This is a genomic window from uncultured Thomasclavelia sp. (assembly GCF_944324745.1).
Lineage (GTDB): Bacteria > Bacillota_I > Bacilli_A > Erysipelotrichales > Coprobacillaceae > Thomasclavelia.
The window spans coordinates 1-57,671 of record NZ_CALUXO010000075.1 but is presented as its reverse complement, the minus strand read 5'-3'; the positions used below and the strand labels follow the sequence as shown (position 1 = coordinate 57,671).

At 29.7% G+C, this 57,671-nt stretch carries 52 protein-coding genes, 6 tRNA genes, 1 pseudogene, 1 riboswitch and 1 other annotated feature (1 of these 61 running past the window's edge); of the genes and pseudogenes, 22 read left to right on the top strand and 37 right to left on the bottom strand.

Annotated elements, in window-relative coordinates; translation table 11 throughout:
• The 3 genes from Q0K54_RS10315 to Q0K54_RS10305 form a co-directional block, all read left to right on the top strand.
• Positions 1-702: the 3' portion of a LysR family transcriptional regulator gene (locus Q0K54_RS10315; protein WP_294580969.1), read on the top strand. The gene continues 213 nt to the left of window position 1, outside the view; the window shows 702 of its 915 coding nt (coding positions 214-915); its start codon lies off the left edge, out of view; the stop codon is at positions 700-702.
• 118 nt (positions 703-820) lie between these two features.
• Positions 821-1,948, top strand: a complete 1,128-nt coding sequence (locus tag Q0K54_RS10310) for a 5-methyltetrahydropteroyltriglutamate--homocysteine S-methyltransferase (protein WP_294580966.1) — start codon at positions 821-823, stop codon at positions 1,946-1,948.
• Between the two features lies 1 nt (position 1,949).
• Complete coding sequence (locus tag Q0K54_RS10305) at positions 1,950-3,053, top strand: methionine synthase (RefSeq protein ID WP_294580963.1); 1,104 nt, start codon at positions 1,950-1,952, stop codon at positions 3,051-3,053.
• Between the two features lie 48 nt (positions 3,054-3,101).
• On the opposite strand, the gene Q0K54_RS10300 is transcribed toward Q0K54_RS10305, so the two are convergent.
• From Q0K54_RS10300 to Q0K54_RS10290, 3 genes are all read right to left on the bottom strand, one after another.
• Positions 3,102-3,749, bottom strand: a complete 648-nt coding sequence (locus Q0K54_RS10300) for a hypothetical protein (protein WP_294580961.1) — start codon at positions 3,747-3,749, stop codon at positions 3,102-3,104.
• 534 nt (positions 3,750-4,283) lie between these two features.
• On the bottom strand, positions 4,284-5,897 hold the full coding sequence (locus Q0K54_RS10295; RefSeq protein WP_294580959.1) for a nucleoside kinase: 1,614 nt from the start codon (positions 5,895-5,897) through the stop codon (positions 4,284-4,286).
• 661 nt (positions 5,898-6,558) lie between these two features.
• Positions 6,559-6,634 (bottom strand) — tRNA-Lys (locus Q0K54_RS10290).
• 198 nt (positions 6,635-6,832) lie between these two features.
• On the opposite strand from Q0K54_RS10290, the gene Q0K54_RS10285 reads away from it, so the two are divergent.
• Together Q0K54_RS10285 and Q0K54_RS10280 are read left to right on the top strand one after the other, a co-directional pair.
• Positions 6,833-8,320, top strand: a complete 1,488-nt coding sequence (locus Q0K54_RS10285; RefSeq protein WP_294580957.1) for an HAD family phosphatase — start codon at positions 6,833-6,835, stop codon at positions 8,318-8,320.
• Positions 8,289-8,807: a phosphatase PAP2 family protein gene (locus Q0K54_RS10280; protein WP_294580954.1), complete on the top strand. Its 519-nt coding sequence runs from the start codon at positions 8,289-8,291 to the stop codon at positions 8,805-8,807. The genes Q0K54_RS10285 and Q0K54_RS10280 overlap by 32 nt, the downstream gene beginning before the upstream one ends.
• Positions 8,808-8,981: 174 nt before the next feature.
• On the opposite strand, the gene Q0K54_RS10275 is transcribed toward Q0K54_RS10280, so the two are convergent.
• The 3 genes from Q0K54_RS10275 to Q0K54_RS10265 are packed head-to-tail and all read right to left on the bottom strand — an operon-like array spanning position 8,982 to position 10,954.
• The gene (locus Q0K54_RS10275) at positions 8,982-9,710 is read right to left on the bottom strand and encodes a CPBP family intramembrane glutamic endopeptidase (protein WP_294580952.1); all 729 of its coding nucleotides are present in this window, start codon (positions 9,708-9,710) and stop codon (positions 8,982-8,984) included.
• Between the two features lie 13 nt (positions 9,711-9,723).
• Entirely contained in the window at positions 9,724-10,569 is an 846-nt protein-coding gene (locus Q0K54_RS10270; RefSeq protein WP_294580950.1) for a DUF975 family protein, read from the bottom strand.
• Positions 10,570-10,618: 49 nt separating this feature from the next.
• Positions 10,619-10,954: a type II toxin-antitoxin system PemK/MazF family toxin gene (locus Q0K54_RS10265; protein WP_294580947.1), complete on the bottom strand. Its 336-nt coding sequence runs from the start codon at positions 10,952-10,954 to the stop codon at positions 10,619-10,621.
• 111 nt (positions 10,955-11,065) lie between these two features.
• On the opposite strand from Q0K54_RS10265, the gene Q0K54_RS10260 reads away from it, so the two are divergent.
• On the top strand, positions 11,066-11,719 hold the full coding sequence (locus Q0K54_RS10260; protein ID WP_294580945.1) for an HAD family phosphatase: 654 nt from the start codon (positions 11,066-11,068) through the stop codon (positions 11,717-11,719).
• Positions 11,720-11,779: 60 nt separating this feature from the next.
• On the opposite strand, the gene Q0K54_RS10255 is transcribed toward Q0K54_RS10260, so the two are convergent.
• Genes Q0K54_RS10255 through Q0K54_RS10230 form a run of 6 tightly spaced genes read right to left on the bottom strand, consistent with a single transcriptional unit; the run spans position 11,780 to position 18,383 of the window.
• Positions 11,780-12,871 (bottom strand): CDP-glycerol glycerophosphotransferase family protein, encoded by a 1,092-nt coding sequence (locus tag Q0K54_RS10255; RefSeq protein ID WP_294580943.1) that lies wholly within the window; start codon positions 12,869-12,871, stop codon positions 11,780-11,782.
• 11 nt (positions 12,872-12,882) lie between these two features.
• A complete protein-coding gene (locus tag Q0K54_RS10250; protein ID WP_294580940.1) occupies positions 12,883-14,061 on the bottom strand; it encodes a CDP-glycerol glycerophosphotransferase family protein in 1,179 nt (392 codons plus the stop codon).
• Positions 14,062-14,097: 36 nt separating this feature from the next.
• Positions 14,098-16,314: a bifunctional glycosyltransferase family 2 protein/CDP-glycerol:glycerophosphate glycerophosphotransferase gene (locus Q0K54_RS10245; protein ID WP_294580938.1), complete on the bottom strand. Its 2,217-nt coding sequence runs from the start codon at positions 16,312-16,314 to the stop codon at positions 14,098-14,100.
• Positions 16,315-16,328: 14 nt separating this feature from the next.
• Positions 16,329-16,715: a glycerol-3-phosphate cytidylyltransferase gene (gene tagD, locus Q0K54_RS10240; RefSeq protein WP_294580935.1), complete on the bottom strand. Its 387-nt coding sequence runs from the start codon at positions 16,713-16,715 to the stop codon at positions 16,329-16,331.
• Positions 16,716-16,724: 9 nt separating this feature from the next.
• A complete protein-coding gene (locus tag Q0K54_RS10235; RefSeq protein WP_294580933.1) occupies positions 16,725-17,552 on the bottom strand; it encodes an ABC transporter ATP-binding protein in 828 nt (275 codons plus the stop codon).
• A gap of 9 nt (positions 17,553-17,561) precedes the next feature.
• Positions 17,562-18,383 carry an ABC transporter permease gene (locus Q0K54_RS10230; RefSeq protein ID WP_294580931.1) on the bottom strand — a complete coding sequence of 274 codons (822 nt, stop codon included), beginning with the start codon at positions 18,381-18,383 and terminating at the stop codon, positions 17,562-17,564.
• 230 nt (positions 18,384-18,613) lie between these two features.
• On the opposite strand from Q0K54_RS10230, the gene Q0K54_RS10225 reads away from it, so the two are divergent.
• Positions 18,614-19,009 (top strand): DUF3783 domain-containing protein, encoded by a 396-nt coding sequence (locus Q0K54_RS10225; protein WP_294580929.1) that lies wholly within the window; start codon positions 18,614-18,616, stop codon positions 19,007-19,009.
• Between the two features lie 29 nt (positions 19,010-19,038).
• Here Q0K54_RS10225 and Q0K54_RS10220 read toward each other — a convergent pair.
• Both Q0K54_RS10220 and Q0K54_RS10215 read right to left on the bottom strand, forming a co-directional pair.
• Positions 19,039-19,884: pseudogene (locus Q0K54_RS10220) on the bottom strand (aldo/keto reductase).
• 212 nt (positions 19,885-20,096) lie between these two features.
• The gene (locus Q0K54_RS10215) at positions 20,097-20,702 is read right to left on the bottom strand and encodes a histidine phosphatase family protein (protein WP_294580927.1); all 606 of its coding nucleotides are present in this window, start codon (positions 20,700-20,702) and stop codon (positions 20,097-20,099) included.
• A gap of 183 nt (positions 20,703-20,885) precedes the next feature.
• Here Q0K54_RS10215 and feoB point away from each other — a divergent pair, with 183 nt between their 5' ends.
• Positions 20,886-23,231 carry a ferrous iron transport protein B gene (gene feoB, locus Q0K54_RS10210; protein WP_294580924.1) on the top strand — a complete coding sequence of 782 codons (2,346 nt, stop codon included), beginning with the start codon at positions 20,886-20,888 and terminating at the stop codon, positions 23,229-23,231.
• Between the two features lie 47 nt (positions 23,232-23,278).
• Here the strand turns inward: feoB and Q0K54_RS10205 are convergent, their stop codons facing one another.
• The 3 genes from Q0K54_RS10205 to Q0K54_RS10195 are packed head-to-tail and all read right to left on the bottom strand — an operon-like array spanning position 23,279 to position 25,507.
• Positions 23,279-24,088, bottom strand: a complete 810-nt coding sequence (locus Q0K54_RS10205) for an aldo/keto reductase (protein ID WP_294580921.1) — start codon at positions 24,086-24,088, stop codon at positions 23,279-23,281.
• A 1-nt stretch (position 24,089) separates the two neighbouring features.
• Positions 24,090-25,223 (bottom strand): aldo/keto reductase, encoded by a 1,134-nt coding sequence (locus Q0K54_RS10200; RefSeq protein ID WP_294580919.1) that lies wholly within the window; start codon positions 25,221-25,223, stop codon positions 24,090-24,092.
• A 47-nt stretch (positions 25,224-25,270) separates the two neighbouring features.
• The gene (locus tag Q0K54_RS10195; protein ID WP_294580916.1) at positions 25,271-25,507 is read right to left on the bottom strand and encodes a hypothetical protein; all 237 of its coding nucleotides are present in this window, start codon (positions 25,505-25,507) and stop codon (positions 25,271-25,273) included.
• Positions 25,508-25,631: 124 nt separating this feature from the next.
• Here Q0K54_RS10195 and Q0K54_RS10190 point away from each other — a divergent pair, with 124 nt between their 5' ends.
• The 4 genes from Q0K54_RS10190 (at position 25,632) to Q0K54_RS10175 (ending at position 30,533) form a co-directional block, all read left to right on the top strand.
• The gene (locus Q0K54_RS10190; RefSeq protein ID WP_294580915.1) at positions 25,632-26,510 is read left to right on the top strand and encodes a LysR family transcriptional regulator; all 879 of its coding nucleotides are present in this window, start codon (positions 25,632-25,634) and stop codon (positions 26,508-26,510) included.
• 99 nt (positions 26,511-26,609) lie between these two features.
• Entirely contained in the window at positions 26,610-28,082 is a 1,473-nt protein-coding gene (locus Q0K54_RS10185; protein WP_294580912.1) for a glycoside hydrolase family 1 protein, read from the top strand.
• A gap of 9 nt (positions 28,083-28,091) precedes the next feature.
• Entirely contained in the window at positions 28,092-29,021 is a 930-nt protein-coding gene (locus Q0K54_RS10180) for an AEC family transporter (protein ID WP_294580909.1), read from the top strand.
• Between the two features lie 195 nt (positions 29,022-29,216).
• Complete coding sequence (locus Q0K54_RS10175) at positions 29,217-30,533, top strand: MATE family efflux transporter (RefSeq protein ID WP_294580906.1); 1,317 nt, start codon at positions 29,217-29,219, stop codon at positions 30,531-30,533.
• Positions 30,534-30,982: 449 nt separating this feature from the next.
• Here the strand turns inward: Q0K54_RS10175 and Q0K54_RS10170 are convergent, their stop codons facing one another.
• The 3 genes from Q0K54_RS10170 to Q0K54_RS10160 are packed head-to-tail and all read right to left on the bottom strand — an operon-like array spanning position 30,983 to position 32,859.
• On the bottom strand, positions 30,983-31,636 hold the full coding sequence (locus Q0K54_RS10170; RefSeq protein ID WP_294580903.1) for an ABC-2 transporter permease: 654 nt from the start codon (positions 31,634-31,636) through the stop codon (positions 30,983-30,985).
• Between the two features lie 2 nt (positions 31,637-31,638).
• A complete protein-coding gene (locus Q0K54_RS10165) occupies positions 31,639-32,484 on the bottom strand; it encodes an ATP-binding cassette domain-containing protein (protein ID WP_294580900.1) in 846 nt (281 codons plus the stop codon).
• A gap of 3 nt (positions 32,485-32,487) precedes the next feature.
• Positions 32,488-32,859 (bottom strand): GntR family transcriptional regulator, encoded by a 372-nt coding sequence (locus tag Q0K54_RS10160; protein WP_294580897.1) that lies wholly within the window; start codon positions 32,857-32,859, stop codon positions 32,488-32,490.
• Positions 32,860-32,994: 135 nt separating this feature from the next.
• Between Q0K54_RS10160 and Q0K54_RS10155 the strand changes: the two genes are divergently transcribed.
• Complete coding sequence (locus Q0K54_RS10155) at positions 32,995-33,480, top strand: HD domain-containing protein (RefSeq protein ID WP_294580895.1); 486 nt, start codon at positions 32,995-32,997, stop codon at positions 33,478-33,480.
• Between the two features lie 28 nt (positions 33,481-33,508).
• On the opposite strand, the gene Q0K54_RS10150 is transcribed toward Q0K54_RS10155, so the two are convergent.
• The 8 genes from Q0K54_RS10150 to Q0K54_RS10115 all read right to left on the bottom strand — a co-directional run bounded on the left by Q0K54_RS10150 (position 33,509) and on the right by Q0K54_RS10115 (position 42,665).
• Positions 33,509-34,978, bottom strand: a complete 1,470-nt coding sequence (locus Q0K54_RS10150; protein WP_294580891.1) for a glycoside hydrolase family 1 protein — start codon at positions 34,976-34,978, stop codon at positions 33,509-33,511.
• Positions 34,979-35,078: 100 nt separating this feature from the next.
• On the bottom strand, positions 35,079-35,945 hold the full coding sequence (locus Q0K54_RS10145; RefSeq protein ID WP_294580890.1) for a MerR family transcriptional regulator: 867 nt from the start codon (positions 35,943-35,945) through the stop codon (positions 35,079-35,081).
• A gap of 122 nt (positions 35,946-36,067) precedes the next feature.
• Positions 36,068-36,829 (bottom strand): ABC transporter ATP-binding protein, encoded by a 762-nt coding sequence (locus tag Q0K54_RS10140; RefSeq protein WP_294580887.1) that lies wholly within the window; start codon positions 36,827-36,829, stop codon positions 36,068-36,070.
• Positions 36,830-37,033: 204 nt separating this feature from the next.
• Entirely contained in the window at positions 37,034-38,311 is a 1,278-nt protein-coding gene (locus tag Q0K54_RS10135) for an FtsX-like permease family protein (RefSeq protein ID WP_294580885.1), read from the bottom strand.
• 348 nt (positions 38,312-38,659) lie between these two features.
• Positions 38,660-39,640 carry an aldo/keto reductase gene (locus Q0K54_RS10130; RefSeq protein ID WP_294580882.1) on the bottom strand — a complete coding sequence of 327 codons (981 nt, stop codon included), beginning with the start codon at positions 39,638-39,640 and terminating at the stop codon, positions 38,660-38,662.
• A gap of 32 nt (positions 39,641-39,672) precedes the next feature.
• On the bottom strand, positions 39,673-40,506 hold the full coding sequence (locus Q0K54_RS10125; protein ID WP_294580881.1) for an oxidoreductase: 834 nt from the start codon (positions 40,504-40,506) through the stop codon (positions 39,673-39,675).
• 51 nt (positions 40,507-40,557) lie between these two features.
• A complete protein-coding gene (locus Q0K54_RS10120; protein ID WP_294580878.1) occupies positions 40,558-41,901 on the bottom strand; it encodes an MmgE/PrpD family protein in 1,344 nt (447 codons plus the stop codon).
• The gene (locus tag Q0K54_RS10115; RefSeq protein WP_294580875.1) at positions 41,901-42,665 is read right to left on the bottom strand and encodes an SDR family NAD(P)-dependent oxidoreductase; all 765 of its coding nucleotides are present in this window, start codon (positions 42,663-42,665) and stop codon (positions 41,901-41,903) included. The genes Q0K54_RS10120 and Q0K54_RS10115 overlap by 1 nt, the downstream gene beginning before the upstream one ends.
• Before the next feature lie 241 nt (positions 42,666-42,906).
• Here Q0K54_RS10115 and Q0K54_RS10110 point away from each other — a divergent pair, with 241 nt between their 5' ends.
• On the top strand, positions 42,907-43,782 hold the full coding sequence (locus Q0K54_RS10110; protein ID WP_294580873.1) for a LysR family transcriptional regulator: 876 nt from the start codon (positions 42,907-42,909) through the stop codon (positions 43,780-43,782).
• Between the two features lie 46 nt (positions 43,783-43,828).
• Here Q0K54_RS10110 and Q0K54_RS10105 read toward each other — a convergent pair whose 3' ends face one another.
• The 5 genes from Q0K54_RS10105 to Q0K54_RS10085 form a co-directional block, all read right to left on the bottom strand.
• Positions 43,829-44,743 (bottom strand): glycosyltransferase family A protein, encoded by a 915-nt coding sequence (locus tag Q0K54_RS10105; protein ID WP_294580871.1) that lies wholly within the window; start codon positions 44,741-44,743, stop codon positions 43,829-43,831.
• Positions 44,744-44,802: 59 nt separating this feature from the next.
• Positions 44,803-44,994, bottom strand: coding sequence for a hypothetical protein (locus Q0K54_RS10100; RefSeq protein WP_294580869.1), 192 nt, complete (start codon positions 44,992-44,994; stop codon positions 44,803-44,805).
• 228 nt (positions 44,995-45,222) lie between these two features.
• A complete protein-coding gene (leuS, locus tag Q0K54_RS10095; protein WP_294580866.1) occupies positions 45,223-47,619 on the bottom strand; it encodes a leucine--tRNA ligase in 2,397 nt (798 codons plus the stop codon).
• A 35-nt stretch (positions 47,620-47,654) separates the two neighbouring features.
• Positions 47,655-47,862: a binding site (T-box leader), on the bottom strand.
• Positions 47,863-47,922: 60 nt separating this feature from the next.
• A complete protein-coding gene (locus Q0K54_RS10090) occupies positions 47,923-49,788 on the bottom strand; it encodes an ATP-binding cassette domain-containing protein (protein WP_294580864.1) in 1,866 nt (621 codons plus the stop codon).
• 75 nt (positions 49,789-49,863) lie between these two features.
• Positions 49,864-51,696: an ATP-binding cassette domain-containing protein gene (locus Q0K54_RS10085; RefSeq protein ID WP_294580862.1), complete on the bottom strand. Its 1,833-nt coding sequence runs from the start codon at positions 51,694-51,696 to the stop codon at positions 49,864-49,866.
• A gap of 59 nt (positions 51,697-51,755) precedes the next feature.
• On the opposite strand from Q0K54_RS10085, the gene Q0K54_RS10080 reads away from it, so the two are divergent.
• The gene (locus Q0K54_RS10080) at positions 51,756-52,691 is read left to right on the top strand and encodes a TIGR01212 family radical SAM protein (RefSeq protein WP_294580859.1); all 936 of its coding nucleotides are present in this window, start codon (positions 51,756-51,758) and stop codon (positions 52,689-52,691) included.
• Between the two features lie 22 nt (positions 52,692-52,713).
• On the opposite strand, the gene hpf is transcribed toward Q0K54_RS10080, so the two are convergent.
• The 4 genes from hpf to Q0K54_RS10060 form a co-directional block, all read right to left on the bottom strand.
• The gene (gene hpf, locus Q0K54_RS10075; RefSeq protein ID WP_294580856.1) at positions 52,714-53,241 is read right to left on the bottom strand and encodes a ribosome hibernation-promoting factor, HPF/YfiA family; all 528 of its coding nucleotides are present in this window, start codon (positions 53,239-53,241) and stop codon (positions 52,714-52,716) included.
• A 157-nt stretch (positions 53,242-53,398) separates the two neighbouring features.
• Positions 53,399-54,544, bottom strand: a complete 1,146-nt coding sequence (gene metK, locus Q0K54_RS10070; protein WP_294580853.1) for a methionine adenosyltransferase — start codon at positions 54,542-54,544, stop codon at positions 53,399-53,401.
• 64 nt (positions 54,545-54,608) lie between these two features.
• Positions 54,609-54,710: riboswitch (SAM riboswitch) on the bottom strand.
• Entirely contained in the window at positions 54,701-54,841 is a 141-nt protein-coding gene (locus tag Q0K54_RS10065; RefSeq protein ID WP_294580850.1) for a hypothetical protein, read from the bottom strand. It overlaps the preceding riboswitch by 10 nt.
• A gap of 161 nt (positions 54,842-55,002) precedes the next feature.
• The gene (locus Q0K54_RS10060; protein ID WP_294580847.1) at positions 55,003-55,245 is read right to left on the bottom strand and encodes a NifU family protein; all 243 of its coding nucleotides are present in this window, start codon (positions 55,243-55,245) and stop codon (positions 55,003-55,005) included.
• A 144-nt stretch (positions 55,246-55,389) separates the two neighbouring features.
• Here Q0K54_RS10060 and Q0K54_RS10055 point away from each other — a divergent pair, with 144 nt between their 5' ends.
• From Q0K54_RS10055 to Q0K54_RS10025, 7 genes are all read left to right on the top strand, one after another.
• The gene (locus tag Q0K54_RS10055) at positions 55,390-55,767 is read left to right on the top strand and encodes a CvfD/Ygs/GSP13 family RNA-binding post-transcriptional regulator (RefSeq protein WP_294580844.1); all 378 of its coding nucleotides are present in this window, start codon (positions 55,390-55,392) and stop codon (positions 55,765-55,767) included.
• A gap of 1 nt (position 55,768) precedes the next feature.
• Positions 55,769-57,049, top strand: coding sequence for a glucose-6-phosphate isomerase (locus Q0K54_RS10050; RefSeq protein ID WP_294580841.1), 1,281 nt, complete (start codon positions 55,769-55,771; stop codon positions 57,047-57,049).
• Positions 57,050-57,249: 200 nt separating this feature from the next.
• A tRNA-Val gene (locus Q0K54_RS10045) sits at positions 57,250-57,325 on the top strand.
• 17 nt (positions 57,326-57,342) lie between these two features.
• Positions 57,343-57,418, top strand: a tRNA-Thr gene (locus Q0K54_RS10040).
• 3 nt (positions 57,419-57,421) lie between these two features.
• A tRNA-Tyr gene (locus tag Q0K54_RS10035) sits at positions 57,422-57,505 on the top strand.
• Between the two features lie 7 nt (positions 57,506-57,512).
• Positions 57,513-57,588 (top strand) — tRNA-Gln (locus Q0K54_RS10030).
• A gap of 4 nt (positions 57,589-57,592) precedes the next feature.
• A tRNA-Lys gene (locus Q0K54_RS10025) sits at positions 57,593-57,668 on the top strand.
• Positions 57,669-57,671 lie beyond the last annotated feature (3 nt).

Genomic DNA, 57,671 nt, shown 5'->3' with positions numbered 1-57,671 from the left:
CTAGATCAAGTAGCCTTATTAGAAGAAAAATATTTAAACCAAAAACAATCCAGCCCGAAATTTTCGATATCTTGTCAACATTACTCTTTTGCGGTTAATGCTTTCGTCGATTTAATCAGAGAGTTTGGCGGCAATCAATATGATTTTACTTTAAGAGAAACTCAAACATATGAAATTATTGAAGATGTCAATCGCTTAAAAAGTGAAATTGGTATTTTATATACCAGCTCCAAAAATGAAGAAATCATCATCAAATTAATTAAACAAAACGGTCTGCAATTTAATCAGCTATTTACTGCTAAGCCCCATGTTTTTATTTCTTCTAAACACCCTTTAGCGATAAAAGAAATAATCTCATTACAAGATTTAGAAGACTATCCATACTTGTCTTTTGAACAGGGTGAATATAACTCATTTTACTTTTCAGAAGAAATACTTAGTACATTAGATCGTAATAAAAATATTAAAGTTCGTGATCGAGCCACGCTCTTTAATTTAGTCATCGGTCTTAATGGTTACACAGTCAGTTCTGGAATTATTGATAAAGAATTAAATGGTGAAAATATTATTGCCAAACCTTTAGCTGTTAATGAAAATATGACAATTGGCTATATTACCCAACAAAAATTACCATTATCACGTTATGGAAAAGCTTATATCAAATATCTTAAAAAACATTTAGACATTGAAACAACTAACTAAATAGTTATTAGTCATAGTTTTAAACTATGGCCAATAACTATTTTTTTATATTTTTCAAACTATTAATTTAGGCCTATACTAAAGCTATCTAATTTTTATCTTAATGGAGGTATTACAGTTGAATAGATTACATACACCTTTTCACTATGATTTTGTCGGAAGCTTTTTAAGACCTGATTATTTAAAACAAGCCCGACTAGATTATGAAAATAAAAAAATAACTAAAGAAAAATTAACTGATATTGAAAATCAAGCAATTACCGATTTGATTAAAAAACAAAAAGAACTAGGTTATCATGTCATAACTGATGGTGAGTTTCGAAGAGCAACTTGGCATTTAGACTTTATGTGGGGCTTTAATGGGATTGAACATACTAAAACAACTACCGGAAATACTACTTTTAATAACGAAGCAGCAATGATTGATGATACGTTTATGGTTTCTAAAATATCTTTAGATACTCATCCATTTGTTGAACATTTTAAATTTGTCAAACAATTTGAAGATGAAAATACTATTGCTAAATTAACTATCCCTTCTCCAGGACAATTTTATGCCTATTTTACTGGCAGAGAAAAAACAAGAGAGATGCTTAAATACTATCAAAATCGTCAAGAGTTTGCTGATGATCTAGTTGCCACATATCAAAAATTCATTCATGAAATTTATCAAGCAGGTTGTTATAATTTGCAATTTGATGATTGTGTTTGGGGTGGTTTAGTTGATAAAAATATGGCTTCAGTTTTAACTGGCCGAACTGGTAAAGAACTAGATGCATATAAATTAGAATTATTAGATATTAATAATCGGGTTATCGATGGCAAACCAGATGATATGTATATTAATACCCATGTCTGTCGTGGCAATTATCATTCAACGTTTTTTAGTCAGGGAGCTTATGATAGTGTAGCTGAGTTATTATTTGGTCAAGAAAATGTTGATGCTTATTATTTGGAATTTGATGACGAACGTTCGGGAAGCTTTGCCCCATTAAAATACGTTACTGGTAATAAAAAAGTCGTTCTGGGATTAGTTACGACTAAAACGCCAGAATTAGAAAATAAAGATGAAATAATTAAAAGAATATATCAAGCAGCTAATTATATTCCACTTGAACGCTTGTATCTAAGTCCTCAATGTGGCTTTGCTTCATGTGAAATTGGTAATAAACTAACAGAAAAACAACAATGGGCTAAATTAAAACTAGTCAAAGAAATTGCTAAAGAAGTATGGAAGGAAGATTAAGTTGTTAAATATTAAATATGATATTGTTGGTTCGTTTTTAAGAACTGCTGCAATTAAAAAAGCAAGAAGTGCTTATTTTAATAACAAAATTACGCTTGAAGAATTAAGAAAAATAGAAGATAAAGAAATTGAAAAATTAGTAGCTAAAGAAGTAGCACATGGATTAAAAATAGTTACTGATGGTGAATTTAGAAGACGCTGGTGGCATTTAGACTGGTTAAAGGAATTTGATGGTTTTACTACTAAACATCTAGCTCGAAAAAGAAATGGTATAATAAACCATATCGAACTAGGCATGATCAATGGTAAAATCACTTATGACAGAAATAAACTACATCCAGAAATTGAAGCTTGGGATTTTCTTTATAACTTAGTTAAAAAATATCCTGGTGTTCGAGCTAAAAAATGTATTTCCGGACCTAATATGATTTTAGTTGATCATTTCTTACAACAAGGGATAAAAGATACACCTTATTATGGTCAAAATATCCAGGCTATCATTGATGATATTGCCATTGCTTATCAAGAAGCCATCAAAGATTTATATGATCATGGTTGTCGTTATTTACAAATTGATGATACTTCATGGACCTATATGATTGATGAAGATTTTTTACAAAAAGTTGCTTCATTAGGTTATCAAAAAGAAGAAGTCTTAAAATGGTTTCAAGCAGTATCGACAAAAGCACTGAAAGATAAACCCCAAGATATGACGATTGCTACTCATTTTTGTAAAGGAAACTTTAAAGGCTATCCATTATTTTCAGGTTTATATGATAGTGTAGCTCCGATTATTTGCCAAATCCCGTATGATGGATTTTTTGTTGAATATGACGATGAACGTTCTGGTTCATTTGACCCTTGGGCTTGTTTAAAAAACACTGATAAAACATTTGTTGCTGGTTTAATATCTACTAAGAACCCAAAATTAGAAACTCATGATGAAATCAAACAACGTTATTTAAAAGCTAAAGAAGTAGTTGGAGATATTATTGCTTTATCACCTCAATGTGGCTTTGCATCAGTTGAAGAAGGTAACTGCATTGATGAAGACATCCAATGGCAAAAAATTGATCTTCTAGTATCTTGTAAAGATTTTTTATAACATATCAAAAAGTGTTGTACCTATAAACTACAACACTTTTTAATCTGATTACTCATCTAAAGTAAATTCACGAATCCAATTATCAGCATCATATCGAAGTTGTGCTTCAATCATTTCTTTAAATTCCATACAAAAATAATTTCTTATGATAATTTGTGGCTGAAAAAATGACATTTCATTAAAATATAATGAATTATTCTTTTGAAAATATTTAAATATTTCTAAATCCTCACCTGATAATTCATCTTCTTTAAATTCAATTCTTCCAGTATCATCAGCAATAATACAATTAAAAACCAAATTATATGCTGTATCAATCAAATCATCATTATTCAACCGACTTTCAATTATATTTTTGTTTTGAATAAATAACAAATAAATACATAAATAAATATCATCAGATGGTTTTTTAGCATAAAAATCATTTATAAATTTATTTACCCCTACTTCTATATAATCCATATAGTGATAATAAGATTTTTGTTGATATGATTGTAAATAACTACTAATCATTTGTTTTAAATTAATTGTCAACTGATTTTCTTGATAGTTATTTAAATCATCAATCATATCTTTTAAAATCCGTGATCTTAAACTTGTTTTATTACTATGCTTATTACATAACTCAACTAATAATTCATTTTCTTCATTCGATAATTTATTATCAGCAATAATTGCCTCATATACCGATTTCATCATGATTCCTCCTCTCCCTAATCATTAAATCGATACTCTAGTAAATGAACTAGCCTACAGTTAATTAAAGCACTTTTTTGATTATTTTCAATAGAATTTAATGTAAAAAATATTGCAAAAAAATAATTTTTTACCATTTTTTCTAAATAATCTTTTATTACCTGAATATCAAACAGAAAACAGACTATCTAAAATGAGTAATATTTTTAATACATATCTTATAACTACTTTGATTTTGATTTATTTTTACAATTACCAATAATTCCATTAGCTAACATCTTGTATATTTAAAATTAATATAAAAAGATTAAAAATTATCATTAACCAAAAATGATGAATTCACTGGGATTAAATATTTCTAATCCACTTATTATCGAACTTTCATATTCGGCATTTAAAAGCTATTGTAAATACTTTAGTATTCGTAGAAATAAAACTGCTTGATGATTCATTGATATTACTACCTGCATTGTCTATAGAATATATACGGCAAAAAACGTCGATAGTACAATAGTTTTATCGACGTAAATATTTTTATTGTTCAAAAATGCTATTTCCAACAAATTCAGCCAGAATAGAAACCTGTGGAATATCTACCTGAGCACTGACAAAATAATCTAGTAATTTATTTAATCGATTTGCTTGTATATATTCTTTTTCATCAGGATGAATTTGGGATAATAATTTTTTGGCAATTGGTTTTAAAACTGATAGTTCATAAACCATAGATGTATTAAAAATAAAGTTAGCCTCTTCCTGATAAGGATAAATATATTGGTCTTCTCCTGCTTTTACATTTTTCCAGCGACGAATAGTTTCTTTAGCTTTTGAATTACGAAATTGATAATCACGAACAATACGGCGAATCAAGCGATAATCAGACGTAGGTATATGATTATGATTATCATAATTTAAATGCGTGAGAGCATTAATATAAATTTTAATTTTAGCCTCTTCAGGAATATAAGAAGAAGTACGGGGATTTAAACCATGAATACCTTCAATGATTAAAATATGATCATCATCTAAAAAAGTCGGTTGTGTATCAAAACTTCTTTGACCAGTTTTGAAATTATAATGTGGTAAGCAAACTGATTCATGATGAATCAACTGCAACATTGTTTTATTAAACAATTTTAAATCTACGGCTTCAATATTTTCAAAATCAAAACTTCCATCAGGTAATCTTGGTGTATCATCTCGATTAAGATAGAAGTCATCCATAGATATCGTTATCGGTTTCATTCCTAAGATTCGAAGATGAATACAGAGACGTTTTGAAAATGTTGTTTTACCAGCCGAGCTAGGTCCAGCTATAAGAATCATTCTAACATGATTTTTTTGATGAGCTATTTGCGTAGCCAATTCAGCTAATTTCTTTTCAATCATTGCTTCAGACATTAACATTAATTCTTTGATTTGCCCTTGGACAATCTTTTCATTCAGTTTAGCAACCGTTGGAACTCCTATTAGTTTCCCCCATTCTTCATAATCTTTCATGACCTGAAAGAGTTTAAAATATTGAAAAATAACGTCTTTTTGACCTAAACGCACACCAGGTTCAAAAAATTGTAAAGATAAATCTTTAAGATATGAAGTATTAGGCAACATAAATCCATAAAAATAATCATAGAATCCTTCCATCTGATAAATACTACATACTTCTTTTTGGCGATAGCGCAATAAATCCGCCTTATCTTCAAGATGATTTTGTCGAAAAAAGGATATTGCCTTGTCTTTAGATAGATGATGACGTGTAATAACGTATTTGGCTTGTACTAATTCTTTCATTCTTTGTTTAATTTTAATCGTATCCTGAAGTGTTAGAGGACTTTGCTTTTTAATTGTACAGTATAATCCATCCTGAAATGCAAATTCAACACAAATGGATGCGTCTGGAAATAATTGTTTTGTTGCTACAATAAATAAGAAAGTTAAAGTACGTTCATAGATTTGCTTTCCTGTCATACTGCCAGCCTCGACCCAATTTATTAGTACATCATTATTGATTTCATGATTGAGCTCATAAAGCTTACCATTGATAATCGCTGCGTAAATTTTCTTATCAGGAAAATAAGTTTGAGCAATAGTTTCTAGTGTGACAGGTCGTTGAATATCAATGATGTCTTGATCAATTATAATTTTCATGTCATCACATCCTTTGTAAGATATTCCATAATATTATTATAACGTTTTTTAAATCACAGGTAAAAAGATTTATGATTATTAAAAATAATTGCTGATAGATATCAAATATTTTAAAAATCAGAATGACTAATATCAAATTTATCCCTATCCAATATTTAGTATTATAAATATATAAATGAAAACAGTCGTAAAAGCAATTATATCTTTATTGATATTTTGATATTAAGATTTATAAGAAAAATACAAAAATAAAAGTCTATGATAAAGCAAGAAATGAAAATAAACAATATTTAATGCTTTATATAAATATTTTCTAGAATAGATGGATCAGCAGAATTAACTATTATATCAAGATCATCCAATTTGTAAATGACAACTACAGGTAACCAATCAAGAAATATCGCTTTAATAGTCCTTGCATCCTAATAGTTTTTATTTTTTACTTTTAAATTCTTAATCTCACAGTAATTAACGAACCATGTAATCACATTTTCAAAAGACCGCTTATTGCTATCAGAATCACATTTCTGTCTATTTTTTAACTTAATCCTAGTTCCTCTCACCCTTGTATTTCCTTCTATTTTCATACAAAAAATAAGTAGATTTAATAATAAACAAAAAAAGTCTATAAGTATTGCTACCTATAGACTTTATTAACTAATGGTGTCCCCTTAGGGATTCGAACCCTAGACCCACTGATTAAGAGTCAGTTGCTCTGCCAACTGAGCTAAGGAGACAAGTATAGAACTTTAGTCCAAAATTAACGCATTTGGGAAACAGTCATCGACATATTAAGAGTCAGTTGCTTTGTCAACTGAACTAAGGAGAGATGACAGATATTATATTACAACAATCTAAGCATAAAAGCAAGTGAAAAATAATGAAAAATATAAATAGCTATGATATAATGGTAAAGTGAATGGGGTGATTTATCAATGTTTTATAAACAAAGTGTCAATAATATAAAAGTAGTTATCATTCCCTTAGATGGAGTGCTTCTGGATTTAAATCGATTACGTTTTAACTACTTTAAAAGAATCTGTAAAAAACATAATTATAATATTACAAAAGAGCAATTTGAAAAATCCCTCGGAAATATGAAAACAATGTATCAACAATTTCCTATTAGTGATAATTATGATAGTGATGAAATTAATAATGTGATTGAACGCGATTTATTTGAATATGCTAAATTAAAACCAGATGTAATAAAAAAAGAAGGCACTGAAGAATTATTACATTTTTTTAATCAAAGAAAAATTAAAATTGCTGTTCTTTCAACACATAAAATTAAAGATGCTATTCGTTATTTGCAATTAACAAAACTATACCATCAAATTGATTTTATTATTGGTGGTGACAGTAATCTAGCTCCATTACCTGATCCTGAAGTTTTAAATACTACGATGGAGCAATTAGAAAGCAAACCAGAAGAAACCATGTTGATTGCTAATTTCCCAGCTTTATTAGCTGCTGGTAATCAGTGTTTAATGAATATTATCTATTTAAGTGATTTGTGTCCAGCTAGCGAAAGTATTATTCCTCGAGTATTTAAAGTTGCTAAAAATAATTTGGAAATTATTAATGTTTTCTTATTTACGCCATATGATACCATGGAAATTTATTCACCAATCCTAGGTATGTCTAGTGATATGGATTATGATACTTTAAATCAAACTTATCGTCATTTAATCGAAGAATATCATAATGATCCCCAATTAGTTGAATTAGTTCGCGATACATACCATTATTACTTGGGACAAATTATTAGTGATAATAATTTACCTGATAATTTATCATTATTTGATCAAGAACCAATTATAAATACTAAACAAAAGACCGATAATAATATTAATAAACAAAACACTATCTTCACTAATAAAAAAAATTTATCAAAAGAAAACAGTACCTTAGGCATTGATCCTAATGAGGTAAATCAGCTGATTGATCAAATTAATAAAACAAATGAAAAGAAAAAGCCTAAACATCAAAAGAAAACAATTATTAGAGAACAAGAAGAAATCGAAAATAAAACTATGTTATCTAAGATCATTGATTTTGGATATAATGTAATTATCATTGCTATAATCTCTTTTATTGGTTTACTTTTATATGTTGGATTTGAAGATTTTATCAATGGCCCTGGATTACAATCAAGCATTATTAGAGGCATTATTGATTTTTATTTAATGATTGCCTTAGGACCGTTTAAATTAATTTTTAACGGGTTAAGTTCTATCTTACCAGTTCCTAGTTATCAAGAATTAATTACTGGAAATCAAGTTGTTTCATCTTTGGCTATCGAATTGCTAATGGCAATAATTTTTAACATTATTATCTTCTATCTAGCCAAATATCTTTGTAATTTCATCAAACGAATCGGAGGTCAAGATGAATCTCTTAGCAAAAATACAAGCAGTTGATTATCAAACTTCTCATTTTTTTACCAAATTTTATCATCATCAGTTTTTAAATAAACTGATGATTTTTGTCACCGGTACTGGTGATTTTGGAATGGTCTGGTTAGGATGGATTTTAATTTTAAGTTTTGTCCCAACAACTCGCTTTTTAGCTCAAAAAATGTTATTAGCATTATTAACAGCTACTTTAGTTGGCCAAGTGACCATTAAAACCATAATTAAAAGAAAACGCCCTTGTCATCAATTTAAGGACGTAAAAATGTTAGTTGCAATACCTAGTGATTACTCATTTCCTTCAGGTCATACTACGACTAGTTTTGCCTGTGCAACAACTGTCTTTTATACCTATCCTAAAGTTGGTATTTTTCTAATTGTTTTTGCTTTTATAATGGGATTATCTAGAATTTATTTATTTGTTCATTATTTGAGTGATGTTATTTTTGGTATGATTTTAGGAGTTATTATCGGTATAATAATTATGACAATCTAAATATTATTCCCTTTAGCTAAATAAGATCCATAGATATAGTTAAAGGGTTTTTATTATTCTTAAAAGCATTATATGATAAACAAAAACGAGTTAAGTACATCTCTTAACTCGCTATTTTAGTACATCTAATTTTGAGTGCATATTTTAAAAATAATACATCATAAAATTACTTTTTTAAATAAGCGCCAGTAGTAATACTGCAATCAAGTTTTTAGTTGCATGTAGTAAGATCGGTGCAAATATTGTTTGCTTTTTTTCATATACATATGATAAAGAAAAACCAATAAACATATAAGGAATCAACTGGATCCATTCACTCATATTTCCAGCTAGGATATAATTATAAACGTGTAATAATCCAAACATAAATCCTGATATTATATGCGCCAAGATTTTATTTTTTTGACGTAAACTATTAAAGATTACCCCTCTAAATAACATCTCTTCAACAAATGGCGCAATAATTACTGCCTGAAATCCCATTAACAATATATTTGTCTGCACTAATGATTCGACAAGAACCTGGTTACTAGCATCAGTTGAAGTGTCTAGTAACACCTGTCTAATAAATTCACCAACATATGATAAACCATAAGAAACTAATAAACCAATTGTTAAGACCCAAATTATATTTTCCAATAAATTATCCTTAAAAATCTTCCAATTTTCCTGAATAAAATCTTTAAAAATAATCATAATCGGAATTGCAGTTGCCAACCCAACAATAATATTATAAATAATATTTAAAACATCGCTCGGTATCTTATTACTAATATAAATAATATATAACTGAATCAAAAAATTAAAGATAGTTGGTGCAAAATACAAATACCATGGAAACAATAAGATTACACCAATTGCTTTTTGCCGATTACTTAATTTTACCGTTTCAATCAAATTCAAACAAAACACCTCATTAAATTAAATTCTTATCTTCTAAATCAATTTCTTCATAAAATACAGCTAAACAAACTTCAAGTTCTGCACTATATAAATATGTGGAAATTATCGCTAAAATTAGTTGGTTAATTGCCGTAATAGGAATAATCATAGCAACAACCGTATAAAGTAAAACTACTAAGAAAAACCAGCCAATATATGAAAGATATAAAACTGCTAGAGTCCCTTTATGACCTTTCATCAATCTAACTGACTCACTCATTGCTTTAGCACCACGAATATTATATTTTTCTAAAACATATGGTGTCAAAGCAAAATAAAGTGAAAACATGATAATTACTATCATTAATGCAATTAAGCCAAATAGGATAATTCCACCAATTTGATCATATAATGTAGCTATTTCTACATCAGTCAAATAACTAGAAATATTAGTAGAAGCATTAGATGTCAATATTGCAATAATAGCATCAAATGCCCGATCACTAATTACAAACTTTGAAACGAGTGCAATAATTAAAAATACTAACATAATTAAAATAGTAAATAATATTTCACGAATGAAATATGTTGAAAATAATTGTTTATATCGTTTAAGACCAGCCAAACCATCATCATTGATTGTCAATTCATCACTTCGTTCATTAACCGTTTTTAAAGCTGTTACTACATTTCCATGAACTAGTGGTAGAAAAATTATTCCCAAAATTAATGATGCAAAAGGTATTTGACTACCAATTAATTCTGTTAAATAATTTATCACTGTCGTAATCACACTGATAAAAACAAAAATCGAAATTATATTACTTCGATTCAACGCTATGACACTTCGTGCTTTCGTCTTGATATCTCTTACATTCATACAGATCCCTCCATAGCAATATTATACCAAATATTAACATTAAAGGGAATTATTTGATATCTAAACTAGTTTTTATTGCTTGATTAATCCGTTTCATGATCCTATTGTCAATTTTACCTACTTTTTCTTTAATTCGCTTTTTATCAATTGTTCGAATCTGTTCTAATAAAACCACACTTTTCTTTTCCAACAGATTACTATCAACCAATACATGCGTTGGTAATGGATTTTTGCTTAGTCGTGATGATATTGGTGCAATAATTACGGTAGTCGAATACCGATTGCCTTTATTGTTTTGTAATACAATTACTGGGCGATAACCCCCTTGTTCACTACCTACTACTGGTGATAAATCAGCATAATATATTTCCCCTCTATGTATCATAGTTACAACTCCTTTATTGCAACATATGATATAAATTTATTTTTATTCCTGAAAAAACTAAACCAACTAAAAAATATATGGTATGATAGCACATGTAGTGGAGGTAATAAAATGATTGAAGCAGTTATTTTTGATATGGACGGTTTAATGATTGATAGCGAGCGAGTAACTTATGAAGGATATTGTCATGTCTTAGCCCAAGATAATCTTACCATGAGCGAAGAAACCTACAAAACGCTGTTAGGTAAAACTGTTAAAGCTGTTTATGAACTTTTTGAAAAAGATTATGGAGATAAATACGATGTGGCTGAAGTCATTAAAGAAGTTCATCAATACATTAATGATCGATTTGAAAACGAAGGAGTACCAATTAAAAAAGGTTTAGTTAAATTATTACAGTTTTTAAAAGATAATAACTATAAAACCATTGTGGCAACTAGTTCTCATCGTAATCGAGTCGATAAAATATTAAATCAGGCTGGATTAACTGAATATTTTGATGATTCAATTTGTGGTGATGAAGTAGCTAAAGGAAAACCGGATCCAGAGGTATTTTTAAAAGCCTGTTCAAAACTAAATGTAAAGCCAGAAAATGCTTTAGTATTAGAAGATTCTGAATCAGGTATCAATGCGGCATATAATGCTAACATTAAAGTCATCGCTATTCCTGATATGAAATATCCAGAAGAAAAATATCTTAAAATGACTTATAACGTTATGGATGATTTATTACAAGTCAAAGAATTTTTACAACAAAACAAATAAGTAAAAAGCAGGAATGTGGACTCTAATTTTAAAATATTTCAGTCCTTCCATATCCTGCTTTTACATTAACGATTCAATTAAAGTAACTACCCGTTTAGTATTATGACCATCATGAAATTTAAAAAACAAACGAGAAAAAGTTTCAATATTACCAATCTGATTATTTTTTATAGCCTTAATCAATTCATCTTCGTTATAACAAATCGCACCTGGCATCATTTTTTGATAATCTACAAAGCATCCTAGTGTCTTTAAATACTCATCTAAATCCGGTACAAAAAAATACATTGGTTTTGATAATAAAGAGTAATCAAAGATGATTGATGAAAAATCAGAAATCAACAGATCACTAATTGTAAATAAATCATGAGTATCTTCATCTTTTAAGTTTATGATCCGTTTATCATTAGCCAAAGTACTATTCAATAATAACGGATGAAATTTATAAACTAAAACATAATCTTCACCTAAAGCCTCAACAACTTTTAAAGCATCAAAATCAATAGCACTAAAGCCCTGATACAAATCACCTCTAAAAGTTGGCGCATATAAAATTATCTTTTTATCTTTTAAGATTGGATATTTTTTTAACAGTTTATTTTTAGTTGTTTCAAGATAATCTTGATCAACTAAATGATCAACCCGGGGCATCCCTGTTGTAATTACATGATCACTAGGAACATTAAATGCTAGATGATAGGGTTCTTTCCAATAATCACTATTACTAATTACATAATCATAATTATCGATTGGATATTCCCTTTTAATTACATTACCAAACTTCTTTATGGCCCCAGTGGCATGCCAGATTTGAATTACCGTAACTCCTTCTCGCTTAAAATTACTAATTACATAGTTATTATCAGTAATTAATACAACTTTTGAAGTATTAATAATATAGATTTGTTTTAGACAATTAATCATATAAAGAAAATTATTAACCAGTGATTTTTTCTTATAATTGATTAAGACTGTTTTTAATTGATAATCATCTTTTAAACTCAGCTGATCATAAATCAATTTCAAATCACTTTCTAAATGATTAGACTCATTTGAAACAAAGGCAATCTGGTTAGATTTTATTTTGCATCTTGTTACAAAAATATTGGCAAATGATAATAGTATTTTAATAACGATTTTCTTTAATCCCATGAATTTATCTCCTACTTAAGTAAAATTTCAATTACTCGCTTACTAGCGTTTCCATCTTCATGGTTATTAAAACGCTGATTAAATTTTTCTAACGCCTGATAATCATATTGCTTTAAGGCTATTTTATCTAATAACACATCTTCATCTTCAACCACTTCACCAGGTAAATCATGATAAATATCTAAATAAAAACCACGCAATTCATCACGATAATTATCCAAATCATACATATAAAAATAGATTGGTCGTCTTAAAATTGCATAATCAAAGAAAACACTAGAATAATCAGTAACTAAAACATCAGCCACTAAATATAATGAACTAATATCCGACTGAGGGTCAATAAAGTAAACAAAATCCTTAACAGCTTCTAAGTCAAAATCATTGATAATTAAATAATGCGGCTTAAATAAAACAATATATTCATCTTTTAAACGTTCTTGCCATTTTTTAAAATTAACTTCCAGCTTGAAAGTATATCCCTTTAAATTATAAGAATTATCGCGCCAGGTTGGAGCATATAAAATAACCTTCTTATCTTTAGGAATCTTTAGCTGTTCTTTGATTTTCAAAACATCCTCATCACTATAGTTTGATAAAATATCATTTCGAGGATAACCCGTTTCAATTAAACGTTCTTTATTAATTCTAAAAGCACTTTGAAAGACCTCGGTAGTAAAGCTACTAGGACTGATCATATAAGTATATTTACTAACATCATTATCATATGTTGAACGCATTTCCTCAATTGACATTTCACTGCGATAAAAAGTCGTTCCTTCAGGAACTTCAATGTCATGAGCTAATTTTTTTAATGGTGTTCCATGCCAAGTTTGTAGATAAATTTGATTTTTCTTTTTTAAGACATATTTTGGAAGTTTACAATTAACGATCCAATATTTAGCTCGAGCTAAATAGAAAAAATAAGGAATACTAAAATACTCAATAACTTTAGCATTTTCAATCTGTATCTTCTTTTGACGATGATGCTTGATTGCATAAATACAGCGATAATTATGATATTGGGGATTGGCTGTTAGATACTGATGTAATGCCATGGGATTATCAGTATAACCACGTCCATGAAAAGAAATAAATAAAATTGTTTGATCATCCAAAGGAATAAAACGATATAATAATCGATAGGCTAATCGTATTCCTTTTCCAATTATCTTTTTTACAAATTTCATTAATCGTCCTCCTACAAAAATAAGGGGATAAGCCCCTTATTTAAATACTTGTTCCACAACTCGCTTACTAGCATTTCCATCTTCCCACGAACAAAAGCGCTGGTAGAACTGTTGATATTTTTCTTGATATGTAGCAGTTAGTTCATCAAGATGTTTAATCTTATCGACCACTTCTTCACTAGTAAAAACTAATGGTCCTGGAAGTTCTGTTTCCATATCAATATAAAAACCACGTAAAACATCACGATATTTATCTAAATCATATGTATAGAATAATAATGGTCTTTTTAAATTGGCAAAGTCAAAAAAGACACTTGAATAATCAGTAATACAAATATCACTGATTAAATAAATTTCAGTAATATCATCATATTTACTTAGATTATAAGCAAAATCTTCTAAACCTGAAACATCAAGATTATCTGCTATATAATGATGAGTTCTTAAGATAACAACATATTCATCACCTAGTTCTTTTTTCAATAAATCTAAATCTAATTTTAATTTGAACTTATAGCGCCCATTACCATAATATTCATCATCACGCCAAGTTGGAGCATATAAAATAGTCTTTTTATCAAGTGGAATATGTAACTTCTTCTTTAAATTAAGAGCAATTTCATCCCGATTTTTAGCTGAAAGTAAATCATTTCGTGGATAACCCGTTTCTAACATATTACCATCGTACATAAAACAGCTTTTAAAAATATCACTTGAAAACTTATTGGGAGCAATCAAATAATCCCATTCTTTTTTCTGACGATAGAATTGGGCTTTATAAGTTGGTGATGCTGCGGTTACTTCTTCTTGATCAAATGCTAACCGTTTTAATGGTGTTCCATGCCAAGTTTCCAAAAAGACCTGTTCTTCACGTTTACGGAACCATAATGGCTGACGAACATTGAAAACAAAATATTTCGACACTCCTAAATAATAAGCATATTCCCGTGTAAATCTTTTAACAATTTTACCACCATAAGGCAGTTTGCCCTTATAATCATTCAATACCCAGACAAATTCATATTTTCCAGGATAATTTTTAGCTAAATATTCATAAATATATTTTGGTGAATCAGCATAACTCTTACCCATAAAAGTTTCGAACATAACTAAATTTTCTTGGATTGGCTTATTAATATATTTATGCTGATATAAATATTTATTCATTTCATTTTTATTCTTCAATATTTTTTTAAATTTAATTTTAGCTAAACGACGATTAACTAATCTTTTAGTTGTATTTAAATCACCATCAATACAAGCTTTAACAATTTTACGGCTATAACGAGAAGATTTAGCTAATAAACGTGGATTAATATTTTGTAATACTTCACCCATGATTTCAAATCTTTCATTACGCCAATAATCGTTTTTACTACGACGAATCTTACGTACATAGTATTTAGTATAATAACGCAGCATCTTAGAATCCAGATAATAACGGATATAACTATCTTTAGGTACTAACATCGTGCAATATTTATAGACATCAATAAATTCATCAAATTTATTTTCTGGATCTTTAATTTGTGATAATGCTGGATTATTAATAGGATCATTGTGTTTTCTTTTAACATAAATAGCTTCATCAATCCGCTTGAAACTATTAGCATAATCTAACAATTGCACGACAAATGGAGCATCACTATAATAAATAAAATCTTCGTTAAACCGTAATTGATGCTTTTCTAATAAATCACGTTTTATCAAAATATTCAAAACCGATATATTACGAATTGCATGACGCGTTCTAATTAAAATATCAGTTGCATATTCACTAATATTTTCTTCATTATATTCTTTTTCGATAAATTTATCATCAAGATCATGATCTTTATCTTTGAGATTTAATTCATTATTTTTTTCATCACCCATGGTTTCAAAAACTTTCTTTTTAAACCAGGTAACCTTTCTAATTCCAGTCACTAAATCTAATTGTTTCGCTATTGCAGCCTGTAACAAAAGATTTAAAGCATTAGGCATTAAATAGTCATCCCAGTCAATAAAGTAGACATAATCGCCAATAGCACTATCTAAACCAACGTTTCTTTTTTTAGCTGCAGTTGAATTATTACTAGTTTTTATTATTTTCAAGTTTACTGGATAATTTTTAATTTTTGCATCAATTTCAGTACTTTCACTAATAACTAGAATTGTTTCAAAATCCGTCAAATTTTGTTCACTGATACTTTCTAAGCAATCATAGAGATATTGTTTATAACGATCATAAGGAATAATTATACTTAATTTCATCTTATAACCTGCCCCTATTTATGTAAATCATCTTTGATTTTAGTTGTTGAAATACCTTCAGTCCGTGGTAAATAAACAACTTCACAATAGTCTTTTAAATAATCAAATTTACCTTTCCAATCGTCACCCATAACAAAAATATCAACATCATGTTCTTGAATATCTCTAATTTTTTGATCCCATGACTCTTCTAAGATTACTTCATCAACATATCTGATAGCCCGTAATATCAACATCCGATCATGTTCACTATGATATGCTTTCTTTCCTTTTTGGGCATTAAAAGCATCACTACTTACTGCAACAATTAAATAATCGCCTAATTCTTTAGCCCTTTTTAAAATATTTAAATGTCCCACATGAAATAAATCAAATGTTCCATATGTAATTACTTTTTTCATTTAATCCACCTATCCTTTTATGCAATCTATAACTTTCTCAAAGAATCCTATTTTAGGATTTTTAACAATTCGTTTTTCAAACTTTTCATCTCTTATTTTGGCTTTTTGTTTATTAGAGAGTCCATTATAGTAGTCAACATACTCACCATAATGATTACAAACTTCATTTACTTCACCATACTCTTTTAACATTCCGCCTTCAATCCACATAGCACTTTGACAAAAATTTCTAACTTGTGGTAATGAATGGGAAATAAAGATAATGGTTTTTCCCCGGTCTTTCAATTCATTCATTTTATTTAAACATTTTTGAGCGAATCCCTTATCACCTACTGATAAAGCTTCATCAACAATGATGATATCTGGATCAAGGTAAATTGAAATTGAAAATCCCAGTCGTGATTTCATCCCACTAGAATATTTTTTAACAGGCTGATATAAAAAATCACCTAATTCTGCAAATTCAATTACTCCATCGATTATTTCTTGAATTTTTTTCTTTGATAGCCCTAATAAGGCACCTTTAACATTAATATTTTCTAGACCGGTTAACTGTTTATTTAACCCAGTATTGATGGCAACTAATGATTGTTCACCTTTAATATCCATTACTCCCTCATCAATTTCACTAATTCCAGCTAAAATCAATGATAATGTCGACTTACCTGATCCGTTAGTTCCTAAGATTCCAACTACCTCACCTTTAGGAATTTCAAAACTAATATCCTTTAAAGCATAAAATCGTTTTGTTTCATTACTTTTTTTCTTTCCATCATTTTTCTTTTTTAACTTGTATATTTTTGAAACATGTTCAAATTTAATTGCATAATCTTCCATTCAACTCACCTAAATCAAATCAATAAATTTATGTTTAAACTTATACATCATCGTGCAGCCTAAGGCAAATAAAACAATAGTTATCAACCAAAAAACACCCATTTGTTTCCAATAATGCATAAAACCATAGTGATATAAAAAACAATCACGATATCCACAGACAATATAATAGATTGGATTAACTTTCATCACAAAACGAATCAAATTAAATAATGGTGTTTCGGCACTAAAACGTGATATTGGCCATAAAATTGGCGTCAAATATAAAATCAAACGCATACAAGCTAAAATCAATTTTCTAGTATCTCTGGCAATCATATTTAAAACCGAAGTAATCATAGCCAACGACACCGTAAAACAACATGCTGCAAAACAATAATAAATCAAACCAAGCCAATGAACTGATGGATAGATTCCTTGGGTAAAATAAAATAACACCAATAAAATCATAATACATGCATGATTAAACAATTCTTTTAAGATAACAGTAGCTGGTAAAACGCTAACTGGAAACTTCATCTTAGTAATCACATTAATTTTTGAATATATAGCATTAGCTCCCTGGGTAATACATGGATTAATAAAAAACCAGACAACCATCCCAGCTAACATCCATTGGATAAAAGGAATACCATCAACATCATTTCGATTCATTACCAAACCAAAAACAAAATAATATGTTAATATTTGAATAAAGGGATTGGCAAAATTCCAGAATATTCCTAATCGCGAATCTCGCATGTCTGATAATAATTCATATTTTGAAATAGAATATATTCTAAATAAGTTACTAAAATTCTCTTTCAGAACATATTTTATACTTTTAAGCATCTTCTACCTCCAAGCTACTTTAATTCTACAACACTATCATTATAATTATACCACAATCTCATTACAAGATAAAATACCATAATTTTATCCAAAATTGAACGATATTTTCGGATATTTTAGTCTTTTTACTTCTAGTCGTCTTTAAAAAAGTAATTTAATAATTAAAATCATCATAGTTGAATCTCCTTTTAAAATATGCTAAGTTTATATTTGAAAGAGAGGCAACAAAGATGCAAGAAATACAAGAAACAGTCCTACTATACAATATTGACAAAACTGAAGCTGGTAAAGCTATTATTTCTATTTTAGAAAAATTGGATGTCAAAGTTGTTATTGTCAAAACTAGTGATTTAATGTGTCCCCTTGGCTATATTTTAAAATTAGACGGTTACCAGCGAGGTACAGAAGCTTTAACCTCTATTCCAAATGATGACATGATGGTTTTAGCCGGTTTTGAAGAAGATCAAATAGATGTTTTATTAGAAATCTTTAAAAAAGCTAATATTCCATTTATTCCATTAAAAGCAATGGTTACTAACACTAATATTGAATGGACTTTTAAACATTTACTAGATAATGTCAAACGAGAATATTTAGAATTTACAGGAATGAAACAAGCTAATTAATCAAAAATGCCAGCAAATACTGGCATTTTTTAGCGTTTTAATCCGGCAATCATCTCAACCGTATCAACATTATAATGATCAAAGAAACAACTATGATGACAATTCATACTTTCAATAATTTCCATATCTTCATAACTTAATTCAAAATCAAAGACATCGATATTCTCTTTCATTCTTTCTTTTCTAACTGTTTTAGCTAGTGGTACAATTCCCCTTTGAATTAACCATCGAAGTATAACTTGGGCATTTGTTTTTCCATACTTTTGTCCAATCGCTTTTAACTGAGCATTTTCAAACATATTATTACGCCCCTCAGCAAAAGGAGCCCAGGCTTCTAATTGCACTCCATATTTTTGATTATAATTATGCACTTCGATCTGCTGATGAAATACATTAACTTCTACCTGATTAACCGCTGGTCTAATTTTATCATATAATGATAAATCAACTAAACGATCAGGATAGAAATTAGAAACGCCAATCGCTTTAATCTTTCCTTCTTGATATAAATCTTCTAATGCCCGATAAGCCCCATAATAATCATTAAAAGGCTGATGTAATAAAACTAAATCCAGATAATCAAGTTCCATATTTTTTAGTGACTGTTATACTGAAGCCCTTGTTTTATCATAACCGTAATTTGCTACCCATACTTTCGTTGTAATAAATAGATTCTCACGTAAAACTGGTGTTTCTTTGATAGCTTGTCCAACAGCAACTTCATTTCCATAAGATTGTGCAGTATCAATTAAACGATATCCAGTATCAATTGCATCGAGTACAGCTTGTTTACATTCATCAAGATCTTTAATTTGATAAACACCAAAGCCAATTACCGGCATTTTTACACCATTGTTTAATGTTACAAATTCCATCATTTTTCCTCCTGCTTCTATAGTTTTTTCTTACTTTTATTGTAAAAAACGAAACAAAAAAAGTACAATATCAAAATTACATCACGCTATGCGTTTTATTTATAGTGAAATAATAACTAATTCGAATTTCAAAATCGATACAGCCAAAAAATCCTAGTAATGTTTTATTTACTAGGACCGGTTTTTTACTTATCTTTCAAGTAAAAATATTATTATTTTCCAATTACATCATTAAATAAATGACTGAAATCATGTTTAATAATATCTACACAAGTAAAAATATCATCTTCGAATTCGTATTTATAAATGGCGCAGTTTCCAATTCCTGATTTATATGGAACTTTACTAGTTTCTAACCATTTGCGCATAAAAGCACCACAAACCGCTCCATGGCTGGCAACTAATACAACTCGATGATCTTCTTTTTGCATGATTTCTAGTAAAGCATTAGAAATACGTTCTTGAAATTCTAACTCCCCTTCATCACCGAATTGGACAAAAAAATCACCATAAGGAAATTGCGGATTCAAACATTCATCTTTACCTTCAAAAGCTCCAAAATTCCATTCTTTTAAATTCTTTTGTCTAGTATATGGCATTTTACCTTCGGTAACTATCTCTAAAGTATCGCTGGCCCGTTCAGATGTAGATGAATAAGCATGATCAAAAGTAATATTATTATCTTTAAAATATTTTCCGGCTATCTTAGCCTGTTCAATTCCCAGTGGTGTTAACGGCGCATCACACCATCCTTGAATCTTATGTTGTAAATTAAATAATGTTTGGCCATGATGCATCAAATAAAGTGTTTTCTTCATTATTTTAACTTCTCTTCTATTTTCGATTATAAGTATAATATAAAAACACTTTATTATTAAACTATTAGAAATAATTAATACTATTATCTCACATAAACTTTACTTGACTAATACGCTTTGCCCCACTATACTAATTTTTATACAAAACAACAAAAATTTGTCACATATGATGGGAGGTTATATATGCTTACATTAAAAGACTTACCAATAAACAAAACAGCTACCATCGTTTCTATCGATGGAGAAAAGTCATTACGGCAGCATCTTCTAGATATGGGGTTGATTCCAGGCAGTGAAGTAACCATGGTCAAATTTGCTCCTATGGGAGATCCCATTGAAGTTAGAATTCATAGTTATGAACTTACTTTACGATTAGATGATGCCAAAAAAATAAAAATTGAAAATATTCGTGATACTACAACTATTCGAAAGAATCCTAAAAAAGTTGGTCACATGAACCATCCTGGTTTGGGTGAAGGAGGAAAATATCACTTAAAAAAAGATGAGCATCCTTTAAGTGATGATACATTATTAACATTTGCTCTAGCAGGTAATCAAAACTGTGGTAAAACCACGTTATTTAATCAATTAACCGGTTCTTCACAACATGTTGGTAACTTTCCAGGAGTTACAGTCGACCGTAAAGATGGTCCAATCAAAGGTCATCGAAATACTTTAGTAACGGATTTACCAGGTATTTATTCTTTATCACCATATTCAAGCGAAGAAATTGTTACAAGACAATTTATCTTAGAGGAAAATCCAAAATGTATCATCAATATCGTTGATGCTACAAACATTGAACGAAATCTCTATTTGACAATGCAGCTGTTAGAATTAGATATACCAATGGTATTAGCTTTAAATATGATGGATGAAGTTCATGAAAATGGTGGTTCCATTTTAGTTAACGAAATGGAAGAAATGCTTGGAATTCCCGTAATTCCAATTTCTGCTGCTAAAAATGAGGGAATCCAGGAGTTAATCGATCATGCTTTGCATATTGCTAAATATCAAGAAAAGCCAAGTCGTCAAGATTTTTGTGATGTTAATGATCATGGCGGTGCTGTTCATCGTTGCTTACATGCTATTATGCATTTAATTGAAGATCACGCCCGAAGCGCTCATATTCCAATTAGATTTGCAGCTAGTAAATTAGCCGAAGGGGATCCTTTGATTTTAGAAAAATTAAATTTAGATCAAAATGAAAAAGAAATGCTTGAACATATTATCGTGCAAATGGAAACTGAACGACAACTTGACCGCTGTGCTGCTATGGCAGATATGCGTTTTAGTTTTATCGCTAAAATCTGCGATGAAACAGTTATTAAACCTCGTGAAAGTAAAGAACATATCCGTTCAGTTAAAATTGATAACTTCTTAACTGGTAAATATACTGCAATTCCTGCTTTTATTGGAATTATGGCATTAGTATTTTATTTAACATTCAATGTGATTGGTGCCTGGTTATCTGATTTACTAGATTTAGGAATCACCTTTATAACTGATGCTTTAACTAATTTACTTATTAGAGCTAATGTCAATGATGTTTTACAATCATTAGTTGTCGATGGTATTTTTAATGGTGTTGGTAGTGTTTTAAGCTTTTTACCAATAATCGTTACTTTATTTTTCTTCCTATCATTACTAGAAGATAGTGGCTATATGGCCCGAATTGCTTTTGTAATGGATAAGTTATTGAGAAAAATCGGTTTATCAGGAAGAAGTATCGTACCCATGTTAATTGGTTTTGGCTGCACTGTTCCAGGCGTTATGGCCAGTCGTACCTTACCTTCAGAACGCGATCGTAAGATGACAATATTGCTGACACCATTTATGAGCTGTTCAGCTAAACTGCCAATTTATGCTTTTTTTACTGCTGCCTTTTTTCCAAATAATGGTGCTATAGTTATGGTAGCGTTGTATTTTATTGGTATAATCATTGGTATTTTAGTAGCATTTTTAATGCGAAAAACATTATTTAAAGGAGAAGCTGTTCCTTTTGTCATGGAATTGCCTAATTATCGTCTTCCTAGCTTTAAAAATGTTAGTCAATTATTATGGGAAAAAGCCAAAGACTTTTTACAACGAGCTTTTACCATTATCTTTATTGCCACTATTGTGATTTGGTTCTTACAAACATTTGATACTAAACTAAATTTAGTTGTTGATTCTAAAGATAGTATTTTAGCAATGGTAGCTGGATGGATTACACCAATCTTTAAACCATTGGGATTTGGTGACTGGCGTATTTCAACCGCTTTGATCAGTGGCTTTATGGCTAAAGAAAGTGTCGTTTCTACCATCTCTATTTTATTTGGAACTACTGCAAATCTAGTGACAACCTTTTCTAGTTTGTCAGCTTTAAGTTTGTTAGTTTTCTGTTTATTATATACACCATGCGTTGCCGCAATCGCTTCAATCAAACGAGAATTAGGTGGTAAATGGGCTCTATTCGTTGTTGTTGGACAATGTGTAATTGCCTGGATTGCAGCCTTTATCGTGCATCTAATTGGCTTGATAATTTAAAATATATCATAAAATTAACCCCGTTATTTAAAATAACGGGGCCTTTTTTATTGATAATCGTACCAATTAAATAATGACTGGTTAGTATCTAATTTTTTTATTATTGCCATCTGATCTTCTGTTAAATCAAAATCAAATAAATCAATATTCTCTTCCATTCTCTTTTTATGGGCTGATTTAGGAATAACTACAATACCTAATTGAATTAAATATTTTAAAGCAATTTGAGCCGCAGTTTTGTGATAAACATTTCCTATTTCAACTAATTCTTTTAATTCAAATAAATTATTTTTTCCAGTAGCTAAAGGACTCCAGGCTTCCATAACCGTTTGATTTTTAGCCAATATCGGCTGCAATTTTTGTTGCTGAAAAAAGACATGTGTTTCAACCTGATTGACCATTGGAATAATTTTGCAGTTTTTAATAAAATTTTTAAAATAAGTATAATGAAAATTAGATACTCCAATTGCTTTGATCAAACCTTGATCGTACGCTTCTTCCAGAGCTTGATACATCTTTAATGAATGTGAATATGGTTCATGAATCAAAACTAAATCTAGATAATCTAATTGCATCACTTTTAATGATTCTAAAATTCCCTTTTTAGCTGATTGATAATTATTGTAATGACGATCTAATTTAGTCGTGATAAATAACTTTTCACGAGGTATGTGACTATTTTGGATAGCTACTCCCACTTCTCGTTCATTTTGATACATCTTAGCAGTATCAATCAGACGATAACCACAATTCAATGCCTCCAAAACACTATCAATACATTTTGATCCCCTTAAATCCCAGGTTCCAAAGCCCACTAAAGGCATTTTTATTCCATTAGATAAAGTCACATATTCCATCTTAGTTACCTAATTTAGCCGCAAAATCACTCATTGCTTCTGAAATTTTAATTTGTTGAGGACAAACCGCTTCACAACTGCGACAACCAATACAAGCACTAGGCTGTTTATCAGCTGGTAATGCTGATAAAGCCATTGGCGCAATAAAACCACCATCGGTAAAACAATGTTCATTATATAAACTGATCAAAGATGGAATATCTAGTCCCATTGGACAATGACTAGTACAATAATGACAAGCAGTACATGGCAAAATTTTCTTCTCTAACATCTTTTTAGCAATACTCATCAATGTATCCCATTCTTGTTGATTTAATGGTTTACTTTCATTAAATGTTTGAATATTTTGCTGTAACTGTTCTAAATTAGACATTCCTGATAAAACCATTGTTACACTATCGATTGATTGTAAAAATCTAAAAGCCCAAGCCGGTACTGTTTCATCAGGACGTAATGATTGTAACTGATCAGTTGCCTTATCATCCAATTTAGCAAGACGACCACCACGTAATGGTTCCATGACCCAAACTGGAATATTATATTCCTTTAATAAGTCTAATTTATTCTTTCCATCCTGGAATAAATAATCCAAATAGTTTAATTGAATCTGACAAAATTCCATTTTAGAACCATATGCTTCTAAAAAGCGTTTCATCGTTGTTAAATCACCATGAGCTGAAAAACCTAAATGCTTGATTCGACCATTTTCCTTTTGTATAATTAAATAATCAAAAATTCCATATTTACTATCCAAATAAGCATCAATATTCATCTCACAGACATTGTGAAATAAATAGAAATCAAAATAATCGACTTGACATTTTTTTAGCTGCTCTTCAAAAATTTCTGCAACTTTATCCATATTATTCAAATCATAACCAGGAAACTTAGTTGCTAAATAAAAAGAATCTCTTGGATATTGTTTTAAAATTTCTCCCATTACTACTTCTGATTGACCATTATGATAACCCCAGGCAGTATCATAATAATTGACCCCCTGCTTCATTGCTAAAGCAACCATTTCTTTAGCTGATGCAACATCAATTTTTCCATCATCATTATCGACAACTGGAAGTCGCATTGCTCCCATTCCTAAAGCTGATAATTTTAAATCTTTAAAATTTTGATAAATCATAATATTTTCCTCCATTCAACTAGACCACATCCAACTAGATTTAAAATTTATAAACTAAATTCTTGTTTAATACTTGTAATCAAATAATCTAAACAATCAATCTCATCTTCTTTTTGATGTAAACTTATTAATAAATCCTTCTTGTGATAAAAAAGTACCTTTAATAACTCTTGAATATCGTTATTCTTGTATAAATTGATACATTTTTCAATCAATGTTTGATTGCATCCTGCATCATATAAATTTTGAAAAAAGATACCTTCTTTATCACGATATTCTGGCATAAACATCATCTCCTTAAGCATATTATATTTAAATTGCTTAATAATGTCTAATATCTATAAGTAATAATAAATTATTCTTTATTGGAATATCTAAATTCGTTATAATGAATATGAGGTGATTAAAATGGAAATTAGAGTTTTAAGATATTTTTTAGCCATAGCTAGAGAAGAAAATATGACTAGAGCTGCCAAATATCTTCACGTAACGCAACCAACATTATCAAAACAAATAAAGTTGTTAGAAGAAGAATTAGGAAAAAAGCTATTTATTCGTAGTAATCACAATATTAAATTAACCGAAGAAGGCTTACTACTTAGAAAACGCGCTGAAGATATTGTAAAAATGGTTGATAAAACAACCGAAGAATTTCAATCATTAGATGAAATTAGTGGTGGTGATATTTATATTGGTGGCGCTGAGTCGAAAGCAATAAAATATTTTGTCGAAGCAGCTAAAAATCTTTATGACCAATATCCAAATATCCGCTTCCATTTATACAGTGGCAATACTGAAACCGTTAGTGAACGTTTAGATAAAGGCTTATTGGACTTTGCAATCATTGCCCAAGAAGTTGATTTATCTAAATATCAATATATAAAAATCCCATATCAGGATACCTGGGGATTAATCATGCCAAAAAGCAGTCCACTAGCAAAAAAACAAACAATTACCCTTGATGATTTATTGCAATTACCATTAATTGTTTCTCGCCAGGGAATTAGTGAAGATTATCCCAAATGGTTTGGTGAAAAATTAGATCAGTTAAACATCGTTGCTACTTTTGATTTAATCTACAATGCTTCAATCATGGTTCAAGAGGGATTTGGCTATGCATTAAGCTTTGATAATTTAGTTAATACCGGTGTTGATAGCAACTTATGTTTTAGACAATTAGAACCATTATTACAAACTAATATCTATGTTATTTGGAAAAAATATCAAGTTTTTAGTCCAGTTGCTAACTTGCTACTTGAAGAAATGAAAAAAATATTTAATCGTTAGATATAACAAATAATCATATCTAACGATAAATTATAACTATTAGATATTTTAAATCTTCTGTAATATAATTTACTTGCAAATATACGAGGAGGCTTATTTATGGGATTTAGAGATAATTTTTTATGGGGCGGTGCCACTTCGGCCAATCAATATGAAGGTGGCTATTTAGAAGACAATCGTGGTTTAAGTACTTTTGATACCGTTACTGGTGGTAGTCATAGTATTTCCAGAAAAGTAACATTTTTAGATTCAGATGGTACTGTTGGACAAGCTGAACTCGATAGCACAATGACTGGTACTATTCCCATTGGTGCTACTGGTTATATCCAAAAAGATACCTATTATCCTAGTCATCAAGCAACTGATTTTTATCATCATTGGAAAGAAGATATTGCTTTGATGGCAGAAATGGGCTTTAAATGTTATCGAATGGCAATTAGCTGGTCACGTATTTGTCCTAAAGGCATGTATGATTTAAATGAAGCCGGTTTAATTTTTTATGATCAAGTATTTGATGAATTATTAAAATATGGAATTGAACCCGTTGTAACCTTAAATCATTTTGAAATGCCTTTATACTTAGCTGATCATTATGATGGCTGGTTAAATCGTACAGTAATTGATTTTTTCTTATTTTTTGTAAAAACAGTTTTTACTCGTTATAAAAATAAAGTAAAATACTGGATGACTTTTAATGAAATAAATGTTTTATCTAGCTGGTGTCAATTAGGCGTTCATGACAATAATCCACAAAATATTTATCAAGCTCATCATCATATTTTTATTGCCAGTGCTAAAGCCGTAATCTTAGGACACCAAATTAATCCAGAAAATAAAATTGGAATGATGATTGCTTATACCCCTAGCTATCCAATGACATGTCGTCCTGAGGATGTGATGGAAACAATTGAGTTTAATCGCCAAAAAGATTTTTATCTTGATGTTCAAGTTCGTGGTTATTATCCAGAATATCAATTAAAAAAATTTAAACGAGAAAATATTAAAATTGAAATGAAAGCTGGTGATTTAGATATAATTAAACAGGGAACGGTTGATTTTATCGGTTTTAGTTATTATATGTCGACAGTTTCATCAACCGATCCTAATGCAGTCAAAACTGAAGGAAATCAATTTATAGCCTACAAAAATCCGTACTTAACAACTACCCAATGGGGTTGGACCGTTGATCCTTTAGGATTAAGAATTGCTTTAAACCAGCTTTATGATCGTTATCATATACCATTATTTATTGTTGAAAATGGCTTAGGCGCTCCAGACATGATTAATAACGATGGTACTATCAACGATGATTACCGTATTGACTATTTAAAAAATCATATTAAGGCGATGAAAGATGCCGTTGAATTGGATGGTGTCGATTTAATTGGATATACCCCATGGGGATGGATCGATATTATTTCTGCTGGTACCGGTGAAATGAAAAAACGTTATGGTTTTGTCTATGTCAATCGTCACGATGATGGAACTGGTGATTTTTCAAGACACAAAAAGAAATCATTTTATTGGTATCAACAAGTAATTGCCACTAATGGTGAAAATTTAGAAATTTAAGGAGATTAGATGAACGCTTTAGCAACACTATTTCCAGTATTTTTTATGGTAGCTTTAGGTTTAATTGCTAGAATCAGAGGATGGATTACTTCAGAGCAAAAAGATGGAACCAATCATATTATCTTCAATATCTTATTTCCTTTTTTAATTTTTAATATTATCTTAACTTCAACGATTGAAGCATCATCAATATGGATCGTATTATATGTCTTTGTTGTATTTATCATTGCTGTTTTAGTTGGTAAAGTTATCAATAAGTTAGTTAACCATAAATACAGTCATATTTCCCCTTATATGCTAACAACTTGTGAAGGTGGTAATGTAGCATTGCCATTATACTTATCAATCGTTGGAAGTTCTAGTAATACTGTTATTTTTGATTTAGCTGGTACTTTAATGTGTTTTGTAATCATACCTGTTATTGTTGCAAAAATATCAGCTGGTAAAGTTAGTTTTAAACAATTAGTAAAAAAAATATTTTCTAATTCATTTGTTATCGCTGTTATTTTAGCAATGATTTTAAATTTTTCTGGTGTCTATAATTTTCTAGCCACAAGCCAGTTTATCGACATCTATACTAATACAATCGAAATGGTTACAGGACCAATCGTTGGAATGATTTTATTTATTATTGGTTATAATCTAAATATCAATAAAGAAACTTTAAATGTCATTATTAAAATGATAACTGTAAGAGTTCTATTCTACTTTTTAGTTATTCTAGGATTTTTCATCATTTTTCCTGAATTAATGGCTGATGAAATTTATCTGATGGCGGTTTTAATTTACTTTATGTCACCAACAGGATTTGCATTACCAATGCAAATATCACCATTATATCAAAATGAAGATGACGCTAGTTTTACTTCAGCATTTATTTCATTAAATATGATTATAACTTTGATCGTATATGTATTTGTTGTGATTTTTATTGCCTAAATCTTTTCAATTTGATTATTAACTTTAGAAAATAAATATTTGTTAGTAACTTGATAAATTAATTGACAACATCTTATAAAATTGATAAACTATCGTTGCAAACTAAACTATCTGTCGCCGGACAATACCTCTATCAATTTCAGTAGGCCATAGTTGAAATTGATTAGGGGTTTTTTATTTTTAAAGGAGGTCCAAATGGAAAAGCAAAGTTATTTAAAAGAGTACAGTAAATATACCAGTTTAAATGTTTTAGGCATGATTGGGTTATCTTGTTACATCTTAGCCGATACTTTCTTTGTCTCTAAATCTTTAGGAGCTAACGGCCTGACAGCTTTGAACTTGGCTATCCCAATTTATAGTTTTATTAATGGTTCAGGTTTAATGATCGGTATGGGCGGAGGCATTAAATATTCAATTTTTAAAAGCCAAAATAATGATAAAAACGCTAATAGTGTCTTTACTCAAGCTTTGATGCTAACATTAATTATAGCTTTAACCTTTTTTATCATTGGAATTTGTTTTACTGGTAATATTGTAAAAATGCTGGGAGCAAATGAAGAAGTCTATTCCATGTGCTATACCTATTTACAAATAATTTTATTGTTTGCTCCAATGTTCATGCTTAATAACTTATTATTGTGTTTTGTCAGAAATGATGGAGCACCACAATTATCAATGGCTGCCATGATTGGTGGTAGTCTATCAAACATTATCTTAGATTATGTTTTTATGTTTCCTTTCAATATGGGAATATTTGGGGCTGTTTTGGCAACTGGCTTAGCTCCAGTTATTAGCATGATGATTCTTTCACCATTTTTTATTAAGAAAAAGAATCATTTTAAAATCATTAAAGAAAGAATTGCTAAATTATATTTTATCGAGATTGTTTCTGGGGGTTTACCATCATTGATTACCGAGGTATCTTCTGGAATCGTTATGATTGTCTTTAATACTATTATCTTACAGTTAGCTGGCAATACTGGTGTAGCCGCTTATGGTGTCATTGCCAATTTATCATTAGTCGTTATTTCTATTTATACTGGAATATCGCAAGGAATTCAGCCTCTTTTAAGTAATGGCTATGGTCTTAAAAATATCAAAAAAGTAAAGACTATTTTTAAATATGCATTGATAACGGTTGTCATCGTTTCAATGACAATTTATCTAATCATAATCTTTAATAACGATACAATCGTTAAAATATTTAATAGTGAAAATAATCCTTTATTACAAGAAATTGGTCAAGCTGGTTTAAAAATATATTTCATTGGCTGTTTATTTGCGGGCTTTAATATCGTTTCATCAATATATTTCACCGCCACTGAACATTCATTACCAGCTCATATTATTTCGCTTTTAAGAGGATTTATTATCATCATTCCTACTGCTTTTTTATTAGCAAATCTATTCAAGATGACTGGAGTATGGGCTACATTTCCGGTAACTGAAATAATTGTTTCATTAATAAGCATTGTTTTCATTTATCAAAATACTAAGAAGTTCTTAAAATAGAACCACTGTGGTTCTATTTTTTTATAAACCAGCAAGATAATACACTTAAAACGAAAATCTAAATGATCCAATTGGTAAAATATGTCTAACACCATTAAATGAATTCGATCCTGTTGATTCGTTTGATACCAGCGATGAAGCTTTTAATACTAAAATGGATGGATAACAACATAAATATCAACAAACTGTTTTACTACTTTCAACCAACCACTGTGCCATATATTGGCGTCATTGTTTTAGAAAAAGAATATTAGACTATTTTGAAGCTGAATTAAATAAACACATAGATGATAATGGAAAAACTTTATTTAAATTTCATTAAAGTAAATATTCTTGTAATCTTTCCCGCGCCTTTACTAGTAAATTAGATAATAATTTTGCCTAGCTTGATGAAAATCTCAACGGAATATAAAAACGAGGTATCACAGTAGTGATACCTTGATCATGGATTAATATTCTTTATGACTAACTATCCGATTACTAATCACATATGATATTCCAAAAAATATGGCAACCAGAAGGATTATAACCATAATTATTATCTTCGCATCAGCTGATAATAACTGATCAAATAAAACCATTAAGTTAATGTTAAAATTACTGGCAATTTTAAATACTGCCACTGCCAATAATATAACACAGGCAACGACTGCGATAATCATAATTCTTCCCTTTTCACCACCATATTTAAAATGAAATGGTAACATGATTGCTAGAACAATTAACATTGAAGGAATTATTAATATTGATGGAATAATATCATCAATACTTATTAATTGACCATTTAATAATTGAAACCCGGTTATGACAGTAAAAGCATACATCCAGCCACAAATTCCTAATAATATACCAAATAAATACTTCTCTAATACATAATTTTTACGAGAAAATGGTAAAGTCATTAGAAACGGATACCCATTATCAAATTCATCATAACTAATCGTACTTAAGGTAAATAAAGTCATGACAAAAGTAATAAAGCTGATAGCAAAATAACTATCATATGATAATCCAACCATTCCAATTGTAATAATAAACATCATGATAAAAAAATTCTTTTGCGATTTCAATAATTGCAAATCCTTAATCAATAGTCCATTCATTGTTATTCCCCTTTAATCATCATTGTAAATACATCATCAATCGTTCCGTTTTCAAGTACAATATTAGGATAATTCTCGTGATAAAACTGTTTTTGATTCGTCAAACAGCTATAACCAAAAGTCTCTTGTTTATATTTCAATAAGTATTGTTTATCCAGCTTATTAAATTGTTCTGATGATACTTTCAACAAAGCATACTGACTTAAAATAACATCGGTATCTTCATGATAAATAATTTGTCCATCATCAATCATATATAAATCATCACACAAGTTTTCTAAATCACTAGAAATATGGGAACTAATCAAAATTGAACGTTCTTGATTTTCAGTTAAATAATCTCTTAATAAATCTAATAATTCATCCCGAGCTAAAACATCCAATCCCGCAGTAGGTTCATCTAAAATCAAAAACTCTGCTTCATGACTAATAGCTACAATCACCTTTAATTTGGCCTTCATTCCCGTTGAAAAATCTTTTATTTTTTTAGTCAGTGGTAAATCAAAACGATGAATCAAAGTCATAAAATAATCATAGTCGAATTTTGAATATAGACTTCTAAGAATTGGAATTATATCTTTGATCGTTAGATAACCACTAAATCCTGAATCAGCTAAAACTACTCCAATCCGCTCTTTGTCATGATTAGTAAGCTGCGTTATATCTTTACCAAACAATTCAATTTCTCCACTGTTGATAGCAATTAAGCCTAATATTGCTTTAAATGTTGTACTCTTTCCAGCCCCATTAGCCCCAATCAATCCAGTTATAGCACCATTAGATACTTGTAAAGTACAATTTAAATTAAAATTATCATAATTTTTTTGAATATTTGTAATCTTTAGCATCCTTTAACCCTCCAAAATTAATTCAAATAAGCTCTTTATTTCTTCATCACTTATTCCATAACTTCTTCCTTTTTGGATGGCCCTTTCCAAATCGGTTTCTAGCTCTTTTTTTTGTTCTTCCAATAAAATTTCTGTATTGATCATAGCAACATAAGTACCTTTACCATGGATAGTAACAGTAAAACCACCAGCTTCTAAATTATCGTAAGCTTTTTTTACTGTTAAAGCACTTATTTTTAATTCTTTAGCTAAAGTACGAACAGATGGTAAATTGTCATTTTCTTTTAAATCACCACTACGGATCATAGTTTTAATTTGATCGACAATTTGTTCATAAATTGGAATCATCGATGAATGATTAATAATAATTTTCATAGCTGCCCTCCTGTTCAATAACAGTATATAACAGTATAATACTGTTGTCAACTGTTATATACTGTTATATTAATAATTAATTATTTAATCCACTAATTGTTATGCTATAATACTAATAGAAAGTTGGGTGAAAATATGATTTCAGAAATAATGAAAGCCATGATTGAATTTTCAAATGGAAATCATCATGATATTAATCATTTAATCAAAGTATGGTGTCATAGTAAAACAATCGGTGAATTAGAAAACCTCGATAGTAAAACACAATTTATTTTAGAAATTGCCGCTATCTGTCATGATATTGCCTGTCCATTATGTCGCCAAAAATATGGTAATACTAATGGCAAATATCAAGAAAAAGAAGGTCAAATATTAGTAAGAGAATTTTTAGCACCTTTTAAATTAGAGCCTAAGGTTGTTGAGCGTGTTGCTTATTTAGTTGGTCATCATCATACTTTAGATAAAATTGAAGGTACTGATTATCAGATTTTAATTGAAGCTGATTATTTGGTTAATGCACAGGAATCTAATTATAGTCATGAAGCAATTAGCAATTTTGCTGAGCACTATTTTAAAACAAAAACTGGTAAAGAATTATTAAAATCGATGTATCAATTATAAAAAAACTGCACTTCATTGTGCAGTTTTTTTAGTCTAGATCTTCACCATTAGAGGCAATAACTTTTTTATACCAATAGAATGAATCTTTTCTCTTACGAGAAAAATCCCCAGTTCCATCATCATGACGATCTACATAGATAAAACCATAACGTTTTGCATATTGACCTGTTCCAGCAGATACTAAGTCAATTGGTCCCCATGTAGTATAACCAATTAGTGGTACTCCATCTTCAATTGCTTCTTTCATCGCTGCAATATGTGGTTTTAAATAAGCAATTCGATAATCATCATGAATAGATCCATCCTCCTCTACTTTATCAAATGCTCCTAAACCATTTTCAACGATCATTAATGGTGTATGTGGATAACGACCGTTTAATAACTTCAATGTATAACGTAATCCGTCTGGATCAATTTGCCATCCCCAATCACTAGCTTCAAGATATGGGTTTTTAGCTCCAACTGTCATATTACCTTTAGTCATTTCAGCATCTTTGTTGACAGTGATACAATTAGATTGATAATAAGAGAATGTATAGAAATCTACTGTACCTTCTTTTAAGATCTTTTTATCTTCTTCAGTAATGTATGACGTATCGATTCCATGTTCTTTAAAATAACGCCACATATATGATGGATATTCACCACGAACTTGAACATCACCGCAGAAATTATTCTTAAAATCATCTTCATCATAAGCTGCCAAGATGTCTTTTGGATTTGGTGTTAATGGATAAACAGTTGTATGAGCTATCATGTTTCCAATCATAAAATCTGGATTTATTTCATGACCAGCTTTTACTGTTAAAGCACTGGCAACAAATTCATTATGTAATGCTTCAAATGTTTTTTGTGAATCACTTTTTAATTCAGTTAAAGGGATACGATGATCAGAATTAATATCTTCAGGATCCATCATTCCTAATCCATAAAGATTACCAATACCACCTTCACCCATACAAGCAATATTAATTTCATTGAATGTTAACCAATATTTAACTTTATCTTTGTAACGTTTAAAACATGTAGTTGCATATTTTACAAATAAATCAATAACTCGTCTATCAGAAAAACCATTATATTTAGTTACAATATTCCATGGAATTTCATAATGACATAAAGTAATTAATGGCTCCATTCCATGCTTATGACATTCATCGATTACATCCTCATAGAATTTTAAACCAGCTTCATTAGGCTCTTCATCATCACCATTAGGAAAAATACGTCCCCAGTTAATTGAAAATCTAAAAACATTCCATCCCATTTCCGCAAATAAAGCAATATCTTCTTTATAATGATGATAAAAATCTACTGCTTCATGGCTTGGATAAAAAGCATCAGGATCAGTTTTTGGTAAGAATGTTCTTGGGGTATTTACATCACCACCTAATAACATATCAGGAACACATAATCCTTTTCCATCTTCTAAATAAGCACCTTCACATTGGTTGGCTGCCACAGCACCACCCCATAAAAAGCCTTTTGGAAAACTCATCTTCTCTACCTCCAAATAATTAAACCGTTTTCATATAACTATATTATACATCATTTTAACTGATAATGTATAGTCTCTTTTGAACTTGGCAAATTTGATATTATTTTTTATTGAGTCTTGATAAAATATCTTTCATTTTTACTATCAATTGTTTAAAATTGCTTTGAGGTGATCCCTGCTCTTTGATTTTCTTCAAAATTTCTATATTTTCTTTAATTACCGTAAAATGATTATCTTTAGCAACATCTAAATTATATTGCTTGTTCCAAGTGTGAAAATTTCGATTAATATACTTGTATCTTGATAGTGAATCGGGATATCTTTGATAAATTTCGATTAAATTCATTGGATCATTGATTTTTAGATCATATTTCTTAATAAAAGTAAAAAATTCACCCGTAATACTATCATTCATAATTTCAAATGAATAAGTATCATTAACTGTATTAATATCAAGACAAATAAAATATAAATTATAAACTGCATAATAACGGCCATCTTCACCTTTTGATAGACAAATCGAAATATCAATTGATTGAATTTGTTCCCAGCTGAGTTCTTGTTTTGAAAATTTCCATCCCTGATTATCAATAAACAATTCTACATAGCGATTATCTTCATTAGCTACATGACCATTTAAAATTAATTTTACTTTTATTCTTTTAATATATTCATTTATTCGCTGTTCAATTTCTTCGATATCATTTTTAGATTTTTGTAAATATTGCTGCTTATTTAATAGACAGGCTCTAATTGATAATTGATTATTTAAAATAAGCTTGATTTCATCGATTGATAAATCTAATGATCGTAACATCAAAATAAGTTTTAAAAGTCGTAAATCATCTTCATTATAATTACGATAATTATTTTCATCGCGTGAAGGATTAATTAAGTTTTCTTTTTCATAATAAATCAACGCCTGTTTAGTAATCCCTAATAATTTTTCAACTTCATGGGTTTTCATTCTATTTAACCTCCTAATTGGTCTATATTCTTGCTAAAAATAAAAGAATTAATTTTTAAAACCCGAGATAATTACATTTTCTTTTATGCCATTTTTTATAAGTCCAACAGCTTTATTTTATATTATTTTAATATCTTTAATGACTCTTTCGATGTCATTTTTACTATTTTATAATAATATTCTGTTTGATTATGACCATTTCTATTTATTTCTCCTTGAATCAAACCATCTTTTATATAAATCATCTTATTTGAATAAGACGCCACCATTGGATCATGGGTAACTATTAAAATGCTCTTTCCTTGCCTATTCAATTCAACAAATAACTTCATTAGTTCATGGGTATTATCACTGTCTAAATTACCAGTTGGTTCATCGGCAATAATTAGTTTTGAATCATTTATTATGGCCTTACAGATTGCAATTTTCTGTTTTTGTCCCCCAGAACATTCAAATGGATACTTGTTTAAAAGTGATTCTATTTCCATTATTTTCGCTAATTTATCAATCTTTGTTTTTATTCTCTCTTTTGTTTCATTATATAAAGCTAATGGAATAGCAATATTATCAAATATCGTTAAATAATTAAGTAAATTAATATCTTGAAAAATAATACCGACATTTTTATGTCTAAATTCAGCAATTTCATCAATACTTAAACCAGCTAATTCTCTACCAAACATATTAATCTGTCCCGAAGAAACTTTATCAACCAATGAAATACAATTTAAAAAAGTTGATTTACCTGCACCTGAAGGACCCATGACACATACAAAATCACCATCATTCATCGAAAAATCGATTCCCTTTAAAGCCTTTATCGGATTCAATGAAAACTCATCATATATTTTACTTAATTGTTTTACTTCTAAAATTTTATTCATATTTTCCTCCATTTCCGTCCGCCTTCGTCGGTCGGACACAAACATACAATAAAAATTTTAATTTATCATTAACCTAAATAAATTTAGGATATTACTATTCGATTTACTTTTTTCATAAGCAATATCTACTATGTCTTTATTTTTTTCGATTAATAACAAATTTTATTTTCACACTTCCTCCACTACATTATACATAAATATACTTCAAATATTTTCTTTTAGTTTTTTTATCATACTCTTTTTAGCTAAACATAATGTTAAAAATGAGATACTTATAATTAAAACAACATATAAAAAGATCATGATAATTGAAGTCACTATATTAATACTTCCATTAATAATTGGATGAATAAAAATTAATATTATATAAATAAATGAAAATATAAAGATAGTAAAATAAAACTGAACTATTTGTTCAAAAACAACTTTTTTTAAAAGCTTTAAAGTATACCCATTTTTATACAATAATACATAATCTTGATTATTTACATTAAAATTTATCATATAATTAAACAATGTACTTAATGCTAATAAAATCAGCGAAAAGATATATGATATTAAAGCAATAATAAAGTCCTCTTTGATCTGCAAACTACCAATTACCCATGACAACATAACCGTTGATACAAACAACATTCCCAGTATTAACATCCTATTTGCTTTTAGTGAAAAAATCAGATTAGAATAAGTAATATTTTTTATTTTATCAACGTAGTCAATTCGTTCTTTTCTTTCTTTGATAACATCACATAATTTAGTTTTTATAATTCCTGAGGCTCCACAGCAACCTATCAAAGAAAACGCAACTCCACCATAAGTTACTTCTTTAGAAGTAATAAACATCACTATTCCTGCTAAATATAGAAATATATAAAACCCACCAGAAAATTTAATTTTTCTGTTATCTTTTAAAATATCGTATGTTGTTTGTTTTATTTCATTTTTTTGAACATAACCAAATCCTAAAATACCAGTAACTACCATTACAATAAGATTAATATTTATCCAATCTATAAACGAAGAACTATGATATAAAAAATATGTATCATTTATACCAAGATAATCAAAAATAATCTTATTACTAATTGGTATTAACAATGATCCAATTAAAATTCCTATTATCGAACCAATAATAATTAAAAAGAAATTTTGTATCAATAAAAATAATCCTACTTTTTTTAGACCACCACCGGAAATTTTTAATATTTTAATTTCTAGATTCTTTTTATTTAATAAATACGAATATGCATAAATTGCCAAAACGATTGCAAAGGCAATATTGATAAAGACAACAAAACTAGTATATCTGGGAATCATATTTCCAAATTGATTAACTTCCATATCGACTTTCAAATTTTGATGATAGTTAATATTAGAAAATACCAAATTAATTGTGCTTAAAATAATAATAGAATATAAATAATGTAAATTGTTTTTAAAATCCTTTAATAAAGCAAACATTGAAAATCTTATAAAGCTCATAATAGTACTCTCCAATCTTTAATAATAATATCTACTTTTTTATTTATTAAACAGTAAAACGATTACTGATTGATTTTGGAAATAACTTTTTTGTTTTAAGCAAAAAACAAAATTTCTTTACTGTACAGTTAAAAAACCTGATCAAAAACCAAATCATTATAGTTTTAATAACGATGATAAAGTTTATGTCATTTATCGTGATTATAATTGTATGTTTTTTATAAGCATTAAACCTTTTTTCTGCCTTTATTTAACACTATATTCTTACCATACAGTCAAGCTTTTTAAGATAATTAATAAAAAAAATCCTAATATCAAAACTGATATTAGGACTAAAAACTAATTTTATTAATGACCACCAAATACTTTGAATTCCATAGAATCTAATTTATCATCAATAATTTTGATTTCTTCTTTACTTAATTCAACATTTCCAGCTTCAAAATTAGATTGCAATCTTTCAACTTTTCTTGATCCAGGAATTGGGATGATAAAGTCATATTTATTGATCATCCAAGCTAATGACATTTGAGCACTATTAGCATGATGTTTTTCACCAATTTCATTGACAACCTCTAATAATTCGTTAGTCTTTTTAATACCTTCATCACTATATTGAGGCATATCTGGTCTAAAATCTTGATCGCCATTACCAAAATCTTTTTTAGACTGATAAGCACCAGTTAATGCTCCATTAGCCATTGGTGAAAATGCAACATAAGTAATTCCTAATTCTTGACATACTGGCATTAAGTTTTCATGCCATCTTGCCATCATAGAATAACGATTTTCAATTACCGTTACTGGACAAACAGCATGAGCTCTTCTTAAATATTCTTCATTAACTTCAGAAATTCCCCAAGCTTTTATTTTTCCTTCAGCTATTAATTCTTTCATAACTCCAGCAACAACTTCTGGTTCTACTTTAGGATCAATTCGATGTTGGTAGTAAATATCAACATGATCTGTTTGTAATTTTTTTAGTGATCCTTCTAAAGATGATCTGATTTTTTCAGGTGAACTATCTAATTCTAGATGATCTCCTTTATGAGTTACTCCAAATTTAGTACATAAAACAATTTCATCTCTAAAATCTTTAATTGCTTCACCAACTAATTCTTCGTTATAACTAATACTTCCATCAGGATATACTCCAGTATAACATTCAGCTGTGTCATAAAAATCATATCCAATTTCATGTGCTTTTCTTAAAACTTCAATTGCTTCTTCTCTAGGTGTTGGTGTTCCACTGGCATGAGATAATCCCATACATCCTAAACCAATCACATTAACATACATATCAGTTTTTCCTAATTGTACTTTACACATCTTTTCATTCTCCTTTATTATTTTATAACACTTTATTTATCAAAATCACTTTGAGCCGATACATCAGCCCATTCTTCTAATTCTGCTAGTTTAGCTTCTAAAGTTGCTTTAACCGCTCTAACAGCATCGCTACCTAATGATAAGATTTCTGGTTGTTTATCACCATTGACAACATTTACAATTACTTCACCTGCTTTATCAGGATCGCCAGGTTGTGCATGTTTATTTTCAAAACGTCCTACTCTAGTTTTACCAGCGGTTTCAGCATAATCAGAAATTTCAGTTGCTGAACCTTTTAATGATTCACCATCATAAAATCTTGTTCTAAATGCCCCTGGTTGAACAACCATTACTTTAATTCCAAGTGGAGCAACTTCTTTCATCAATCCGTTTGTAAGTAATTCTAATGCTGCTTTTGATGATGCATAATATCCAGATCCAATTGCCGATCTTGCTGCTGCAATTGAAGTAACGTTAATTATAAATCCAGATTTTTGAGCTCTCATTCCTGGTAAAACAGCTTTAATTAATTCAACTGGTCCAAAAACATTAGTATTAAATAAGGTTTGAACAGCTTCAACTTCACCTTCTTCAATTGCTGAACGATAACCATATCCAGCATTATTAACTAAGACATCAATTGTTCCAAATTTTTCATTTGCTTCTTTTATTGCATTTTTTATACTTTCATTATCACAAACATCTAGTGAAACTGCTAAAGCTGTATCTGGATAGTCTTTAACAATTTCAGCCACTTTATTTTTATTTCTAGCAGTTATGACTGCCTGATCACCACTTTTTAATACTGCTTTGGCAATTCCTGCCCCAATTCCACTTGAACATCCTGTAATTAACCATGTTTTCATTTTCAATTTCCTCCTCTATATTTTTAATTTAAATTTATCTTATCTCTTTATTTATATTCTAGTATTTATAGTTAACTCTAAGTCAATAACTTTTTTAATTTTTTCATTTAAATTTGTAATAATAAATTGATAAATATCATCAATTTCCTGTTGATACAATGCATTAATAAATTGCTCTGATTGTTTAAATTGGGTAATTTTAATAAATTTATTGATAACTTCCTGATGTTGCATTGGATGAGCAATTGATCCCGGAGCATCATTTATATAATATTCATGCTCATCAATTATAATTTTAACTTCCTGATCTCCATATTCAATATTTTCTAGAATTTTGACTTTTTTCATCAAATTCCTTTCATCTTCTGTCACTTTAAAATCATCATCTAATGGTATATGAGCATTTTGATAGTCAATTAAAAGATGACTGATAATATATGGTAATGAAACAAAACCATCATACATTGTTTTAACATCATAATTGGCTCCTAATTGTTTTACTCGTGGTGATACCATTACTTTAACTTCTTTTATTTTTGAAATATTCACGTTAACTTTTGATAATGCTGCAATTGTTGCAAAAGCGATGAAGCCATATGGATATGGTTTACATGAAACTTTCATTGACAAAAAATTATGATTAAAATCATTTCCAGCACTATTGATCGCTGGATTTTTTGTAATTGTCCTAACCAAACCATTTTGACCAATAAAAGAATTAAATGAACAAGTAAAACCATTTTTAACTAACATGACTGCTTTTAATCCATTTTGGCAGGTAATTGCTGGAATAAAACTTCCGGTCATTGATCCATGACTGCCACGGATTCCTGATGCTAGATTACTAGCCAATCCTATAGCACTTTTAATTTGTTGGCGATTAAATTTAAGTAGATGGCTTAAAGCTCCTGTGGCACCTATGCCTCCGGCAATTCCTGTAGTATACCAATTAGAACTACTATCAGTTTGATCAAATAATAAGGTGGCTACGCGACATTCAACTTCCATTCCTATATATAAAGCGTTCAAAGCTTCTTTAAGTGAAATTTTTTGAATTCTCGCTAATGCTAAAATAGCACTCAATACTGGTCCACATGGATGGGTAGTGGTAGTAAAGTGAATATCATCATAGGCTTGAATTGCTGAAGAAAAGCAATCTACTAATGCCACATCTAATAACGATACTTTTTCTAAGCGATTTAAAGGCTGAAACTTACCTTGGTGATCATCTAATAACGTTTTTAATACGATGGAAATCGCCTGTTGTTTAGCACCTAGATAAGTTACTCCTAGATAATTCAACAAGGCATCGTAATAAAATTCAGGAACTTTTAATAATTCAGTTTCTGAAATAAAAGTTACTAATTCTTCGCCAAAATTATTTAACTCATCCATCATAACTTCACCGGATAAATAGCAGCTAAGCCACCATCAACTAAAATTTCAACCCCATTAATATAATTTGATTCATCGGATCCTAAAAATACAGCTGCAGCTGAAGTATCTTTAACATTACCGACACGACCTGCTGGTATCAATGTAGAGCGATACTCTTGAACTTCTTTTTCTTTTGCAGGATCTCTGCCTAATTCTTTTCCAGCTGCATCAGTTGGAATTATACCTGGAGCTAAAGCATTAACGCGTATTTTGCGATCTCTTAATTCACTTGTCCATGTATGGATAAATGATTTCATCGCTGATTTAGCTGCTATATATAAACTAAAGTTTGGTAATCCCAGTGAGGCTGTTACTGAAGTATTTAAAATAATCGTTGACCCAGGTTTCATTAAAGGCAAACAAACTTGGGCACAGTAATAAGTACCTAAAACATTGGTATACATAACTCGATTAAATTCTTCAATTGTCACATCTTCTAAAGCAACATAATTACCAACCCCGGCATTACAAATTAAAATATCTAACTTTCCTTTTTCTTCTTTAATCTTATCTGCCACCTTCTGCATATCCTCTTTTTTGGTAACATCACTAACGACATAGGCCACATTTTTCCCAATACTATTAACGGCTTCTTGTAATTTATTTTCACGTCTTCCAGTGATATAAACATAAGCACCTTCACGAACATAGCTTTTAGCAATATCTAAACCAATTCCTGTACCGCCACCGGTAATCAAGGCAATTTTTCCTGATAATCTCATTGCTTTTTCCTCCTTTACTTTTTATTTATCAACTTTTACTAATTAAATCTTAATACTTATAGTAAACTATAAGTCAATAGCTTTTTTATTCTTTTTATCTAACTAATTGTTTAAAAAACAACTCATCTACAAAAATCTTTTGTATCAAAAACTAGTAATTTAGAACTTTACTTTATTTTTATTATCTTAATCAGCTGAGAAATCTGCTATAATAAAATAGAATAGTCAAGGAGGTTATTCGATGATTGAAATTGAACAACTATATCATTTAGTTGCTTATGATAAGTATCAAACTTTGTCGAAGGCTGCTAAAGAATTGCATATCTCACAGCCAGTCTTGACCCGCTCAATGCAAAAATTAGAACAAGAATTAGATGTTGAATTATTTAATCGGACTAAAAATAGTATTACTCTTAATAAAACAGGAATTCTAGCAGTTGAATTAGCAAATAAAATACTTGATAATCTTGAAAAAATGACAGATCAAATTAAATCCTTTGATCGCACCCAGCATATTATTTCAATTGGCTCTTGTGCTCCAGCCCCTAATATTTATTTAGCCCAAATGGCTACTGCCATATTTGAAGATAAAACTATTCAAAGTGAGATAAAGAATACTGATGATTTACTAGAGAAATTAAAAAATAAAGATTATCATTTAATTATCTTACCATATCAAATTAATGATGAATTAATTGAAAGCATTGCTTTTATGGAAGAACAATTATACTTTGCATTGCCTGCTGATCATCGATTGGCTAATAATCATAGTTTAAAATTTAAAGATATGGATGGCGAAAAAATGTTGTTGATGAGTAATATTGGTTTTTGGTATCAAATTCATCTTCAAACAATGCTTCATAGTCGCTTTTTGTTGCAACAAGATCGTAGCGTTTTTCATGATTTAGTTGAATTATCATCATTACCTTCATTTACAAGTGATTATATGGTCAAAATTAATGATAATCCTAAAAATCGTAAATGTATTCCAATCGATGATCCTGAAGCTAAAGCAACGTTTTATTGCTGCTATTTAAAAGAAAATGAAAATTTATTAAAACCTCTTTTGTATCAATTAATTAAAAAATATCAAACAAACAAAAAAATAGGAGCCTGATTTATTCATCATGCTCCTATTAATTATCTAATATAAATTTTTATGATCATCGATTTTTAGAAGCCACTCTAACTGTCATGGCCATACCACCATCGCCATAAGTTGGCTGTTTCATAAACTCCTTTGATTCATCACTTAATAAACGTTCATTAGCCAAAGAATTATTGATTTCACTTTCCCAGCCTGTAAGCCTGGAAATCGAAATTGCTTCCATATCCAAAATTACATCTGTCAAATAAATTTGATAAAATGCTTGATGTTTATTTATTATATACTTCATTAAATCTAAACGTTTTGACATACTTTTGATATTAGCTGAAACTGGAATTGTGCGATAATTAATCAGACCTTCTTCAATGATTCCAATATAACCAGTCTGCTTTACTTCCAACATATTTAAAAAATAATCCCAGTCTTCAAAACCAGTTTTCATCGTTTCATCATAACCACCACATTGTTTCCAAATTTGATGATAAAACATATGCGTTGCTGGAGCACAGTTGTGTGATAAAAACTCTTTAATAGTGCCACCCGAAGGATGAATATCAGCTTGTAAAACCCCAAAAGTTTTCATCCATGATGAGGCGGCAATCATATGCTCATCACTCAATAATAATTGTCGGACTTTTTGTAAATACGATGGTTCTAATTTATCATCACCATCTAATATTAAAACTAGTTCCGTTTGCACCTGTGAAATTCCCGTATTTCTAGCAGCTGATACTCCTTGATTCTCTTGTTTAATTACCTCAATTTCAACGATATCCCGATAGATATTTTCAATCTCCTGTAAAATATTAATCGATTCTTGATCTGTTGATCCATCATCAACAATTATAATTTTAGCTGGTAAAAGGGTCTGATTGCATAACGAACTGACAGCTTCTAAAATCATCTTTTTTTGATTATAACTAGTAATAATTACAGTAACATCATTAGCTATTGGTTTATTTGAATTCATTTCTATTCTCCTATTTATCAAATTCTACGATCAATTTTCAAAAGATAATTATATACTTTTTATCGATTTAAGTTTTTTATTATTCCTGAAATTGCAGATATCAACCAGCCAATTGCAATAATTAGTAAAAATATTTTCCAGCCAATACCATTATCAAAAACAAAAATAAAGGTATATAAAGCAAATATACTGATAATTAAACCTATAGTATACAATACTAAATGTAATTTTCTTCTTTTTTCATCGTTCATAACGCTCTCCAAATATTAAATAATTATCTATTTAATATAATATCATATTAAAGTTACTTTTGATACAATATTCATTACAGCATTCATATATAAATAAGATTACTTCAAATAACAAAAGACGTTAGTAAACACTAACGTCTTTTAAATAACAACTATTTAATAACAGCTGCTAAACAATCTTTGCAATAATTGATTTTCTTTGAATAAAGCTTAAAGATAGCTATTTTTTTATTTTACTACGATATTACAAATCTTATTTTTTACTACGATTATCTTAACGATATTCTTTCCGTTAGTATGAGCTTGAACATTTTCTTGTTCAAAAGCAGCTTTCTTAACTGTTTCTTCATCAGCATCTTTAGCAACTTGAATTTTAGCTCTTAATTTACCGTTAACTTGAACACCCATTTCAACGGTTTCACTAACTAACATACTTTCATCATATGTTGGCCATGGTTCATAGGCAATTGATTCATCATGTCCTAATAATTGCCACATTTCTTCACAGACATGAGGAGCAATACATGAAAGCATTTTAATAAAATTAAATGCATATTCTTTATAAACACTAGGTGCTTTATAACATTCATTAATGAAAATCATCATTTGTGAAATAGCAGTGTTAAATCCTAATGTTTCAAAATCATCAGTAACTTTTTTAACAGTTTGATGATAAACTCGATCCAAACTATGATCATTTTCATCACTTAATTTATCTTGTTCAATAAATAAACGATAAACACGATCAAGCCATTTACGAGATCCATCTAATCCATTAGTAGACCAAGGTAAAGCAGCTTCTAATGGACCCATAAACATTTCATATAAACGTAAAGCATCAGCACCATGAGAATTAACAATATCATCAGGATTTACAACGTTTCCTCTTGATTTAGACATTTTTTCATTGTTGCTTCCTAAAATCATTCCTTGATGGAATAATCTTTGCCATGGTTCTTTACATTTTACTACACCACAATCATATAATACTTTGTGCCAGAAACGTGAATACAATAAGTGTAATACGGCATGTTCTGCCCCACCAACATATAAATCAACTGGAAGCCATTTTTCTAATAATTTAGGATCACAGATTTCTTTATCATTATGTGGGTCAATATATCGAATATAATACCAGCATGATCCAGCCCATTGTGGCATAGTATTCGTTTCACGACGTCCTTTTTGACCATCAATTTCTACTTCTAACCAATCTTCACAATTTGCAAGTGGTGATTCCCCACTATCATGTGGCTGGAAGTTTTTAGTTGCTGGAAGTTCCAAAGGTAATTCTTCAAGTGGAACAGTTCTCATTGTACCATCTTCCATATGAATAATTGGAATTGGTTCTCCCCAGTAACGTTGTCTAGAGAATAACCAGTCTCTTAATTTGTATGATATTTTCTTTTCACCACAATGATGTTCTTCTAACCAGGCAATCATTTTATCAATTGCTTCTTGTTTTCCTAATCCATTTAACCAATCAGAATTGATATGTACCCCATCTTCAATATAAGCAGCTTCTTCAATATTACCACCTTCAAGAACTGGAATAATATCAAGTCCGAATTTTTTCGCAAATTCCCAGTCACGTTCATCATGAGCAGGCACTGCCATGATTGCCCCAGTTCCATAGCTTGCAAGAACATAATCAGAAATCCAGATAGGAATTTTCTTATTATTAACTGGATTAATAGCATAAGCACCAGTAAATACACCTGTTTTGTCTTTATTTAATTCAGTTCTTTCCAAATCAGATTTGCTGGCACAAGCTTTTTTATAAGCTTCAACAGCTTCCTTTTGTTCTGGAGTAGTAATTTCAACAACATAAGGATGTTCTGGAGCCATAACACAGTAAGTAGCCCCAAATAAAGTATCAGCCCGAGTTGTAAAGACAGTAAATACTTTATTAGTTCCATCAATTTTGAAATCAACATTTGCTCCTACTGATTTACCAATCCAGTTTCTTTGCATTTGTTTAGTGGCTTCAGGCCAATCCAAATCATCAAGATCACTTAAAAGTCTTTCAGCATATTCAGTAATCCTCAATACCCATTGACGCATTGGTTTACGAATTACTGGATAACCCCCACGTTCGCTTTTTCCGTCAATTACTTCCTCATTAGCCAATACAGCTTTTAATTCTGGACACCAGTTTACTGGAATTTCGTCGATATAAGCAAGTCCCATATCATATAATTTAGTAAAAATCCATTGGGTCCATTTATAATATTTTGGATCACTAGTAGCAATTTCACGATCCCAATCATAAGAAAAACCTAATGATTTAATTTGTTTTCTAAAAACATCAATATTTTTCTTAGTAAATTCAGCTGGATGATGACCAGTTTGGATAGCATATTGTTCTGCAGGTAAACCAAATGAGTCAAATCCCATTGGATGTAAAACATTATATCCTTGCATTCTTTTCATTCTAGAAACAATATCAGTTGCAGTATATCCTTCTGGGTGTCCTACATGCAACCCATTACCTGATGGATATGGGAACATATCCATACAATAATATTTTGGTTTACTGTCATCATAACAGTCAGTCTTAAATGTTTTGTGTTCTTCCCAATATCTTTGCCATTTTGGCTCGATTTGTTTGTGATCAAACGGCATTTTATAGTTCCTCCTTAAAATAAAAAAGTCGTCCCTCTAAGGACGACTTAATATCGCGTTACCACCTTAGTTCCAAGCATAAAATGCTTAGCGCTTAAAACTTTAACGCAGTTAACGGCAGTAACTACTATTTTTCACTACTGCATCTCCTAGGCGAGTTCATAATCTATTCTATCAGTTTCCACCAGCCACTGACTCTCTATAAAAAATTCAATTACTACTACTCCTAATCATCGATTTTCAACATAGTTTATGATATCATGAATATTTGTAAATAACAAGAATATTTTACAGATTTTTAATTTAGTAACTTTGATATTTTAATGCCTTGACTGGATTTAAATGACTGGCTATAACTGCCGGCAACAATGAACTACTAATGCCTAAACATACAGCAATTATATAAATCAAAATTATTAACCAATAATCAATAATAATAAAATTATCTTTAAGCTGTAAAGCTTTCATAATTAATTCATTTAAAATATTAACCGTTTGGATAAATAAACAACTAGCTAATACAAAACTAATCGTAACAATAATAAAACTTTCAAGCAATACCAGCAATAAAATTTGTCCTTTACTGGCACCTATGCATTTAAAAATCCCAATATCTTTAGTTTTTTCAACAACCGATAAATATAAGACCTCACCAATTAAAAAAGTAGCTGCTACTATTGCTAGAGCAGAAAAAAGTAACAATACTTTTTGAACTTGCTCCAATAAACTATTTACCCGATTTGAAATATCATCACCAGCAATTTTTACATCCAAATTAGAATAATCTTCTTTTAATTTATTGATATCCGATGAGACATCTTTTTGATATTTTAAAGTCATCATTGCCAACTGAGTAGCAATTTGTGACTTATCAATTTCAAATATCTCACTAATATGTTGATAATTGGCTAACTCTTCAATATACATCGTATCAAAAATCGTCACTTCATCACTAATCCCAACTATTTTTAATAATATACTTTTAATTTCATCATTTGACAAATAAAATCCATATACCTGCTTTCCAATCAAATTAGAAAAATCTGGGCTTAAATGCATGGCAGTCGTTTTTGATAACACTATTTCATTACTATTGGAACTAAAACGCCCATATTCAAGTTCATTTTCATTAATTTTTTTGGTCATATCACTTATATAAATCGTTTTTTCAATATCATAATCTTGATTCAATGAAATTCCTATAAACTCATAATTAACCGGTTCCCCATAAAGATAAATATTATTATCAAATTCTTTTAAGGCAAGTAATTCATCATAACTTATAACCTGATGATTTATTTTTTGAAATGAAACCATTTGATCAGGAAAAATATTAGCCACTTGTTTTAATACTTGTTGCTTTAAAGAGCCACTTAAAGTAAAGGTAATCATGATACTCAAAATAGCTAAAACAATACCAAATGTCATCTTAATATTCCGAGACAAATTAGCTTTATACTGATAAAAAGCTAATTTGATCATCGAAAATGGTAACCTTGATTGTTTTAATCGCGGATAAAAGCTTTCATGTTTTATTTCATTGTTTTGTTTGATTAATTTACCATCTTTCATCTGATATAAACAATCAGCGTATTGTCTAGCTAATACGTCATCATGGGTAATTACAATAACCAATCGTTCCTTAGCTTCCTGCTTTAAAAGTTCAAAAACGATTTTAGCATTTTCATTATCTAAAGAACCACTAGGTTCATCACATAATAAAATATCAACGTTTTTTATCATAGCTCTTAATAAAGCTACTCGCTGTTTTTGACCTCCTGATAAAACTTTAACCTTTTTACGCCTAAATTTTTTTAATTCTAATTTTTCGACCTGATCATCAATAGCTCGTTTAAAGATTATTTTAGTGAAAAAACGTGGTAATAAATAATTTTCCTGGATATTCAGCCAATTGATCAAATTAAAGTTTTGAAAAATAAAACCTATATGTTTTCGACAATAATGAGAGATGCTATGAATATTACGATTATCCAAATAAATATCACCAGAATATTCATAATCTATGCCACCAATAATATTTAATAATGTTGTTTTGCCACAGCCCGATTCACCAACGATAATGACCATACCAGTACCCGGAAATGTAACTGATAAATTATCTATGATTACCTCATCATATATCTTAGTTAAATTTCTTATTTCCAGCATATTATTATTTGTTACTTTAAATCAAATATATGATTGAATTAAATGTAACTGCTCCTTTCTTTTACTTTTAAATTATTAATTTTCTTTTAATAGAATACTAACATCCATTTTATTTATCTTAATTGCTGCCTGTAATCCGGCAAAATAACATACCAGCATATATATTCCAATTAATAATCCATAAAGATCTAATGACATAAAAAAATCACCAGGCAAAACAAATAAATTGCTGATATTAAAAAGTTTTTCACTGATTTTAAATATTGCTAGTAATTTTAAAACTATCAAACTAAAAACACTACCAAATAATCCAATAAAAAAACCAATTATTGTTGCTTCTAAACTAAATAGATTAACTATTTGGACTTTTTTCATCCCATTAGCTAGAAGCAAGCTCGTATCTCTTTTCCTTTCAATAAATATCGTTTTTAAAATAATACTTATTAAAATCATTGAAATCATAAAACTAATAACAATAAATATCATCACAACCATTTGAGCCAAATCAAAAAGTAACTGATAACTTTCAATATACTCCAAGTGATAACTTACCATCAAATAATCATCTTTATGATCATTTATCACCTGTTTTACATTATTACTTTCTAAAATTAAAATATCTTCAGTTTCTAAAGCCTCCCTCAAATCTACCTGTAAATAATTAACGTCAACATAAAAATTATCTCCTTGATTAACATAATCATTAATGATGCCGGTAATTGTAAATGAATAAGTTATTTCATTAAAAACAAACTCAAGCGAATCTCCAATTTTTAAATCATACTGACTGGCTGCATCTTGATTTATTAAAACCTGATTAGTAGATTTAGGATATTTTCCTGCCTGATAATCTAATTCGTAGCTTTTTGTCATCTGATAACCTGTTAACTGCAAATCATTAAAATATCCGCGATTAAAATCTAATTTATAGCTCACACTTTCAATACTTTTATTTTCTTTAAATTTCTTAATTGCCCTATCAGAAAAATTAGCAACATTGTAATCACTTTGATAAACTTCAATAATATTTTTTAAGGGATCACTTTGAAAACGACTTTCAAGAAACTGCCAGCCACCATTACACGCTGATAACAATAAGACAAAGGCTAAAATAATAAAAAGCTGTGATATGAACATCATTACTAGTTTTGCTTTTTGATATCTGATTTGCTGCTTAATATAAAAAAACAGCCGTTTAGACTGTTTTGGTGGATATTGGGTTGAATATTTATGATATTTATTAATTTTAAAATCATAAAAATCCTGGTTATCATCAAGATCAACTATTAAAGTTGTATATTTTTTTATTAAAGACCGATTATGAGAAATTACAATCACCAAATGATTTCGAGCATAATCTTTAAGCAAATTCATAACTTGCTGACTCTGATGATAATTTAAGGCACCAGTTGGCTCATCAGCTAATAAAATAGGTGTATTGCCCAAAAATGCCCGTAGCAAACCGACCCGTTGCTTTTGGCCACCTGATAATTCATCTGGATAGGAATCTAGTAAATGATTTATCTGTAATTTATAACTGTAATCAATCATTTTAGTTTCTATCGTCTTAAAATCAACACCTTTGATTGCTGTAATGATCATTAGATTTTGTTTGACCGTTAAAGCTGGAATCAGATTATAAAACTGATAAACATAACTAATATAATGACTTTGATAATTAGCAATTTCCCGATAATCCAGCGAATGACCATCTATCATTACTTTTCCACCATCTGGCTTTTCAATTCCGGCGATAATATTTAATAATGTCGATTTTCCAGTACCGCTCTTTCCGATAATGGCTACTAATCCCTGCCGTGGAAATTTAATCGTTAGATTATTTAATACCCGTTGTTTATTTTTACCAAAGGTATATGATTTGAAAATATTAATTAATTGTAATCCCATATGTGCCTCCATCTTTTATCTATTTATATAAATATGTTATAATGCCAATGGTGATAAATATGAATCAATTTAAATATAGTAATGATAATAAACGTTATCATACATTCAATTATTATTTAAAAAATAAATATCATTGCAAAGTAGCTAAAGTTGGTCTTAATGCCGGTTTTACCTGTCCTAATCGTGATGGTACCAAAGGTATTGGGGGCTGTATTTTTTGTAGTGCCAGTGGTTCAGGAGATTTTGCTGGAAATGTTAAAGATTCTCTTGAAATGCAGTTTGAACAAGTGAGTCAGATTTTAAATCACAAATGGCCGGGCTGTAAATATATTGCTTATTTTCAAGCTAATACCAATACATATGGTCCTGTAGCAAAAATTAAAAATTGTATTGAACCATTTGTTAATAAAAAAGACGTAGTCGCAATTAGTATTGCAACTCGCCCGGATTGTTTAGCTGACGATGTTTTAGATTATTTGGATAAATTGAATCAACGTGTTGATCTATGGGTAGAACTAGGACTGCAAACTATCCATGATCAAACTGGTAAATTAATCAATCGTGGACATACTTATCAGGAATTTTTAGATGGTTTATCTAAATTAAGAAAACTAAAGATAAATGTTTGTGTCCATATAATCAATGGTCTACCTGGCGAAACTAAAGAAATGATGCTGGAAACTGCCAAAACAGTGGGAAATTTGGATATTCAAGCTTTAAAAATTCATATGCTCTATATTATTGAAGGAACAAAACTTCATCAATTGTACCATCAAGAAGCTTTTTCTATGTTATCAAGAGAAGAATATATTGAACTTGTTTGTGATCAACTGACCTATATTCCAGAACAAATTGTTATTGAAAGATTGACAGGTGATGGTAAAGTTGATGACTTAGTTGCTCCATTGTGGTCAATTAAAAAAGTAACTATTTTAAATGATATTGATAAAATGATGGTAAAAAAAGATTACTATCAAGGTTGCAATTTAAAATAAAAAAGCCCGAAGGCTTTTTTTATTATTCAGTTTCAATCAATCCATAATCTCCATCATTACGACGATATACAATACTGATTGAATCGGTTTCGGCATCACGATAAACAAAGAATGAATGTCCAATTAATTCCATTTGCATAATTGCTTCTTCCATATCCATTGGTTTTGGAGTAATAGATTTAACTTTTACCAAAACGTCTTCTTCAGGTTCGACATCTTCAATTGAAGACAGATTAAATGCTAGTTTATTATCCTTTGATTTACGACTTAAACGTGTCTTATATTTTCTAATTTGTCCTTCTAATTTATCAATTGCTAGATCAATTGCATTATATAAATCTTCTTCAACGACTTCAGCTCTTAGTAATACATATTCAGTTGGAATAGTAATTTCTACCTTTTGTCCATATGGATAGACACGGCATAATACTTTAGCTTCAACATTATCGCTTACTATAAAATATTTATCTAGCTTTGATAATTTTTTTGAAATCTTCTGTTCAATTGCATCAGTGATTTCAATGTTTTTTCCTCTTACTGAGATTTTCATAAGAACTCCTCCTTTTGTATATAATTATTATACAATATAAATCAGTAAATTTACACTTAAAATGTTGACAAAATTTCCCCAAAATTTATAATCAAACAAAAAAACTCGAATTAATCGAGTTTTTTCATTTAATTCAAATAAAAACTTTTTTATATTCTTATAAAAGATATTTCTTTAGATCAGAAACCTTATCTAATTTTTCCCAAGGTAAATCTAAATCAGGGCGACCAAAATGCCCGTAGGCTGCTGTTTGACGATAAATTGGCCGTCTTAAATCTAATGTTTTAATAATACCTCCAGGTGTTAAATCGAAGTTTTCCCGAATAGCTTTGATGATAGTATCCTTACTTACATGTTCACTGCCAAAAGTTTCAACATAAATTGAAGTTGGTTCTTTTACTCCGATTGCATAAGAAACCTGTATTTCAATTTTATCGCATAAATCAGCAGCTACTATGTTTTTAGCGATGTATCTCAACATATAGGCTGCTGAACGATCGACTTTTGATGGATCTTTACCACTAAAAGCACCACCACCATGGCGAGCAACCCCTCCATAAGTATCAACAATAATTTTTCTACCAGTTAAACCAGTATCACCATGAGGTCCCCCGATAACAAAGCGTCCAGTTGGATTAATTAAAACTCGATAATCAGTATTCAAGTTATATTTTTTTACCACTGCATCCATAATTTCTTCTTTGATATATTTTTTAAAAGCACTTTCATCAAAGTCCGGATCATGTTGAATTGACATTAAAATCGTATCGATTTTAGGTTCATCTTCAGTATAATCAATAGTAACTTGAGCTTTCATATCAGGCCGAGCATTTTTAAATTCACCACTATTTTTCTTTTCTGTTGCATAACGAACTAAATGATGCGCTAAAGAAATTGAAAGTGGCATGTATCCTTCAGTTTCTTTACAAGCATATCCAAACATTATTCCCTGATCGCCAGCACCACCTATTTCATCATTAGTCCCTAGTGCAATATCTGGTGATTGACTATCCATTACTACCTGAATTTTACAAGTCCGATAATCAATTCCTTTTTCATCTTCATCATATCCAATATCCTTTAAAACATCACGGGCAACCTGCTCATAATCAACATTAGCTAAAGTTGTGATTTCACCACCGATTACTACTAAATTTGTAGTTGCAAAAACTTCACAAGCAACCCTAGAATTAGGATCTTCTTTTAAACAAGCATCCAAGATAGCATCACTAATTTGATCACAAACTTTATCTGGATGTCCTTTTGAAACTGATTCTGATGTAAATAAAACTTTTTCTTTCATAACTTTCTCCTTTCATAAATAAAAAAGCTTCCTAAAGAGAAAGCAAACATATTTAGGAAGCCTTCTCTCATTGTTCAAGTGTAACCTTGCTCAGTCAGGCACCTTCTAATTTAATATAGGGTTGCCACTACATCATCGATCTTCATCTCGTAGTTCTTAATAAGAGTCTTTTTTATTTATTTGTTCAATTTCTTCTTTGGTCAATGATGTAATCGTTTCGATAATTTCATCATCTAAACCAATATCTAATAAAATACTAGCTATCATTTTTTGTTTACGGATATTATTTTTATTCATAACTAATCACCTTAACTTAGTTTGTATAAATAACATAATAATATTCTAAAAAATGATAAACTAATATTAATACATCTGATACAATTATGCAAGCAATTTAATAACCATTAATATTGTAGCATAAAATTACCGGTATTTTGTCTCAAATTTGTCTCATTTTTTTAAAACAATGGTTCTTCGACACTACGGACTTCTAAAACACCTGGTACTTCTTCCATTAAAATCTGTTCAACACCATCTTTTAAAGTTTCATCTAAAAAACTGCATCCAGCACAAGCACCCAGCATTTTTACATAAACTATCCCGTCTTTAATATCTATTAAATGTATATCACCTTCATTTCGATTTAAGTATGGTCGTAATTTATTAATCACTTTTTCAACTTGTTCATATGTACTATCCATTAATATCACCTCTTTTTACCTAATATATTCTACCACAAAAAAAATATTTTTAAATAAATATGATTATTCAAATAAAAAAATTATGAAAAAGAAATATTTTCGAAAATTTTATGCTATAATACATCAGTAGGGAGTGATTATTTAATGAGCCAAAAAATAAAACGTGGTGATATCGTTGATGTAAAAATCACTGGTATTCAACCATATGGTGCTTTCGCGAGTTTACCTGATAATTCTACAGGTCTAATCCATATCTCTGAAATATCAGATAAATTTGTTAAGAGCATTGATAGTTTTGTTAAGATTGGTCAAACTCTTAAAGTTAAAGTAATTGATTTTGATGAACAGACCAATCACGCCAGACTAAGCCTTAAAGCTATTGATAATCGATATCGTAGACGCAATAAACGTGTTTACTATAAAAATCCCAGACGAACGATCGTAGAAACACCTAATGGTTTTAAACCATTAGCTGCAGCTATGCAAATATGGATCAAACAAGGAATCACGGAGGAAAATTAGAATGATTACATTAGATTTAACTAAAGCTAAATTAACTGAAGCTGTTGAATCATATCAAGATAAAGCAAATGAAATCCATGATATGATTCACAACAAAACTGGAGCAGGAAATGATTTTCTTGGTTGGGTAGAATTACCAGAAAATTATGATAAAGCTGAAGTAGAATTAATCAAAGAAAAAGCAGCTGCTTTACAAGAAAAAACTGATGTTTTACTAGTTTGTGGAATCGGAGGATCTTATTTAGGTGCTCGTGCTGCTATTGAAGCTATCAATGGTTTATTCCCAACAAATAAAGTAGAAATTATTTATGTCGGAAACACTTTCTCTTCAAACTATATTAAACAAGTAATTGATTATCTTGAAGGTAAAGATTTTGCAATCAATGTTATTTCAAAATCAGGTACTACAACAGAAACTTCAATCGCATTTAGAATTTTCAAAGAAATGTGCGAAGAAAAATATGGAAAAGATGGTGCTAGAGAAAGAATCGTCGCAACTACTGATAAAGCAAAAGGAGCTTTAAAAACATTAGCTACTGAAGAAGGATATACTACTTTTGTTATTCCTGATGATGTTGGTGGTCGTTATTCTGTTTTAACACCAGTAGGATTATTCCCAATTGCTATGGCTGGAATTGACATTGATGAAATGTTAAAAGGTGCTAAAGATGCCATGGTAAAATATGGTGTTAGTGATTTGAGTCAAAATGATGCTTACCGTTATGGAATTGCTCGTCAAATTTTACACAAAGCTGGATATCCTGCTGAAATGTTTGTAACATATGAATTACAATTCGCTATGGTTGCTGAATGGTGGAAACAATTATATGGTGAATCAGAAGGTAAAGAAGGTAAAGGTATTTTACCAACAAGTGCTACATTCTCAACTGATTTACACTCATTAGGTCAATTTATCCAAGAAGGAAGCAAAGTTCTTTATGAAACTATTTTCCAAGTTAAAGAACCAATCAGTGATGTTAATATTCCTAGCGATCCAGATAACTTAGATGGATTAAACTATTTAGCTGGAAAAACTGTTGATTATGTAAATAAAAAAGCTTGTGAAGGTACAATTGATGCTCATGTAAATACTGGTGGTGTTCCTAATATTTTAATTACAATGGATAAAATGGATGCTTATGGATTTGGATATATGGTTTACTTCTTTGAAATGTCATGTGCTATGTCAGTATATTTACTTGGAGTTAATCCATTCAATCAACCAGGTGTTGAAGTTTACAAAAAGAATATGTTTAAACTATTAGGTAAACCAGGTTATTAATAGCTAATAAGACGATCTTTTTAGGATCGTCTTTTTAATTATAAAAGATTTATTCAATTCAGTGACATAAATCTATCTAAAATCATTTTTAAGAAATACTAAAGTGGAATTTAACTTTTCACTTTAAAAATTTAAAAAAATTTAAAATAATTATTGACTAATATCTCAGATAATGATAATATGTATTGGCACTGATAAATGGAGGCTTAGCTCAGTTGGGAGAGCATCTGCCTTACAAGCAGAGGGTCAGCGGTTCGAGCCCGTTAGCCTCCACCATTTAAAAGTAAAGTAAAGCCGGCTTAGCTCAATTGGTAGAGCAACTGACTTGTAATCAGTAGGTTGAGGGTTCAAGTCCTTTAGCCGGCACCATTTGGAGGAGTAGCGAAGTGGCTAAACGCGGCTGACTGTAACTCAGTTCCTTTCGGTTCGGTGGTTCGAATCCGCCCTCCTCCACCATTAACATTGGGATATAGCCAAGCGGTAAGGCAACAGACTTTGACTCTGTCATCTCCCTGGTTCGAATCCAGGTATCCCAGCCAATATGACCCGCTAGCTCAGTCGGTAGAGCATCTGACTTTTAATCAGAGGGTCAGGCGTTCGAATCGCCTGCGGGTCACCATTT

Coding starts and splice junctions, on each gene's coding strand:
- Q0K54_RS10300 (WP_294580961.1), bottom strand. CDS start 3,749: ATGAAATCGGTATATGAGGCAATTATTGCTGATAATAAATTATCGAAT.
- Q0K54_RS10295 (WP_294580959.1), bottom strand. CDS start 5,897: ATGAAAATTATAATTGATCAAGACATCATTGATATTCAACGACCTGTC.
- Q0K54_RS10285 (WP_294580957.1), top strand. CDS start 6,833: ATGTTTTATAAACAAAGTGTCAATAATATAAAAGTAGTTATCATTCCC.
- Q0K54_RS10280 (WP_294580954.1), top strand. CDS start 8,289: ATGAATCTCTTAGCAAAAATACAAGCAGTTGATTATCAAACTTCTCAT.
- Q0K54_RS10270 (WP_294580950.1), bottom strand. CDS start 10,569: ATGAATGTAAGAGATATCAAGACGAAAGCACGAAGTGTCATAGCGTTG.
- Q0K54_RS10265 (WP_294580947.1), bottom strand. CDS start 10,954: ATGATACATAGAGGGGAAATATATTATGCTGATTTATCACCAGTAGTA.
- Q0K54_RS10260 (WP_294580945.1), top strand. CDS start 11,066: ATGATTGAAGCAGTTATTTTTGATATGGACGGTTTAATGATTGATAGC.
- Q0K54_RS10255 (WP_294580943.1), bottom strand. CDS start 12,871: ATGGGATTAAAGAAAATCGTTATTAAAATACTATTATCATTTGCCAAT.
- Q0K54_RS10250 (WP_294580940.1), bottom strand. CDS start 14,061: ATGAAATTTGTAAAAAAGATAATTGGAAAAGGAATACGATTAGCCTAT.
- Q0K54_RS10245 (WP_294580938.1), bottom strand. CDS start 16,314: ATGAAATTAAGTATAATTATTCCTTATGATCGTTATAAACAATATCTC.
- tagD (WP_294580935.1), bottom strand. CDS start 16,715: ATGAAAAAAGTAATTACATATGGAACATTTGATTTATTTCATGTGGGA.
- Q0K54_RS10235 (WP_294580933.1), bottom strand. CDS start 17,552: ATGGAAGATTATGCAATTAAATTTGAACATGTTTCAAAAATATACAAG.
- Q0K54_RS10230 (WP_294580931.1), bottom strand. CDS start 18,383: ATGCTTAAAAGTATAAAATATGTTCTGAAAGAGAATTTTAGTAACTTA.
- Q0K54_RS10225 (WP_294580929.1), top strand. CDS start 18,614: ATGCAAGAAATACAAGAAACAGTCCTACTATACAATATTGACAAAACT.
- Q0K54_RS10215 (WP_294580927.1), bottom strand. CDS start 20,702: ATGAAGAAAACACTTTATTTGATGCATCATGGCCAAACATTATTTAAT.
- feoB (WP_294580924.1), top strand. CDS start 20,886: ATGCTTACATTAAAAGACTTACCAATAAACAAAACAGCTACCATCGTT.
- Q0K54_RS10205 (WP_294580921.1), bottom strand. CDS start 24,088: ATGGAATATGTGACTTTATCTAATGGAATAAAAATGCCTTTAGTGGGC.
- Q0K54_RS10200 (WP_294580919.1), bottom strand. CDS start 25,223: ATGATTTATCAAAATTTTAAAGATTTAAAATTATCAGCTTTAGGAATG.
- Q0K54_RS10195 (WP_294580916.1), bottom strand. CDS start 25,507: ATGCCAGAATATCGTGATAAAGAAGGTATCTTTTTTCAAAATTTATAT.
- Q0K54_RS10190 (WP_294580915.1), top strand. CDS start 25,632: ATGGAAATTAGAGTTTTAAGATATTTTTTAGCCATAGCTAGAGAAGAA.
- Q0K54_RS10185 (WP_294580912.1), top strand. CDS start 26,610: ATGGGATTTAGAGATAATTTTTTATGGGGCGGTGCCACTTCGGCCAAT.
- Q0K54_RS10180 (WP_294580909.1), top strand. CDS start 28,092: ATGAACGCTTTAGCAACACTATTTCCAGTATTTTTTATGGTAGCTTTA.
- Q0K54_RS10175 (WP_294580906.1), top strand. CDS start 29,217: ATGGAAAAGCAAAGTTATTTAAAAGAGTACAGTAAATATACCAGTTTA.
- Q0K54_RS10170 (WP_294580903.1), bottom strand. CDS start 31,636: ATGAATGGACTATTGATTAAGGATTTGCAATTATTGAAATCGCAAAAG.
- Q0K54_RS10165 (WP_294580900.1), bottom strand. CDS start 32,484: ATGCTAAAGATTACAAATATTCAAAAAAATTATGATAATTTTAATTTA.
- Q0K54_RS10160 (WP_294580897.1), bottom strand. CDS start 32,859: ATGAAAATTATTATTAATCATTCATCGATGATTCCAATTTATGAACAA.
- Q0K54_RS10155 (WP_294580895.1), top strand. CDS start 32,995: ATGATTTCAGAAATAATGAAAGCCATGATTGAATTTTCAAATGGAAAT.
- Q0K54_RS10150 (WP_294580891.1), bottom strand. CDS start 34,978: ATGAGTTTTCCAAAAGGCTTTTTATGGGGTGGTGCTGTGGCAGCCAAC.
- Q0K54_RS10145 (WP_294580890.1), bottom strand. CDS start 35,945: ATGAAAACCCATGAAGTTGAAAAATTATTAGGGATTACTAAACAGGCG.
- Q0K54_RS10140 (WP_294580887.1), bottom strand. CDS start 36,829: ATGAATAAAATTTTAGAAGTAAAACAATTAAGTAAAATATATGATGAG.
- Q0K54_RS10135 (WP_294580885.1), bottom strand. CDS start 38,311: ATGAGCTTTATAAGATTTTCAATGTTTGCTTTATTAAAGGATTTTAAA.
- Q0K54_RS10130 (WP_294580882.1), bottom strand. CDS start 39,640: ATGTGTAAAGTACAATTAGGAAAAACTGATATGTATGTTAATGTGATT.
- Q0K54_RS10125 (WP_294580881.1), bottom strand. CDS start 40,506: ATGAAAACATGGTTAATTACAGGATGTTCAAGTGGAATTGGGGCAGGA.
- Q0K54_RS10120 (WP_294580878.1), bottom strand. CDS start 41,901: ATGGATGAGTTAAATAATTTTGGCGAAGAATTAGTAACTTTTATTTCA.
- Q0K54_RS10115 (WP_294580875.1), bottom strand. CDS start 42,665: ATGAGATTATCAGGAAAAATTGCCTTGATTACCGGTGGCGGTACAGGA.
- Q0K54_RS10110 (WP_294580873.1), top strand. CDS start 42,907: ATGATTGAAATTGAACAACTATATCATTTAGTTGCTTATGATAAGTAT.
- Q0K54_RS10105 (WP_294580871.1), bottom strand. CDS start 44,743: ATGAATTCAAATAAACCAATAGCTAATGATGTTACTGTAATTATTACT.
- Q0K54_RS10100 (WP_294580869.1), bottom strand. CDS start 44,994: ATGAACGATGAAAAAAGAAGAAAATTACATTTAGTATTGTATACTATA.
- leuS (WP_294580866.1), bottom strand. CDS start 47,619: ATGCCGTTTGATCACAAACAAATCGAGCCAAAATGGCAAAGATATTGG.
- Q0K54_RS10090 (WP_294580864.1), bottom strand. CDS start 49,788: ATGCTGGAAATAAGAAATTTAACTAAGATATATGATGAGGTAATCATA.
- Q0K54_RS10085 (WP_294580862.1), bottom strand. CDS start 51,696: ATGGGATTACAATTAATTAATATTTTCAAATCATATACCTTTGGTAAA.
- Q0K54_RS10080 (WP_294580859.1), top strand. CDS start 51,756: ATGAATCAATTTAAATATAGTAATGATAATAAACGTTATCATACATTC.
- hpf (WP_294580856.1), bottom strand. CDS start 53,241: ATGAAAATCTCAGTAAGAGGAAAAAACATTGAAATCACTGATGCAATT.
- metK (WP_294580853.1), bottom strand. CDS start 54,544: ATGAAAGAAAAAGTTTTATTTACATCAGAATCAGTTTCAAAAGGACAT.
- Q0K54_RS10065 (WP_294580850.1), bottom strand. CDS start 54,841: ATGAATAAAAATAATATCCGTAAACAAAAAATGATAGCTAGTATTTTA.
- Q0K54_RS10060 (WP_294580847.1), bottom strand. CDS start 55,245: ATGGATAGTACATATGAACAAGTTGAAAAAGTGATTAATAAATTACGA.
- Q0K54_RS10055 (WP_294580844.1), top strand. CDS start 55,390: ATGAGCCAAAAAATAAAACGTGGTGATATCGTTGATGTAAAAATCACT.
- Q0K54_RS10050 (WP_294580841.1), top strand. CDS start 55,769: ATGATTACATTAGATTTAACTAAAGCTAAATTAACTGAAGCTGTTGAA.